This is a genomic window from Porphyromonas levii (assembly GCF_018206105.1).
Lineage (GTDB): Bacteria > Bacteroidota > Bacteroidia > Bacteroidales > Porphyromonadaceae > Porphyromonas_A > Porphyromonas_A levii.
The window spans coordinates 1-45,591 of record NZ_JADRGN010000015.1 but is presented as its reverse complement, the minus strand read 5'-3'; the positions used below and the strand labels follow the sequence as shown (position 1 = coordinate 45,591).

Sequence of the window (45,591 nt, the reverse complement as noted above, 5' to 3'; positions counted from 1 at the left end):
CGAGCCGCAGAGCTTGCGTCCTATAGGCTTCATTAGCAAGCTATAGGAGGCGCTCAGTATTTTATTGAGAGGGTCGTGTCCTAGTGTCCATATTTAATAAGTGTCGTTCAGATGCATTTTACTTTTTGTATAATGTTGATTATGGGTAACTTTGCAATCGTTTCCCTTTGAGAATAGCCCATAAAACCTACACTATTGTAGGTTTCGAGAGACTATCTACACTATCGGTGAGGGATAATTTGAGTTTTGTATTACTACTAGATAAGCGTTGGTTCGTGATATGATAAAGACTAACAACAGGTGGATAGTTATTCTTGCCCATACTCTATTGGCAATCGTGATGATGCAGGCGTGTCGTCTCCTTTTTTACTTTTTCAATAAGGGCTTTTTCAAAGAGATTAGCGCCGATCAGCTATTCAACCTTATGCAAGGGGGGTATACCCTTGATATGGTGGTCATTGGTTATGGTTTTCTCCTCTACTATGTATTGAGGCTTGTTGGTGGACTATTGCCTCTTAAGGTAGAGATGAGCCGATGGTTCAAGGCGCTTCAAGATCTTACTTACTTTGTCCCCTTTACGGTAGTATTATTCCTTAATATCTCTGATATTGGTTACTTCCCTTTTGTCTTGAGAAGGGTTAATATGGAGGTGTTTTCGGAGTTCGAGGGAAAGAGCTATGTGGGTCTTTACAAGGACTTTATTATTGAGCACTGGCCGCTCTCGCTCTCATTCGTTATATTGCTGCTACTTGGTATATTGGGTTATCGATTGATTCGCTTCCAAAGGACTGAAAAGATGGCTCTTCCGATTTGGCTAAATATACCACTATCTATGGCTCTGATCGTCTTTATCTTCTTCAGCATGCGTGGGCGCTGGGACTTTGAGGGTACACCCGTTGCACTCGATAAGGTAGTCAGTCGGATGAGTAGTCAGGATCAATATCCTATCCTATTGAATACACCAATTGCGCTACTAAAAGGTACAGAAGCACGGCATGAATATGATTTTTATACCGATGAGGAGTTACCTCATATCTTCACCCCATACTACCAAGCTACACCTCTGTCTGAGAATGATTCCCTCTTTGGCTCTATGCGAGGGCGGAATGTGATGGTCATCATCATGGAGAGTATGGCGAGCGAGTACATTGGCTTTCTCAATCAAGGGGTAGAGGGGCATACAAGTAGGACTCCTTTTCTTGACAGCTTGCTTCCTCATACCCTATATGCTCGTTATGGTTTTGCCTCTGGCAAACGGTCGGTAGAGTCTTTCCCCTCTATATTTGTTTCACTTCCCTCTTTCGGTGGTACATTCAACGATAAAGATTGGGAAATGTCCAATTATCAGCACTTCAATAGCTTCGATACAGGACTTCCATTGGCTCTAAAGCGTGAGGGTTATACCCTTAAGTTTTACCATGGAGATAGTGAAGGCGCTATGGGATTTTTCCCATTTCTCCAAAAGCTTGGGGTAGACCAACAGTATACAGGAGACGACTATCTGGCTCAGCATCCCAATAGCAAAGGGGATATGTACAGTGAGTGGGGTATTCATGACTTGCCCTTCGAATTAGCAATGGCTAGTGATATGGATAATCTGAAGGAACCTTTTGGCGCCTTTTTCTTCTCTCTCTCTAATCACTATCCTTTCAAAGTGCCGAAGCAATTTAATGATCAATTTAAGGGCGGTTCTCTGCCAATACATAAGACAGCGGAGTATGCCGACTATGCCTTATGCCAATTCTTCGACAAAATTAAGGATGCTCCGTGGTTTCAAAATACGCTCTTTGTACTTACAGCGGATCATACCAACCAGACTGATCTCCCTGCCTATGACAATTTGGCAGGGCACGCAGCTGTTCCAATTGCTTTCTATGATCCTCAAGGTAAGCTGAAGAGTGAAATCAATGAGTACGTGGTGCAGCACGCCGATATCCTGCCTACGCTCCTCTATCTAACTGGGAACACTGAGCCAGTCCTGAGCTATGGTAATAATGTATTTGATAGGTCGGTAGAACACTTTGCGCTCAACTACTTTGGGGGGCAATACTTGCTCTTTACTAAAGATGCAACTATTGCAATGACCACAGCGAGTAATATAACAGCGACAAGCCCAGTGAAGCACCTGCAGACGGATGTAACGATTGAGCCTTCAGAAAAGACGGTAGAGCACTATTCTAATCTACTTCGTGCTATTGTCCAAGATTATAACCATAGGATATTCTCTACCTCATTTTCTGTGAAAGATGTTTTGCCAAAGGGAAAGGAGAGGTAGTCAATTCTCTTTTCGTATATACAATAAATAGTGTTACCTTTGTGGAGTAAGTTGTGGTGATGCTCGGAGATAGCCTATCTCAAGAGCATAAAAGGGAATCTAGTGGAAGTCTAGAGCAGTGCCCGCTACTGTGAGCTTCGTATCGCGTTTGGGGTAATCTACATAATGGTGTCACTGTCTGGTAACAGATGGGAAGGCGTCTCCAAATAGGAGCAAGTCAGGAAACCTGCCATTGCTATTTATTTGTACTCTCGGGGGCAAGAGTGCGTAATGTTGCATCCTCTTCGATTTTATGAAGAATAGCTTGTTGAGACCTATTTGGGTCGTTTGGACTTTGGTGCTGTCTTCGTGTCTCGCCACAGCTCAGGTCACTGTGCGTGGTCGGGTGAGTGACAAGGATGGGAAGGCTTTACAGGGAACCTTTATAAAAGTAGATGGTACTATTCGTGGCGTTGCTGATGCTGCGGGTGAGTATGCTATTGAGCTAACCAAGGGGCAATATAAGTTATCCGCCTACTTATTGGGGTTTGGAGAAAAGCAGCTAGTAGTAAGGGTGGGGGATAAGCCGATTAGGCAAGACTTTGTCCTGGAAGAGGACTACAAACTACTCCGAGAGGTCGTTGTCAGTGCTCCTACCTATAAGGAGGTAATGCAGAATAGTTCGTTCTCTGCCACGAGTATAGATGTCCATCCTCTTGTGGCATCGGTGAGCAATCTCAATAAGTTGGTCAACCAATCCTCAGGCGTAGTGATACGAGAAGAGGGTGGTGTAGGTTCGGACTTTGACCTCGCTATCACAGGGCTTAGTGGCAATGCCATTAGGTATTTCGTGAATGGCGTTCCGCTGTCTTCGCTTGGGAGTGGTGTGACGCTAGCGAATATCCCTATCAACCTTGTGGAACGCATGGAAATATATAAAGGGGTGGTGCCTCCTGAACTTGGGTTAGATGCCTTGGGTGGGGCGGTGAATATCGTGACAAAGAGTAGTCATGCAAATTATCTTGATGTCTCTGCAGAAGCAGGCTCATTCCACACATACGGAGCCGATGTGAACGGTCAGTATCAGCTCAATAGGAGTGGTCTCACCCTTAGGGGCATTATGAGTGTAAAGTCCTCCAAGAATGACTACTTAATGCGTGGCGTAGAGGTGTGGAATGAAGCTGCTTATGAGTATCAGTTGGGGGATTATCGTCGCTTTCACGATGGCTATAGATCTCTTTTCTCCCAACTTGAACTAGGTTTTACGGGTCGTACATGGGCAGACGAAGCTTTTGTAGGTATCTCATATACTAGTAGTGCTAGTGAGCTACAGACAGGATTTAGCCAAAACCTAGTGATAGGGCAGGCACACAGAGATCGTAGTGCTCTGAGGTTTTCAGGGAGGTATAGCAAGAGAGACCTATTTGTAGATGGGCTCTCCCTAAATCTATTCGCATCTCATACCAATGACCATATCTTATACACCGATACCGCTTATAGGCGTTATGCTTGGGATGGTAGTTATGTAGAGACGAATTATAGTGAGCTGATGCGGCGAGGGAAGATGATTCGGGCTACTGAACGCCCTACTGATGTACTACGTGCTAATATCGCCTATCAATGGTCACGAACAGGGACGGTCTCTTTCAACTATACGCTTACAGCGAATAAGAATAAGCGAACGGATCGCCTCGATGCCACCTTTATCCCTTCGGAAGATTATTTGGCAAGGCATATCTTGGGTGTTTCGTATGGGCAATATCTGTGGGATGATCGTATCAATACTACTCTATTCCTTAAAGATTATATCTTCCATGCAGAGGTAGAGCAGTCAGATTATTATTGGATTACGGGTGCCAATGAGGTGGAGCGTAAAGCTACAAAGAATCACCTAGGATATGGACTAGGCGTGAGAGCTACGTTATTCCCCGAGCTATCCCTTAAGGGGTCGTATGAAAGAGCGGTTAGGCTCCCATCTGCCAGGGAGTATATGGGTAACGGAGCCAATATCTATCCTAATCTACTCCTCCGACCAGAGCAGGCTAACAACTTCAATCTGGAGGTCTATGGGGCTTGGCGCTTTCAACCAGAGCATAAGTTATCCTATAAGGGCAACTTCTTTGTCCGTGATGTGCAGGACTATATCCACAGAGTGGTTTCGAGTGATACCGAGAGTAAGTATGAGAATGTAGGGGTTGCGCGTGTGATAGGAGGTGAGGCTGAGGTCGGTTACACCTATCAGCACTTATTAGACTTTTCTATGAATGCAACCTATATTGATGAGCGCAATAGATCTAAGACCAAACCCAATGGTCAGCTAGATATTACGTATGATAATAGGATTCCGAATAAGCCCTTTTTCTATACCAATGCTCTAGCAGCAGTAACGATGATGGAGCCCTTTGGGCTTAAGCATAGTTCGCTAAGGATAGATGGCTCTCTCTCATATACACACTGGTTCTACCTTACTTGGGCGGCTTTTGGTTTAGCAGAGTCAAAAGCCCTAGTGCCAAATCAGTGGAATACCAATGTGGGAGCCACCCTATCTTTGGCCGACAACCGATACTCCCTATCATTGCAGTGCAATAACCTCTTTGATAGAATCAATTACGATAACTATATGCTTCAGAAACCCGGGCGAGCCCTATTCTGTAAGTTAAAAGTATTTATTAACTAATTAATAACAATGAAGATGAAACGACTACCTATCTTTTCAGTGTTCTTAGCTCTGTTACTCGTCTTTGCTACAGGTTGCGATGACAGTAATAAGCCTAACCCTAAACCAACTCCTAAACCAACCCCAGAGGTTACTGGTATGGAGTATGACGTATGGATTGCCCTTGATGAGGGAACCTCTTCCGCTGCAAAGCAAGATGCTCATGCCGTGAGAAGGGTTGCCAGCCTTGAGACTGGGGAGTATGATATCAAAGGCAAGGGTGTTGAAACCTTAAGTTCAGAGATGACTCCTAATGCTATCTACCATGATGGCTACTATTATAGTGTATCACGTAAAGGGGACTTCGGTAAATACAAAATTACTGATGCTGACGTGAAGGTGGTGAAGAGGTTCCCACTTAAAGAGGTGCTAGACCGCCGCTTCTCTCACGTTTGGCTCGATACCAATACGCTTGTTCTCTTTGGCTCAGCTGGAGAGAAGCATGTTGTGAATTGGGTCAAGATCAACACCAATGATATGAAGGTGGTAGAGAAAGGTATCCTAGATCTGCCTGCACCAAAAAAGGGTGAACAATTCAATTCATCAGGTCTTGCTGGCTATCGTAAAAGTGACAATGTTATCTTGTATACATACGTTTACGATATAAATAAGAAGAAGGCGATGGATGCGAAGGCGAGAAAGGATTTTAATCTCTCTGTTATCGACGCCAAGACGATGAAGGTCGTAAGTACTAGTACCGAGACTCGTGCAGAGATGCCTGCATCAACTTCTTTTGGTGAAACGAGACAGAGCAAGGCTTTCTTTGATCAGCAGGGCAATTATTACCTAGCGTGTAATTCTGTCAATGCGGGCTCTAAGTCTACAACTCAGCAACATGGCTATATTCTTAGAGTTAAGGCGGGTGAAAAGGAGTTCGACAAGAGCTTCATCATTACGCTTAATGACAATAGCAAGATTGTGACGCTTCGTGAGCTTATGCCTAATGTTGCGCTAGCCTATCTCCAAAATCCACTCTATGCTACTGGAAAAGATGTCTGGAGTAGTAAGGATAATCCTTTCGTATTCTTCTGGTCAGTAATCAATCTTTCAACTGGAGCACAGACTCATCTAAAGGATATCCCATTTAGCACTGGTGGTAATTATGTAGAGCTAGCGGCTGTCTTTGAGGACTATGCTATCCTCGGAGCAAATACCAAGACGCAAACACAGTTTTATAAGTACGACTTCAAGAGCGGTAATATCACTCCTGGAGCTAAACTAAAGGAAGGATATTACGCTGACCGTATTGTCCCAATCAAGAAGTAAATCATGAAGGTCTGGTCTGGAGTACATAAGTGGTTGGGGGCATTGCTCGCTCCTATGATGTTTGTATGGTTCCTATCAGGGCTTGGTATGCTTTTCCTCGCTTTCCCAAAGCTGGGGGATCAGGACATAGTACACCGTGATACTATAGGTGGTGTACTGCCTAGTCTGCAACAGATACTGGCACAGGTGCCAGAAGGGGAGGAGCTAAAGCACCTTGAGCTTACGACACACTCAGGAGTACCTATTATCCAAGTAACTACAGACCAGCAGTCTTTACTATTTGTAGCTGACACCCTCTTCGCCCCTGTGGCGGAGAGCGGTGTTAGCTATTCTTATATCCAAGAGCAGGCAGGGCGGTGGAGTTCTTACCCAATCAAGTCGATAGATGAACTTTACCAATTGGATCCTTGGATTCCGTATAGTTCGCTTAAGGAGCATTTCCCTATCTACCGTATTAAGTATGATGATCCAGAGAAGAGCTACCTATACCTTTCTTCACAGACGGGAGAGGCACTTCAATATTGCACTCGGAAGGGAAGAATAGAGGGAGCCCTCAGTACAATTCCTCACATGCTTTACTTTTGGCAACTCCGTCAGAATAGAGATATCTGGCTCGCTGTGGTTACTATACTCTCTGGTTTATGTGCCATCATGTGCTTAGCAGGGATAGTTGTTGGTATCCGATATTATAGGTTCTCATGGAAGAGAAAGGGAAGATTGCAAAGTCCATACAAGAAGGGAAGCTATAGGCTTCATCATATCTCTGGTATGCTCTTTGGTTTCTTCGCAATGATGTTCGCCCTTAGTGGGCTACTTTCTATGCAGGATCTGCCTAGTTGGTTGGTAAAGGAGCACAATCCAAAACTAAAGAGCACTTTACGGAAAAGCGATAAAGTAGACTTCTCGAGCTTTGTGCTCGACTATCGCGAGCTCCTGAAGCTAGGCGAAGTGAAGGATATAGCGTTTGAGCAGTTCGGTACTCAACCCTATTACACGGTTACTTACCGTGATACTGTAGCTAAGTTTGATGCCACGAGTCCTTCTATAGAGCCGCTTTATCTTACAGAGAAAGTGGTGCTAAAACGGCTTAGTAGGCATATTGATAGTCCTATGAGTATAGAATTGCTGGAGACGTACGACAATTACTACGTCAGTAATATAGAGAGCGCCACCCTGCCAGTATACAAGGTGGTGGCTAGTGACCCCGATAAGAGTCATATCTATGTTACACCTACAGAGGCAAGTGTGCGGTACTTCAATACGAATAGTAGAGTGAAGAAGTGGATTTATCCTGCATTTCATAGCCTTCGAGTCAAGTACTTCGCTGAGCATCCAGTGCTTAGAAAGGGGCTGATTACTCTTGTCTGTATAGGAGGGCTAGTGCTCTCCGTTACAGGGATGATTATTGGAATACGCTTTTGGGGTAGACTTCTTCGGAAGAGTAAGATTAAAGCCAAAAAGTGATTACCTTTGTAGGTCGCAAAACTGTATTAGAGATTTGATAATTAGATAATATATGGGTAACAAAGGGAAAATATACATTGCAGGTATAGGTCCTGGCAGAGCTGATGAGATTACACCTGCTGTGCAGAGGGTATTAGGAGAGTCGGATGCCGTTGTGGGTTATGACTTCTACTTCCAATTTGTATTAAAATTTCTCAAGGAGGGAGCGGAGTGTATCGATAGCGGTATGCGCCAAGAACGTGCACGTGCTGAGCTTGCATTTGAGCAGGCAGAGCAAGGTAAGGTGACTTGCGTAATTAGTTCGGGCGATGCTGGTATCTATGGTATGGCTCCATTAATGTATGAGATGCGTGAGGAGCGCAGCAGCGACATTGAACTAGAAGTATTACCAGGCATTTCGGCATTCCAAGAGGCAGCCTCTATCCTTGGCGCACCTATTGGGCATGACTTCTGCATTATCTCTCTCTCCGATCTTATGACCCCATGGGCTACCATAGAGCGTAGAGTGGTGGCAGCAGCCGATGCAGACTTTGTTACAGCTATTTACAATCCGAAGAGCCATAAGAGGTTTTGGCAGCTAGAGCGAGTAAGAGAGCTATTCCTTAAGAGTAGAAGCGCAGATACTCCAGTCGGTATCGTGCGACAAGCAGGGCGAGAAGATCAGAGTGTAATAGTGACGACCCTTGGTGAAATGGATATTGAGGTGGTCGATATGTTTACTGTTGTGCTCATAGGTAATAGCCAGACCTATCTTTCGGGTGATACTATGATTACGCCTCGCGGTTACTATAGAGAGAAGCACGAGGGTAAGGAAAAGATAGGGCAGCAGATTATGATGCAGAGCTTTAGGACTATCTCTTTATTGCTCAAGCAACCTGATGTACCTTTGGATCATAAGTGGGCACTACTACACGCTATCCATACCACTGCCGACTTCGATATGGAGCAAATCTTCTATAGCGATGCCGATGCTGTGGCAAAGCTCCATGAACGGTTCAAGAAGGGAGAGATAAAAACCATTATCACTGACGTTACAATGGTAGTCTCTGGTATTCGCAAGGGAGCTCTCGAAAGATTAGGTATCGAGGCTAAGTGTTATCTCCACGATCCCCGTATTGCCGATATGGCTGAGCAATTGGGTATTACTCGCACTCAGGCAGGGGTAAGACTAGCGGTAGAGGAACACCCCGATGCGCTCTTTGCTTTTGGCAATGCGCCAACAGCGCTTATGGAACTAGCACACCTTATTCGCAGGGGCAAGGCTACGCCAAGTGGCATTGTGGCAGCTCCAGTTGGCTTTGTGAATGTCTGCGAGTCTAAACAAATGATTAAGCCCTTCAAGAAGATCCCCAAGCTGATAATAGAAGGGCGCAAGGGGGGTAGTAATCTTGCGGCTACGCTTGTCAATGCTATCCTGACCTATGACGACGCAGCAGCTCTTAAGCCCGGTAGAGACGTATGAAGATAATTCTTATTGGTACCGATGATAATAGAGAGCGGTATTGGCCACCCGAACTATTAGAGCTGATCAAACAGAGTTATTACTTCTCTGGTGGTAAACGACATCACGAATTGATTAAGCCTTACTTACCGGAGAAGTATGAATGGATAGACGTTGTCCCTCCTGTACCAGAGGTAGTTCGGAGTTATGAAGGCAAAGATCAGGTTGTGGTCATTGCCTCATGCGATCCTATATTCCATGGGATAGGGCAGAGGATAATGGCGGTGTTCCCCGAAGCAGAGATTGCTCTATTCCCTTACTTCAATTCGCTTCAAATGTTAGCGCACAAGGCACTCCTACCATATCAGGAAATGCATGTCGTCTCCCTAACGGGTAGACCTTGGTTGGCTTTCGATGAAGCATTAATCCAAGAGGAGAAGATGATTGGTATCCTCACCGATAATAGGATGCACACCCCACGTACTATTGCTAGCCGTATGCTGGAGTATGGGTATGATAATTATGATGTCTATGTCGGTGAACTCCTAGGCAATAAAAAGCAAGAGCGAGTCACGAAACTTACAGTAGCTGAGGTCGCAGAGCGAGACTTTGAGTACCCCAATAATCTGATTCTCACAAGACAAGTACAGCGTAAACGATTGTTTGGAATACCAGATAAGCTATTTACACATCTGGATGGGCGGGAACGTATGATTACCAAGATGCCTATCCGTCTTCACACTCTCTCTATGCTTGAGCTCTATGGCAAGAGAATACTATGGGATGTGGGGTCATGTACGGGCTCTGTTTCGGTAGAAGCGAAGCTACAATTTCCTCATCTGGAAGTAGTCGCTTTCGAGATTAGACCAGAGGGAGAGGGGTTACTAACAGAGAATGCTCGTAAGTTTGGAGCCCCTGGCATCGTATTCGGTGGAAGGGACTTCTTGGAGGCAGATCTGGCAACACTCCCAGCCCCTGATGCCGTATTCATAGGTGGGCATGGGGGTAAGATGGTAGAGATAATGGAGAGAATTTGGCAGGTATTGGCAGATGACGGCGTGGTGGTATTCAATTCAGTGAGTGACGATAGCTACCGTCAATTCTGCGATGCTGTGGAGCGAGTAGGGGGTAAGATAGAGGAGGAGACAAGGCTCGCGGTTGACCAGTTCAATCCTATTAGAGTAATGAAAGCAAGGAAATAGTCATGGATAAGAGAGGAATAGCGATAGTTACGCTATCGGAAGAGGCAAGGGAATTAGCACAACTACTAAAGAGGGAGCTCCAAGAGGCAGATCTTTATAGTACTAAGGAGCAAGAGGGTTTCACATACCTAGAGAATCTCCAGACTGGTAGTGGGGAATTAATGGCACGCTATCAGTTGATTATCTACTTCTCAGCCATGGGAATTTGTGTGCGGAGTATTGCTCCCTACTTAGTGAATAAGTATTCAGACCCTGCAGTACTCTGTATTGATACCACGGGAAAGTACGTTATTTCTGTGGTATCGGGACACGTAGGGGGTGCCAATGACTGGTCCAAGAGGGTCGCAGCTATTATTGGTGCCGAACCAATCATCACTACTCAGAGTGATAGACTAGAGTTATGGGCACTCGATACTTTAGGGAAGTCTCACGATTGGAAGAACGAGCCAGTAGGGGCATCACTCAATGATATCATTGCGCTCTTTGTACATAAAGAGCCCACAGCTTTATTGTTGGATATTCGAACCAAAGGAACCGCTTGGCTAGAGCGTTCGAAGCCCGATCATGTGGATATCTATTGGAATATATCTGATATAGATTGGTCCAAATACAAGCTCTTCATTGCTGTTACCTACATCGAGTATAAAGATATACCTATTCCACAGCTCTATTACCGACCTCAGGTACTGCACTTGGGTATTGGGTGTCGTAAGGATGCCATCCCAACTGGTGTCGCAGAGCATATCTTAGAGGAGATACGGAGATTCGGCTATTCGACTAAGTCTATAGCTGGAGTACATAGTATTGAGCTAAAGAAGGATGAAGCACTTATTGCCGATGTGGCTAGTAAACTAGGTGTGAAGCGTAGTTTCTACTCTTCGGAGCGCTTAGCAGAGATAGAGGTGCCTAATCCTTCTGCAAAGGTGGAGCAGGTAACCTCAAGTGCAAGTGTATCAGAGGCGTCTGCCTTATATGCTTCAGGCGGAACGCTCTTAGTAGAGAAGCAGAAAGGAGCACTAGTTCAGGGGAGTGACTTTACCTTTGCGCTTGCTATGGAGCCTGTAGGTACTAAAGGTGGTCACATTGAAATCGTGGGCGCTGGACCAGGAGATCCCGAACTGGTATCGGTGCGAGGTAAGCAATTCTTGCAACGAGCCGACCTTATCCTATATGCCGGTAGCCTAGTGCCTATCGAGCTGACATATTACGCCAAGGAGGGAGCTACCGTCCGTAGTTCTGCTGATATGGCTCTCGAGGAGCAGTTCGAGCTGATGAAGGAGTTTTACGATAGGAATTGTCTTGTCGTACGCCTACACACTGGTGATCCTGCTATCTTTGGCGCTATCCAGGAGCAGATGGCTCTATTCGATGAAGCAGGTATGAGCTATCACATTACGCCAGGTATCTCTTCGTTTCAGGCAGCTGCTGCAGAGCTGCAATCGCAGTTTACGATTCCGGAGAAAGTACAGACGATTATCCTCACAAGAGGTGAGGGGCGCACACCTATGCCCGATCGAGAGCAGCTGCATAAGCTTGCAGCATCGCAAAGTACTATGTGTATCTTCCTCAGTGCCTCAATAGCCGAGAAGGTACAGGAGGAGCTATTGGTGCACTATCCTCCTACAACGCCAGTAGCTGTATGCTACAAGCTGACATGGAAGGATCAGAAGATATGGCGTGGTGAGCTACAACATTTGGCGCAGATTGTAAGGGAGAATAAGCTTACACTGACCACCCTCATTGTGGTAGGTGAGGCTATTGATAACCGCAAGGGATTATCAAAGCTCTACGCCGACGAATTTAAGCATCTATTTAGGAAATAACCATGCAGCATCCAGTACAGATTGTATCTTTGGGTAGTGGGGCTCCAGATAATATTACCCTTAGAGCATATAGGGCTCTAGACGAGGCTGAGGTCATTATCGCACCAGGGAGAGCTGCCCTAATAGCTATATCTAGCCTAGAGCATGCAGAACGAATTGTAGAGAAGACAGTACTCAAAACTTGCCCAATGAATAGGGATAGGAATGAGACTATGGCTCTCTACCGTAGTATTGCAGAGGAGATTTCGGCACTGGTCACAGAGGGAAAGAAAGTCGCATTGGTTACCATAGGGGATGCCGGTATCTACTCTACAGCTCAGTATGTGTGTGATGAACTAGATGTCCCCTACACCATAGTTCCAGGTGTGCCGTCTTTTGTGGCGGCAGCAGCGAGTGCAAATAGTAGCTTGGTGCGCCAGGGAGATAATCTTACAGTCCTTAGCGAAATCGGTAGTGCCGATGATATTAAGGCACCACTCCAGAGGGGAGAGGCAATAGTGGTGATGAAACTCTCTGCACATCAGGAGCTAGTGAAAGAGATAATTCAGAAGGGGCAATACCCTTTTATCTATGCGGAGAAATTAGGTATTCCTGACGAAGAGTGGTCTACTCAAGATTACACTACGTTCTCCAATAGGGAGTGCCCCTACTTATCATTAATCATTATTAAGCCCAAAAGGATATGAAGAGAATTGTCACACCCCTATTTCTATTATTGATTTTCCTGCTCGCTAGTTGTAGCGGTGAAGATAATAGCACCGAGCAGAGTAGCTTGGTGCAGGATGAAAGTATCAAGTATGCCGAAGGACTCTCAATAGAGCATGGAGAGGGGTTTACTTTGGTAGATATTTCTGACCCATCTAAGCAGGAGACACAGACATATCACTATGCCTTAGTCCCTAGGGGGACCGCTCCTGAAGGCATCCCTGCCGATTACGAGGTGATAGAGACCCCTGTAAGGCGATTGATTGTAATGACGACATTGCAGCTGTCCAACTTTATCAAGCTCGATGCCGTAGATAGAGTAGTGGGTATGCCAAGTACTCGTTTCTTATTCAATCCTACGATGAAGGCTCAGTTGGAGTCTGGAGCGACAAGGAGAATAGGGATTGAGGGGAACTTCGATACCGAACTGATCATGGCACTACAGCCTGATATTATTTTGGTATCTCCATTTAAGAGGGGAGGGTATGACGTCCTCAAGAACCTCAATATTCCTCTAGTGACTTTCTTAGGCTATAAGGAGACCACTCCACTAGGACAAGCGGAGTGGCTTAAGTTTACCGCACTCTTGCTGGGGATAGAGGATCAGGCAAATGAGAAGTTCGCACAGATTGAGACTAAGTACAACGAATTCAAAGCGCTCGTTACAGACAAGGTACAACGCCCCAAAGTACTCAGCGGTGAACTCCATGGCGGCAATTGGTATGTAGTGGGAGGGGAGAGCTACCTAGCCCACCAGTTTGAGGATGCAGGAGGGGACTACTTTATGAAGGACAACGAGGAATCAGGAGGTTTCTATGTAGACTTTGAGACTGTGTATTCCCAAGCTGCCGACTCTGATTATTGGAGAATAACGAATAGCTATCCTGGTACCTTTAGCTACGAAGTGTTGAAGCAAACCGATGCAAGGTATGCCGACTTTAAGGCGTTTAAGGATAGGAAGGTTATCTATTGTAATCTTAATGAACGTCCATTCTATGAGCTCTCTCCTGTAGAGCCTGAGAATGTATTGGCAGACCTTATCAAGATATTCCACCCAGAGTTACTTCCAAGTCATAAGCCAGTATTTTACGAACTCCTCACGCTTGAGCGATGAATAAGAGACAAGCTATCCTTTTTGCTATTACTCTATTCTCTATAGCCCTTTTTCTGATTCTAAATCTCGCACTAGGTACGATATCGATTCCCTTTACCGAGGTGGTCAGTATTTTATTGGGCAATGGAGGAGAGGAGCAAGAGATATGGCGCAATATCATCTGGAAGAGCCGCTTCCCTCAGACAGTTACCGCTCTAGTCGCTGGAGCTGGCTTATCTATAAGTGGTTTGCAGATGCAGACGGTTTTCCGAAACCCGCTTGCAGGTCCTTCGGAACTAGGTATTAGCTCGGGTGCTAGCTTGGGTGTGGCTACGTTGATATTACTATCCGGAAGTATTAGTCAGAAAGCACTGTCCCGTATGGGCTTAATGGGCGAAATCGCTGTTACTGTTGCGGCAATCATTGGCGCCATGGCAGTGATGGCGATTATTATGGTCATTTCTCAGAAAGTGCGTGGTAATGTAGTACTCCTTATCATGGGTGTGATGATTGGTTATATCGCCAATGCTATTATCGGAGTGCTCAAGTTCTTCAGTAATGACGAAGATGTACGAAGCTATGTGATATGGGGTTTGGGCAGCTTCGCCAAAGTGAGCGGAGATCAAGTGACCACCTTCGTGGTACTAATGCTCATCCTGATGCCCCTCTCTTTCCTATTGATAAAGACGCTCAACCTGATGCTCCTGGGTGAAAACTATGCGCGTAACCTTGGACTCAATTACCGTAGAGCTCGGCTGGTTGTTATCTTTTGCTCTTGTATACTTACAGCCATTGTTACCGCTTATTGTGGTCCCATTGTTTTCCTTGGGCTAGCGGTGCCACATCTTTGTCGTACCCTTTATACGACTTCCAATCATATTATATTGATGCCTGCCGTTACACTAGTGGGTGCTGCCTTGGCTCTCTTGTGTAACTTAATAGCTCGGATGCCAGGCTTTGAGGGTGCTCTGCCAATCAACTCGGTGACAGCACTTATCGGTGCACCAATAGTTATCTCTGTACTTTTCGATAAACGTAGAGCCGAACTAACCTAATGGATAGAAAGCAAAATATAGAGCTTAGAGATCTCTCTATCGGGTACAAGTTGCGCAGAGGTATCAAGGTTGTAGCTAGTGGCTTGGATGCAATTGTGCAATCAGGAGAATTAACTTGTCTACTTGGGTCTAATGGCGTGGGGAAATCTACCTTGCTACGTACCATCTCTGCATTCCAGCCCAAGTTGGGTGGAGAAATCATTGTGAAGGGGCAAGAGGTTGAAGACTACAAGGAGCGAGAGCTATCCAAGGTGATTGCGGTAGTACTTACAGAGCGTTTCGCTGATAACAATATGACCACCTATGAGCTTATCTCTATGGGACGTAGTCCCTATACAGGCTTTTGGGGAAGACTAGATGATGAGGATAAGACCGCTGTAGAGCGGGCTATAGACCTAGTGCGTATTGAGCATTTGAGATACCGCATGCTTCACTCTCTCAGCGATGGTGAGCGGCAAAAGGCTATGATTGCCAAGGCGCTGGCTCAGGATACGCCTATTATTATATTGGACGAACCCACTGCTTTCCTCGACTTCCCTTCCAAGGTGGATATGATGCAGCTCCTCCATAGACTTTCAAGAGAGACGGGCAAGACCATATTCCTATCGACCCACGATTTGGAGCTCGCTCTACAAGTATCGGATAAGATATGGTTGATGGATGACGATAAGAAACTCCACATAGGCACTCCTGAAGATCTCGCCCTTAGTGGTGAGCTGAGCCGTTTTTTCCAGCAAAAAGAGATAATTTTTGATGAGGCCACAGGGCTATTCAGGATAGAGAATGGCTATAAGAGGGAGATTAAGGTACTTGGGCATGGGCACCTATTTGCCATGGTACGTAAGGCGTTACTCCGCAATCGCATCCTCGCCAATAGAAGTGCTGAGAGCAAGGAATATATAGATACGAGAGAGGGAAAGATTGTACTCTATCGTTCTGATAAGGCTATGGGTGTTGAGCTCCAATCTATAGAGCAGATGCTAAACGAAGTCGTATGAATCCATTAATCATAGGAGGAACAACTGAAGGGCGCATAGCTGTGGAGGTGTGTGAAGAGGCTGGAAAGCCCTTTTACTACTCTACTAAGGGAAGTTCGCAGGTGGTTAAGCTGCACAATGGATTGTCACTAACTGGCGGAATGGATGAGCAAGAAATGCTCTCCTTTTGTCGAGATAATGAGATAGGACTGATCATTGATGCCGCCCATCCATTTGCCTCCGTGGTTCACGCGAATATCGGTAAGGTTGGAAAGGCACTTGGACTGCCTATTATTCGCTTAGAGCGAAAGTTCCCAGAGGTGCCTGAGGAGGCGATAAAGGTCGCATCCTTTGAAGAGGCGTTACAGTTATTGCACCAATTGAGCGTGGATAAGATGCTTGCACTCACTGGGGTGAATAGCATCTCTAAGCTTGAGAGCTATTGGCTACAGCACGATACCTACTTCCGAGTAATGCCTATCCCTGATACCGAGAAGGTATTATCTAAAAGTAAACTACCAAAGGATAAAATAATTTACTATAACTCCACTCAGCCCGATGAAGAGCTTTTCCAAGAGCTACAACCTGATCTCATCCTACTGAAGGAGAGTGGTACCACTAGCGGATTTGAGGACAAAGTGGCTGCGGCACTTGCTTTGGGAATTAAAGTGGTGGTTATTGCGAGACCCCCATTGGGCTACCAAGAGAGTAGCTCAGTGACAGGAAAGGTGGGGCTTAGGAGAGCTATCGAACAGCTCTTACCTAGCTTCTTCCCCCTGCGAATAGGTTTTACTACTGGGACTACGGCAACGGCAGCTACGATAGCGGCGTTACAATCTCTTCTGGATAGCGAAGAGATAAAGGAGGTGGAGGTAGAACTGCCTATTGGTGAGGTTATTCCATTCCCAATACAGCGTGTCGTATTGCACGAAAGTTCCGCTACCGCTGTGGCAATTAAATACTCTGGCGATGATCCCGATGTAACCAATGGCGCAGAGATACACGCTACCGTTAGCCTGAGCACAGAGCATACAGGCGTTAGATTTCTCCAAGGAGAAGGAGTAGGCAAGGTGACTCTGCCAGGAATAGGCTTGCCTATCGGTGATCCAGCTATTAATAGGGTGCCAAGGCAGATGATGACTAACGCAGTAGGTCAGTTGGTGGATCTAGAGCAAGTAGGCGTAGATATTACGATAGTTGTACCTACAGGGCAAGAGCTTGGTGCTCAGACCTTCAATCCTCGGCTTGGTATCATAGACGGTATTTCTATCTTGGGTACTACGGGTGTTGTACGCCCTTATTCATTGGATACCTGGGTCGCTTCCATAGGAAGGGAGATGGAAGTAAGCAAGGCTGTAGGAGTAGAGCATTTGGTACTCAATTCTGGAGGGAGAAGTGAGCGTTTCCTTAAGGCTCGTTTTCCAGAGCTTCCGTCCAATGCCTTTGTACAGTATGGTAATTTTATCGGCAAGAGTCTAACTATGGCAAAGGAGCTAGACTTCCCGAAGATAAGCCTTGGTATCATGCTAGGTAAAGCTGTTAAGCTGGCGAATGGCGAGCTAGATACCCATAGTAAGAAGGTCACCATGGATATTGATTTTATACGTTCACTAGTGCAGAAAAGCGGTGCCTCCGATGAAATATTGGTGCAAGTAGGGCAGATTACTATGGCGCGCGAATTGTGGGATGTACTACCCGACCGCTCTTCTTCTTTTTACCAAATGGTTATTCAGCTATGCTTTGATGTTTGCCAACCATTGGTGCCAGAGAGTGAACTAGAGATATTACTTATTGACGATCAAGGACAATTTATTACAAAAGATATATGAGACACTCCTCCTTTATGATAGCTGCACCGACTTCGGAAAGCGGCAAGAGTACGATGACCATAGGTATCCTTAGGGCACTGCACAAGAGAAGTATACAAGTTCAACCATATAAGTGTGGTCCCGACTACATTGATCCTAAGCTCCATGAAGTAGCATCACAGCAGACTTCGATCAACTTAGATCTCTTTATGAATAGTGAGGAGGTGGTGAAGGAGTCTTTCGCTCGCTATGATGCCCCTGCGCAGGTCTCTGTGGTCGAAGGAGTAATGGGGTTATTTGATGGTTATAATAGAGACAATGGTAGTTCGGCACATCTTGCACGCACGCTTGGTCTGCCGATTGTGCTAGTGGTAACGCCTAAGTCTATGGCTTATAGTGTAGCACCTCTTCTTTATGGTATCAAGCACTTCCAGCCAGAGCTCAATATTGTGGGGGTACTATTCAATAAGGTGAATTCTGAAACGCACTTTAAATATTTGCTGCAAGCCTGCGAAGATGCTGGCGTACAATGTATTGGTAGAATTCCTACTGATAAGCAGCTGGAACTACCAAGTCGATACCTCGGACTAGAGACTGAAGATGCTTCTAAACTAGAGCGATACGCCGAACAAGCGGCTCGACTGATAGAGGAGAATATTTCATTAGATACGTTGTTGTCACTTACTGAAAAAGAGCCTTCGGTAGCACCAGAGCCAATGCCTAAGTTGTCTGCCCTAAATATTGCTGTGGCAAAGGACGAAGCCTTTACTTTTATTTACCCTGAGAATATAAAGATACTGGAGCAATTCGGGACTATTACCTACTTTAGTCCTATGCGTGATAGTCACTTACCAGAAAGCGATTTCGTCTATTTCCCTGGTGGATATCCCGAATTGTATCTCCGAGAACTATCGGCAAATAGTAGCATGCTGAAGAGTGTCCAATCCTATGCTGAGTCTGGTAAACCTATGCTCGCTGAGGGTGGGGGAATGCTCTACCTAGGGCGAGGGCTTACCGATTCCTCCAATAATCGATACCCTCTTGTAGGGCTATTGGCACAAGAAGCGACTATGCAGAGCCCTAAGCTTTCATTGGGATATCGGCAATTTACTCTTGACGATGTTCAGGTAAAGGGTCATGAATTCCACTATTCTAGATTGGAGCATCCTATACCTAGTATCGTGCAACAACACAGTGCTCACAATGTAGAGGTTCCTACTTCTCTCGTAAGGTACAATAACTGCTTTGCCACTTATACTCATCTCCGCTTTACCAATGCGCTGATTGGGTGGCTATTAAATGCTTAAGACTGCCCCATTATTATTACTGTTCATGTTTTATAGTATTTGCACCTGTTGCTACTAGCGCAAGCATTGAAATTTATTCCTAGGAATAAATAAATTTATCTCTAGGAATAAAAATATTTATTTGTACAGAAAAATAAATTTATTCCTAGAGATAAATTTGACTGATATGGCTAATTCATTTGACGCCTCAGTAGACTAGGGGTAATAGGAGCATATTGCACAAGCAACTCTCTTACTAATATGTTTGCTAATAGGCTGAGACTTTGCACGGAAGCATGATACAAGGCGCCGAGACTGAGGGCGAGAGGAGCGTACTTTGGTACGTAATACAGCCCGAATGCCGAACCGTAGGTCGCCCACAGGCAAAGCAATGCTGTAGTTCGCTTAGGTGTAACAGTCTCAATAGACGTACATTTCGGAAGTTATCTATATCGATAGAAAATAAAAAAGATACCGAGCAATCACAAGGTTGCTCGGTATCTTTGTTGATAGAGACTCTCAGTATTTTACTGTGGAGTATCGTTACTTCTTTGAAAGTTCTGCGATAGCCTCTTTGAGGTGCTCTAGATAAATGTCATTGATTTCTTTGTAGTCACCAAGACCCTTCATGTGAGCTTCTACAGTCCAACCCTTCTTCTCTAGCTGTACTTTCCAGCTCTGCTCATCGTCCTTAGCTTCCTTATCGTAATCACCCGCCATATCGTTATTGGCGTGGTCACCAACGATGGTCATAAGAGGCTGAAGGTGAATCATCTTGCCAGGAATAGTATTCTCAATCTTATCAAGCTCCTTGCTAAGGTAATCAAATAGGCGCTCTGGGAAATCTACAGTAGCTACATAAATATGGTCGTGACCATATTCTTTCTTCGCATATTCACGCATTGCTGTTTCAATGTCAATGTATCTCTGATTAGCATCTCTATGAAGAGCCTCAGGGTTACCATGTCCCATAAATGCAACTACTTCGTCCTTCTTGATAGCCTCCTTATGGTCATCTACAAGAATCTTAGCAACACGCTCGATATCCTCCTTTGAATAGAGAAGCGGCTTGCCAAGTACTGCATTGTTACGACCACGGGGATCATCCTCTAGGTATACGTTGTACTCCTTGTGTACATAAGCACGGTCTAAGAGGGTGAACTCCTCACCAGGGATAACGTGGAGGGACTGTACGTATACATTCTTATAGTCTTTGCCACGGAAGCTCTCCATCCACTTAGCTGGTGGAATAAACTCCTTGCCCTGAGCCTGTAGGCGGTTGATGATAGTACGTGAGGTATAAGAGATGAAAAGATCCGTATTAGGGAAAGCGTTCCCAAAGAACTTCTTTTGATTATCAAAGGTCTGCTCTGGTACCTTAAATGTAGAACCAAAGGTAACGAGAAGCACTGCAGTATCGTGCTTCTTTGGGAAAGCATCTGCTGGGTTAGTAGAGGTTTTCTCAGCTGGATTGTCTGTACCCTTACATGATGTAAGAGTGGTACCTGCGACAAAGGTAATAGTAGCAAGAGCTACCAGCGTCGTAACAAACTTTTTCATGTCGTAAATCATTTAATAAGTTATATAATGGTTATTTGCTTTCTTGGTTGAAGCCAATGGTGACCTTAGCGAAGACCGTGCGGCCAGGTGTCTTGGTACCGAAGTTGAGACCATAAGGATGGGTTTCCCTATAGTTGAGGATATTATTGATACCTAGTGCGAGCTGAAGATCCCAATGTTTCCAATACTTAAATTTCTGAGTGGTAGTAAGGTGCCATAGCATGTATCCAGGGGCATTGCCATAGTAAGCGTAGTAGCGCTCCGATTGCATACGACCGTGTAGACCAGCCGTTAGCTCGTACTTCTTCTTCTTGAGTGTATAGGTTGCCCCAAGAGTGCCTTTATGGGTTGAGGTACCATCAATAGGGTGCTTCACCATTACTGGTGGTTGCCCCTTTTCTGTAAGATTAGCATCGAATACTGTAGCCATCGTATTGGTATAAGTGTATCCGGCAGATAGCTTTAGGTAATTGGTAGGGCGCCAGTTGAGTGTGTACTCTAGCTCCCATATTTGTGCATCTTCGGCATTGACGTACTGCATTGCTCCATCCACAACACGTCCCTCATCGCTATAATACTTAGGAGGGAGCTTCACGGGGATAAGCGTGATCATATCTCTTACCTGATTGTATGAACCATATAGGTGCATGGTCAGGCGGCGGGTAGGTGTATAGCTAAATCCTAGAGAAGCGAAGTCGGAAACTTGTGGCTTGAGGTCACGATTACCGAGGTACATTCTGAGCTTTCCCATCATGGCACGTTCATACTCATAGTATATCTCCTTGATGGTTGGGGTCTTGAACCCTCTGCCATAAGTACCTCTTATCTGTAGTCCGATATTGCCAGGTACGTAGTGAAAAGATATCTTCGGAGTTACCTGGCTACCGAAAGCATTGTGGTAGATGTATCGCAATCCGCCAGTGATATTGAAGACCTTACTTATCTGCCATTCGTCCTGAGCATAGGCTGCGAGTGTATATGAATAGGCAGAGCCATTGGGCATACGATTAGGTGCGATGAGGTGATCCACTATTCCTTCTATACCGAAAGAGAAGCGGTGTTGGTCGCTCAATTGCATGATGCCCTTACCATGGACTAGATACTGTCGCTGATCGCTTTCGAGCGAGGACTCTCCGGGCTGGTAGTAGAATGGTATAGGTACGTAGTGGATTCGACCGTCATCAAGGAGCTCTTCCTTGATATACTCATCCATATACCTATTATAGTAATCGTAGTGATAAGCGTGACGGTCGAAGCTCCCGAGCAAACTATAGGTCTGGTATATGCTTGGTCGGAAGGTGGTCTCTATACTCGCTGATTGATCATTGTACCTGAGGTTATACATTCTCCAGCGTGGCGCTCCAGGGGTGTGGAATATCCTTTTCTTGTAGAGCATGCCTGTCGCCTTTCCCTCCCATTGTTTATTGGGACGCCAAGCGAACTCTTGTTGGAGCTTATGATTGTAGAATGCGCTGGTTGTCTCTGTTGTACTATTCTCATAGAGTTCGTTGCGGTAAATCTCTTGGGTGCTATTTTGCCAACCGCTACTCCTATCTCCAGAGTACTGGGTGACGCTAGAGAAGGTTTTGTACCCCCAAGCTAGCGTATTGCTTTGTTGCCACTGACCGTAGGAGCCTATGCGTGAGGTGTTGAGGATAGAGAGGGGCGTGTCGGTATAATCCTTGGTGATGATATTGATGACGCCCGCCATAGCATCGGAGCCATACAGCGTAGAGGCTGCGCCCCTTACTATTTCTACCTTCTCTATCATATTGGGGTCTATCTTGCTCAAGTCATTCTCTCCACCTATATCGCCGTGCAAGCGCCGACCATTGACCAATACCAAGATATAATTATTGCCAAGGCCTCCGAGCGTAATACCGCTCCCCATAGCACTGCCTAGGGCATCGAAAGATGGGGATAGAGCCATTAGCATGGCTTCAATACTCTCGCCAGATACGCTGATGATATCTTGCTTTGTGACTACTTCCGTGCGGACAGGAGAGGAGGAACTATAATGCTGTGTACCAGTACCTGTAACTACAAATTCGTCTAAGGTTCCATACATCTTGATGGAGTCAGATGGGTTGGTCTGCGCCATAAGGTTGGTGCCAAATACACAACAGAGCAGTACACATGAGATTGCGTACCCTAATTTATGCCTATCTCTAAAGCACATCACTATAAGAATAATCAATAAAATAAACCAAATACCTGCCTATTCCTGGGCATAGGTATTCATCAATAATACAATTTCTGTGATGCTAGGCAGGTCTCCCGGCTCTGTCGATTATCGGCTGCCTTCCCAAAGAATTATCTTCAGTGGCATAACTTATGAGTACCGATAACTAGAGGAACATACCCTCTCAGACATTTACGGTAGCAGGAATTGCTTTGGATTTTCACCAAATTCCCTATTAAACGATAACTTCTAGTATAGAAATCTTCATGCCTCGCAACTAGGTACAAAGGTAACAATATTTTTCTTCTTAGGTATATGATACAGCAGTATTACGTGAATTAGACTTCGATAATAGCTAATATATCCAAATTATTGTCAATGCTAAGAGCTAAAATGAGAACTCCTCTACTGAGCATATTCCTTCACTTTCCTAAGGGAAGAAACATATTCAGTAGAGGAGCCGCTTATCTATAGGGTGCAAAAACAACATCCCGATAATGACCTTTGATGGCTAAAGAGCCGAAGACGGGACTCGAACCCGTGACCTACGCATTACGAATGCGTTGCTCTACCAACTGAGCTACTTCGGCGAATTGCTCCGCAAAGGTAACAATTTATTGTAAATAATTAGTCAATTAAGTGAGCAATCTTTACTTCTTTGATTGGGTAGAGTTTACCTAGCGCTTGGAGGTCTATATGTTTACGATTACCTACTATGGTGATTGTGATAGGTTTTCCCTTTACTAGTTGTTCATGAGCCGAGATGATTTGCTCCTGAGTAAGGTGCTGAAGCTCTTCCTGAATCATGAGCGAAATATCCTTACTGTAGCCCTGACGCTCCAGTGATCTTATTTGTCGTGACCGCAAACGTAGGGTAGGGTAGTAGGTTCTTGCCATACTGAGCAATCCCTGTCGGGCGTTGGCATAACGGTTTACATCATCGGGCGCTCTCTCTATAAGCTCTGCTACCAACTTGAGTGCTTGGACTACTTTATCTGCCTGTGTACTCAGGGTGATAACGTAGTCTGTTTTGCCATTTGCTATTGTCGCAGGTGCGAAGTCTGCATACCCACCCACGCCGTAGGCAAGTGAACGGAATTCGCGAACTTCTTGGAATAGAAGCGAGCTCATACCACTGCCCAAGTAGCTATTATATAGTCTGATAGCAGCCTTCTGCTCTTTTGTCAGAGTTCCCAAGGGGAGGTAAATCTTGATAATGGCTTGGGTAGCACTAGGCTCGTGCGCAAATAGTACCCGTGATTGCTGCTGTACAATCGACGGAATATGACTATAGCCTTCGCCCTTGGTCGTTATGTCGTTGGCATGTAGCGCTTGTACAATCTGTGGCGCGATAGTGTCGATATCCAAAGAACCAGTATAGTGAATATCCACTTCGCTACGTAGTAGTTGCTGAAGCTCCTCAATGAGGTCTGCGGGCTTGATCTTCTTTAGCTCAGACTTGCTGATGGATGTTTTATAGGGTGCATCCTCCCCATAGCGGGCTAGCTCGAGAAGTCTCTTAGAGAGTGTTGTAGGGTCTTTTTTCGTGGCTCTATCCGATAAGCTCTTACTCTCCATGAGCTTCTTCATCGCCTTCTTCTCGGCTTGTACATCGAAGAGGAAGCGGCTTAAGAGCGCTATGCTCTCATTGAAATGATGGTCAAAGCCCGTGAGCTTGATGACAAAGAAGCTATCCCTTGATTCGAATGTAACGGAAGCACCTAGTGCCTGAAGCTCACTATTGAACTCATGGTTGCTCCAACCTCCACCTCCTACTAGGTCTAGGTAGTACTCTAGTACCTCTAGCCTTGGATGCTTAGTGGCTTGCTGGAAGTAGAGGAGATCTAGAGTAAAGAGGTCGTTCTCCTTATTGGTGGTCTTGAAGAGTTGTACCAATCCATTGCCCGTAAGGGTTCGTCGCTCAATATCTCTTGTGAAGTCTAGTGCCCGTATGGGAATGTCGGAAATAGGCAAAGAATCCATGTGCCGGGCAAAGTCGGATTGGGCTCCTTGGTTAGGAGCTACTACTGGCTGGTACGGAGGCTTATTAAGATGCTCCTTAGGATATCTTCCGGTCTTCTTCCTGATTTCCAAGAAGTCACTACCTAGGTAGAGGTTAGCTACACGCATAACTTCCTCTTTAGTCAAAGAACGTAAGCGCACTAGGTCTTGGCTAAATGAATCCCATGTCCTCCCCTGAGCGTAAAGATCTCTCAGTAGATTAGAGCGTTTCTCAATGCTTTCAATCTGCTGTAGGTATTCCCGCTCAATAATGAGCTTTACCTCTTGAAGCTGTTTGTCAGTGAAGTCTCCTCGCTTTATCTTATCGATTTCCTTCATCACCATCGCCACAGCCTTCTTTCTACTATGTAGTAGCTTAGGCACGGCAAAGAACCCGAAGACACCATGGTCATTGAGTGCGGTGGCTATTGGCGATGCTCCCATAATGTCTCCCTCTATGGTGAGCTTATTTAGGAGACCTGTCTTGCCCTCATTAGAGAGTAAGGATTGGATGAGAGATAGAGTAATCTGGTCGGGATGTGTATTGGGAACCGTTTGCCATAGGTAGGCTGCTCCACTAACAAAGGGGATAGGGAGCTTTACATCTAATCGTTCATGTCCCTTGAATGGTTTAGGCTTAGGCATCTCTTCCTTAGGCGCATTGCCAGGAGCTATCTTGCCAAAGGTGCGCTCTAGTAACTCTTCTAGTCCTTCGCGCTTGAAGTCTCCCACTAGTATGAGTGCCATATTTCCTGCTCGATAATAGGTATGGAAAAACTCCTTCATAGCATGTAGGTCGGGCGACTTAAGTGCCTCTGTACTGCCAATAATAGGGAATTGGTAAGGGTGTGGTGCGCAAACTCGCTTCATTACCTCCTGCATGGGCTGAGTCCCCATGTTATCAGAGTACATATTCTTCTCCTCATATACCGTTTCTAGCTCGCTCTGAAAGAGTCTGAATACAGGCGCTACCATGCGCTCGCTATTCAGCTCGCACCAATGCTCGAGATATTCAGGCGAAAAGGTGTTGAAGAATACAGTGTAGTCGTACGATGTGCCAGCATTGAGTCCCGTCCCGCCATACTTTGTGATGAGTCTATTGAACTCATTGGGAATAGCGTACTGAGTAGCCTCAATATTGAGCTGATTTATCTTTTTCTGTATCTCCTGTCGCTCCGCAGCACTGTTGGCTTGCTTAAGAAGCGTATATTGATTAGCTATCTCAGCTAGAATAGGTTGCTCCTTGGCATAGTCTACTGTACCGATACGCTTAGTGCCCTTGAACATTATGTGCTCAAAGTAGTGTGCAATACCTGTATTGGGGGAATGCTTTGCCCCAGCTCTCACCGCCACGGTACCGTAAACCTTAGGCTCCGAAGAGTCGTGAGAGAGCCAGACCGTAAGTCCATTGGATAGTGTGAGCTCCTCGACCATTTCGGTCTGAGCTAGAGAAACGTTGATAGTCATAATTGTTGCTGTTAGGAATAGTAAAGGTTTCATGGTCTTAGACGTATTAGATGTAGATTAATGATAACTACCTCCGACTTGGTGCCAATCCGAATCGGAGAAGAGGAAAGCCCAAATCCTGAACTCGTTATATAGTGTGTGCCACCCTCCTCAATATAGCCATAAGAGTTTTCGAATATCATACCTAGGAGCCACTTGAAGGGGATAAACTGCCCGTCGTGTGTATGTCCATGCATGGCAAGGTCTACACCACTAGCACGCTCTTCCTCAGGTTCATTAGGCTGATGGTCTAGAACCATAGTGGAAGCTCCTATAGGTACTTGATCCATAAGCTTTACTAGGGGAAGCCTTTGTTTGTTCATAGCGTCATCTCTTCCCACTAGATAGAGGCTATCCTCTAGTCGTACTACTTGGTCGCGTAGCAATACACCAATACTACTTAGCCAGTCGCATTTCTTTTCTAGATCGATATAATACTCGTGGTTCCCTAGTACATGGAATATCTTGGAGGGGTCGGGATGTAGGGCGCGCATCAGTGTTGTAACCTCTGGATATTCCTCTACGTAGTGGAAGTAGTAGTCCAACTGATCGCCTCCTACAAAGACATAGTCCGGTTTTTCATCTTGTACGATCTTAGCCATCTTACTCACCTGCTCCTGGGTAATAATATCTCCAAAGTGTATATCTGTGATGAGTGCTATCTTGAGGTCATGAGACGAACCATTGTAGGGTAGGGAAACGTTGTAACGAGTGACCACTGGTTGCATCGTATTGTAGTAGCCCTGGATACATAGGATAAGCGTTATCGGCATCAGGATGAGCATAGCCAAACCTCTAGCTCTACGCTTAGGGATATCGCCTTTGATGACCCCCGTTTTCTGCAGTATCCATATTGCAAGGTAGGCTAATACTAGGAGCATTAATAGTACTCCTATATATATATAGTAGTTGCTGAATATCAGTCCGCCTACTCGCATAAATTCCCCATTCTTATTGAGAGAAGCACTGGAAACGACGATATATACGAAGTAGAGTAGCTCTAGTCCTACCCAACCTAAACTGACTTTACGCCAAATAGATCCCTTTATTGTCCCTTTCCAAACCGCAGTGAGTAGGAGTAGATTCATAAGGAGCTGACCCACCAGCGAGATAATTAGCATGCGCATGAGGATACTTATTCTTTATGCTTTTGGAAGAATCTGATAATCATAAATAAAGAGACGGTAAAGGAGAGGATATCGGCAACGGGGGTCGACAACCATACTCCCTTGAGTCCCATAAACTGTGGCAGTATATACAGTGCAGGTATCAAGAGCACAATTTGGCGGGAAACACTTAGTATAAGTGACCGCCAAGCTGAACCGATACTCTGGAAGAAGTGAACCGTAGATACCTGAAACCCTACAGCCCAAAAGGCGAAGGTCTCGATAGAGACAGCGATAGACGCAATCCCGATAAGTTCGGTATCGGCAGTAAAGAGCCGCACTATTTGCTCGGGAAATAACTGAGCTAGAGTAAGCCCAATGAGCCCGATGGTCACATTAATCTTGACCGTCTTGGAGAATGCTTCCCTAACCCTACCCATATTGCCAGCCCCGAAGTTGTACCCCACAATCGGTTGCATACCTATAGATAATCCCATAATGAGCATGAAGATAAGGGTGGCAATACTATTGGATATTCCGTAAGCCCCTACGGCATAATCCCCACCGTACTTCACAAGGCTAGTATTTTTCATCACTTGCACCATACTGGATGCTAAGTGCATCACGAAAGGTGCTACGCCAATGCTAAGGATACTCCCGATATAGCCTAGCTTAAACTTGAAGTACTTAGGCTTAATGAGTAGAAGGTTGCGCTTGTCTGTGAAGTGCTGCATCACAAAGAGCATACCCACAAACATACTAATGACTGTTGCCCAAGCTGCACCTCTAATACCCCAGCCTAAGCCATAGATGAAGAGGGAGTCGAAAAGGATATTTAGCACCGCTCCTATAATCATCGTAATCATAGCCTTGAGCGGATAGCCTGTAGACCTCATTACCGAGTTGTAGGAGAATGTGATGTTGGCGAAGATATTGCCAGGTATTACAATCTCCAAGTAGGCTTTGGCATAGGGAATGGTACCCTCCGATGCGCCAAAAGCATAAAGTAAGGGCTCCATAAATATGTAGGTAAGGGATATGGTGCTAAGACTAAAAATAAGGGAGAGCAAAAAGGCATTGCCCAATAAATACTCTGCTTCTTCGTTTTTCTTTTGCCCCAAAAGGATAGAAATCCTAGAGGACGCGCCCACACCCACTAGTACGCCGAAGGCTTGTAGAAATATAAGGATAGGGAACGTAAGGGCAAGACCAGAAATAGCCATACCACCTACACCCTGTCCTATAAATATACGGTCTACGACATTGTACAAAGAATTCACCATCGATCCTACAATCGATGGCAATGCATAGTTTCTTAGTAAATGGCCGATGGGGAGTATACCAAGGTCGTTTGTTTTTGAACCCCTTCCTGCTCCTTGGGCACTTTTATTTCCAAACACGATTCGTCGAGCTAAATGTTATGTTCCATTTTCCTAAGCCCTCCTCCCGAGGAATCTAAATTGGAATGAGGTCGAGTAGTCGACCACTGTGGCGGTTACCCCAGTTTGCTAATGCGTTGTAGCTTGGACTCGTCCAATACCTTAATCTTCCTCCCATTCAGGCTGATAACACCCTCTTCCTGAAACGAACGAAGAGTGCGTACTGCATTACTAGTGGTCATGTTGCTGAGATCCGCTAGTTCGTTGCGTGTCAAGTAGGCATGGATGGTTCTGCCATCACCCTCGGAACCATATTTGTCCTTAAGTAGCAGAAGAGACTCCGCTAGCCTCCCTCTCGTATGCTTCTGAGTCAGGGTGATGATCATTTGGTTGCGCTCTCGCAGACGTAGTGCAAGGTCGTCCATGAAATAAAGACCTACTCTAGGATTGCTACGCAGGATACCCTCTAGGCTCCTAATTGGAACTAAGCAGATAAGACTATTCTCCATAGCGGTAGCACTGGTAAGAGGCGATTCGGACGCAAAGTGAGCCTCATAGCCGAAAAACTCCTTGGCTCGTATCAGACTTAATATCTGGGTACGATCCTCCTCCTGGGTGATCTTTACTTGACCATTGACCAGGATAAAAGCATTTTGTGGAATAACCTTAGCATCATATATCATCTCACCACGCTTGTAGATATAGTAGCTAGACCATATCAAGAGCTCCTCTCGCTCTGAGTCTGTAAGTAGGCTCCAGAGTTTTGGCATTATGTTGGAGAGATGAGGGCTATTCTCCTTTTTAATTTCAATCTTTTCCTTCATCGCAACTTATATTCCAGCACAAAGATACATATTTTTCACCACCTTCTAAAACAATAGTAGTAGATGATTTTATACAATTTCGGTGATGTTTTTCGCTAGACTAGCATTGGTGGCTCTAGTACAGGTAAAAAAGTCCTCGGTATATCTAGGACAGTCTCTCCCGCGAGGGACTGGAGTTTATATGGCTAGGGACTGGAGTCTCTCCCGTGAAGAACTGGAGTCCCTCCCGAGAGGGAATCTGTAGAACTAGTAGACCGCTGAGCGTTTTTCTACAGAGGAAAGGAAAATGAGATAGGTGAGCATGGTCGGTATTTGATATCGGGGGTCTTTAGGGTAGGGAGAGTTACTCTATTTTTTGCTATCTTTGCAGGCGAATTGTATTGAATAATAGAAAATTGAAGGAAATAAGATGACAGATAAGATAAGCTACGCTATTGGTCTGAGCATGGGTCATAATTTTAAGGGCGAAGGTATAGAGATAAATAGCCCTGAGGATTTCACTAAGGCTGTGCTGGATGTGCTCCAAGAGAAAGAGACCGAGATGACTATCGATGAGGCTAAGCAGGTAATTAATGCCTACTTCACAAAGCTACATGAGGAACGTATGGAGCTCAACAAGAAAGCAGGTGCTGAGTATCAGATGATCAATGGCAAGAAGGAGGGGGTAACCACTCTTCCATCGGGTGTACAGTATGAGGTGCTCCAAAAGGGAGAGGGCGAGAAGCCTTCGGTAACCGACAAGGTGAAGTGTCACTATCATGGTACGCTGATTAATGGGACTGTGTTTGATAGCTCTGTAGAGCGTGGCGAGCCAGCGATATTCCCAGTGAATGGCGTGATTATGGGTTGGCAAGAGATCCTCCAAATGATGCCTGTAGGCTCTAAGTGGAGGGTGACCATTCCTTATCAGCATGCTTACGGAGAGCGTGGGGCTGGTCAGGCAATAGAGCCATATAGTACGCTGATCTTCGATATCGAGCTACTAAGTATTGAGAAGTAATATACACAATCATAACAATTAATTGGAAAGATAATGAAAAAGACTTTCACAGGTGTTGCAGCTACCCTTATGGGCGTAGGTCTGCTCGTATCTTCTTGCGGTGGAGGTAAGATTAAATCCGCTAGCTTTACTCAGGATAACGACAGCGTTTCTTACGCAATTGGTATCCTTAACGGTGCTCAGTATAAGGGCTATCTGGAGCAGGATTCTACCATTAACATGGAAGAATTCCTTCAGGGTCTAGCTGACGGTGCTTATGACAAGGGTGGTAAGAGCTCTTCTTACAACCAAGGCTATGGTATCGGCGAGAACTTCCGCAGGGGTACTCAGGAGGATAGCACTGTAAATATCGATAATCTCGTAGCTGGTTTTGCCGATATGCTTAGGGATCAGGGTCTGATGACTGAGGATGAGGCAATGGCATTCATGAACTCTTACCAGGCTAAGATGCAGCAAAAGGCTATGGAAGAGCAGAAGGCTAAGGAGGCTAAGCAGATAGAGGCTCAGGATAAGATCCTTGCCGAGCTTGCAGCTGATTCTGAGGTAATGAAGACTGAGAGTGGTCTTATGTATAAGGTGACTAAGCTAGGTACAGGCGTGAAGCCAAATGCGACGGATACTGTAACTGTGCACTACAAGGGTACGGATGTTATGGGTGAGGTTTTCGACTCATCTTATGATCGCAATGAGCCTACTTCTTTCCCACTTGACCGTGTGATTGCTGGTTGGACTGAGGGCTTCCAGCTCATGCCAGAGGGTTCTACTTTCACCCTATGGATTCCTGGTAACCTCGCTTATGGAGAGCTAGGTACTCCTACGAATGGTCCTGCTGGTCTACTCAAGTTTGAGTGCGAGCTTATTAAGGTGTCTCCAGCTAAGTAATAAGTAGAGACCTACTGATACAATATATTATAGTGGCTATGTGGGCAATCGCCTGTATAGCCACTATAATATTGTAAATACATTAGCACTCTTCCTTCAGGGCAATAAAGAGAGCCGTGAAAGCACTTGGCTTTCACGGCTCTTATGTATAATAACAAGTAACGATTACTTGCGGAATGGAAGCTTGATTACCTCTGCAGGGATATCCTTCTTGCGGATGCGGATAAAGATCTCGCTACCTGGATCCTTAAACTCTCTCTTGACGTAGCCAAGACCAATACCCTTGCCATCAAGGCTTGGTGCTGGTGCCCCTGAGGTGACACGTCCAATCACGTTACCATTAGCACCTACAATCTCGTAGTCTTGGCGTGGTACGCCTTTCTCCTTTAGCTCGAAGCCAACGAGACGATTCTTGATGCCCTCTTCCTTGGTCTTGAGCAGGAAGTCACGGTCGGTCATCTTTTCTTTGCCGTCTACGAACTTAGTAATCCAGCCTAGACCAGCCTCGAGAGGATTGGTGGTATCATCGATATCGTGACCATAGAGACAGAAGCCCATCTCGAGTCTAAGGGTATCGCGAGCACCTAGACCAGTAGGCTTGATACCAAACTCTTTGCCTGCCTCGAATAGAGTGTCCCATACAAGGCGAGCATCCTTGAGATCCTTGAAGTAGAGCTCAAAGCCACCTGCACCGGTGTATCCAGTGTTAGAGATGATACAATCAAGTCCAGCGAACTTGCCTAGTGCATAGTGGTAGTATGCAATGTCGTCGAGATTGACATCGACACACTTCTGAATGGTTGCTTTGGCCTTAGGACCTTGGACAGCTAGGATGCTAACTCGCTCGGAGTCGTTCTCTAGGACAACACCTTCGTACTGGTGCTGCTTCATCCAGTTGAAGTCCTTCTCTATATTGGCAGCATTAACTGCACACATATATCTACCATTCTCTAGCTGATACATGATGAAGTCATCTACGATGCCTCCCTTGCCATTTGGCATATAGGTATACTGAGCCTTGCCAACCTCTAGTTTGCTTACATCGTTGCTAGTTACAGCTTGTAGAAATTCTAGTGCTTTAGGACCGCTAACGATGACGGCTCCCATGTGTGATACATCAAATACGCCTACATTGTCAATCACATTCATGTGTTCTGGGTTGATACCCTCGTATTGGATTGGCATGTTGTATCCAGCGAATGGAGCCATCTTGGCTCCAAGTGCGATATGGATATCGGTAAATGGAGTAGTCTTCAATTCCATAGTTCTCTTTTCTATAAAAGTATTAGTACTAAATTCTTATTTCTTGACCTCGGTAGAGGCAATCTTAATGATAACCTCCATAGATTTCTCTAGTGATGGTACTGGTAGGTACTCGTACCTTCCGTGGAAATTGTGTCCACCAGCGAAGATATTCGGACATGGCAGCCCCATGTATGAGAGCTTAGCGCCATCAGTACCTCCACGAATAGGCTCGATGACTGGTTCTACACCTGCTGCCTTCATGGCTTCCGCAGCGTGGTTTACGATATACATCTTATCCTCCACCACTTCGCGCATATTGAAGTACTGGTCGGTAATGACTGCGGTGCACCTGCCTGCGCCATAAATCTCATTGATACGCCTAGCAATCTCAGTGATGCAGCTCTTCTTGATTTCGAATTGCTCTCTATCGTGATCCCTGAGAATGTAGTGAAGCTCGGCTTCCTCCACAGTTCCACTCATGCCTACAAGGTGGTAAAAACCTTCGTAGCCCTCAGTATTGCTTGGCAATGCCTCTGGAAGATAGCTATTGTACTCCATGGCGAGGAGTTGGGCATTGATCATCTTGCCCTTAGCATCGCCAGGATGTACGTTGAGCCCTTTGAAGGTTACCTTTGCCCCTGCAGCATTGAAGTTCTCAAACTGTAGTTCGCCAATCTTACCACCATCGATGGTGTAGGCGAAGTCGGCTCCAAACTTCTTGACGTCGAACTTATCAGCTCCACGACCAATCTCCTCATCGGGTGTAAAGCCCACCTTGATAGCACCATGCTTAATCTCTGGATGATCGATAAGGTACTGCACTGCCTCTAGTATGGCTGAAATGCCAGCTTTGTCATCAGCAGCGAGTAGGGTGTGACCGTCTGTGGTAATGATTTCTTGCCCTTTATAATCCTCTAAGTCGGGGAATGTCTCTACTGAGATACGGATGTCCTCTTTGGCGTCGAGGATAATATCGCCACCTTTGTATTGGACAAACTGAGGCTTGATATCTTTGCCACTCATGTCGGGCGCACTATCCATGTGGGAAACAAAACCTATTACAGGTTGATCCCAATCGCAATTGGCGGGTAGGGTGCCCATAAGGTAGCAGTTATCATCTAGCGATACATCTTGTAGCCCCATTTGTTCCATATCTTCCTTTAGGAGCTTAGCAAGATCCCATTGGATATCCGAACTAGGTGTTGTGGTAGACTCTGGGTCTGACTTTGTATCTATAGCGATATAGCGTAAGAAACGCTCAACTACTGGTTGTCTCATCTCTCTATCTTTTTTATTATCTCGTCCGCTATGGCTGTAGCCTCTTCGTTACTCTGTGCTTCGGCATATATACGGACGATAGGTTCTGTGTTACTTTTCCTTAGATGTACCCACTTATCTGGGAAGTCGAGCTTCACGCCATCAATAGTGGTTACCTCGGCTTTCCCCTTGTACTCATTCTCAATCTCCTTGAGTATCTGATCTACATTAAGGTCTGGGGTAAGCTCTGCCTTCTTCTTCACCATGTAATAGGTAGGTAGAGTCGCCAATAGCTTAGTAGGGGTAGTATTGCGCTTGGCTAGAAGGGTGAGGTATAGAGCGATACCTACAAGAGAGTCTCTACCATAATGCGACTTCGGATAGATGACTCCGCCATTGCCTTCTCCACCGATAAGGGCTCCCACTTCCTTCATCTTCGTAGTGACATTTACTTCTCCTACAGCGGCTGCGAAGTACTCGCCGCCATGCTGCAGTGTTACATCACGGAGCGCACGAGTGGAGCTAAGATTGGAAACGGTATTGCCCCCAGGATAGAGCTCTAGGAGATAGTCCGCAACACTCACCAGCGTGTACTCCTCACCAAAAGGCGTTCCGTCTTCGCTGTATATAGCCAATCTATCGACGTCTGGGTCGACCGAGAAACCTACATGTGCTCCTTTCTCCTTGACTAAAGAGGAGAGACCAACTAGATTTTGAGGTAGCGGCTCTGGGTTGTGAGCAAAGTCGCCAGTAGGCTCTCCATATATAATATGGTACTCCTTTACGCCAAGCGCCTCTAGAAGTTGTGGAATCACAACGCCACCTACCGAATTGATGGTATCTACTGCTACTACAAAGCCAGCCTTACGGATAGCCTCCACGTCTACCTCGGGAAGTGCGAGGACATCTTGAATATGTTGATCGGTATAGGAGCGTTGGGTGACCTTGCCAATCTGATCTACATCAGCAAACTCTAATTGTCCGTCCTTTGCCATCTCTAATACCACTCCTCCCTCAGTACTTGATAGAAATTCCCCATTGTGATTGAGGAGCTTCAGGGCATTCCAGCGCCTTGGGTTGTGGCTCGCTGTAATGATGATACCACCGTCTGCTTTTTCATGAATCACAGCCAGCTCTGTGGTCGGTGTTGTGGCAAGTCCAAGGTCTACGACCTCAAAGCCCATGCCTAGGAGCGTTCCTATTACCACGTGGCGAACCATATCTCCCGACATACGGGCGTCACGACCTACTACGATCTTTCCACTCTTTACTGGGCTATTCTTGCGGATAAACTGAGCATAAGATGCAGTGAACTCTGCGATATTGATAGGGTTGAGCCCGTCGCTCTGCCCTCCTCCAATAGTCCCTCTTATGCCCGATATTGATGTAATCAAACTCATGACTTTACTTTGTAGTTGAGATTAGGTTATTTCTTATGTGAGAATATAAGCTTATCGTAATACAGTGCCACGCCTGCCTCGTTTTCGTTGGCAAACGAAGAGCCTGCCTGGAAGGTAAATGCTGGACCCTCTCTAAATGATGTTATCATCTGTATTGCAGACCCTAGTGGCACATGCTTCAGAGCAAGCATCATCGCATTACATACGAATTGCGCCATCCCCTCTTCGCCAACTGTAGAATTTGGGGCAGCTGGGAAGCTCCCTTGCTGCATATCGGTATTCACATTACCTTGGTAAACAAAGGTAGCAGCAGGTGTCTCGCTGTCCGAAGCACCGATATTACTCATCTTCACAGGACCATTAATCATGCGCTTCCCTATTACTGTGTATGAAAAACGGGCGCTTACTGAGGTCTCTTGTGACACGGCCATATCTTTGAGGTCGCTACCAGGGGTGAGTACATTGATATATACCCCAAGGCCTACGCCAGCATCATTCTTAATCTCATAGAACTGTTTGGGTTGCATCTTGAGATCCTGAGGGAGCTTGTCTATGATAGTGAAGCCCTTTTCGTTCATAAACGCTCGTATTTCTGTGCTCTCCCTCTTTATCATATCAGTATAGGAGATGCGCTTCTGGCGGCAACTAGTTGCGCCCATTGCAATAAGCAATAGGAGCGCAGTTGCGATTATCTTACCCTTTGTCATCTTAGAAATCTGCATTATTAGGTGTGCGTGGGAATGGAATCACATCTCGAATATTGCCCATCCCTGTTACAAATAGTAGGAGGCGCTCAAAGCCTAGTCCAAAGCCAGAGTGGGGGACAGTACCAAACCTGCGGGTATCGAGATACCAACTCATCTCCTTAGTAGGCACACCTGTCTCATCACAGCGTCTTACTAGCTTTTCATAGCTCTCCTCTCTTTGGGAACCACCGATAATCTCACCAATCTTAGGGAAGAGCACATCCATAGCACGGACTGTCTTGCCATCTTCATTCTGCTTCATGTAGAAAGCCTTTATCTCGGCAGGGTAGTCGGTAAGGATGACTGGTGCCTTGAAGTGGTTCTCTACGAGATAGCGCTCATGCTCTGAAGCAAGGTCGGCACCCCAGAAGACAGGGTATTCGAACTTATGTCCTTTTGCCACAGCATCCTCAAGTATCTTCACGCCTTCGGTATAAGTCAGGCGCTTAAACTCCTTGCTCACTACAGACTCGAGACGAGCAATAAGCTCTTTGTCTATCATGTTATTGAGGAACTCGAGGTCGTCACGACAGTTGTCCAGCGCCCACTGCACTAGGTACTTGATAAATTCCTCAGCAAGATTCATATTATCTACAATATCGTAGAAGGCGATCTCTGGCTCAATCATCCAAAACTCTGCCAAGTGGCGAGGGGTATTGGAGTTCTCTGCCCTAAAGGTAGGACCAAAAGTATAAATAGCTCCTAGTGCAGTGGCCGCAAGCTCTCCCTCTAGCTGACCAGATACAGTAAGATTGGTTCGACGACCAAAAAAGTCCTCGGAGTAATCTACCGTACCATCCTTATGGCGAGGAGGGTTATCGATATTCAGGGTAGTTACCTCGAACATAGCACCTGCACCCTCGGCATCCGAAGCCGTGATGAGTGGTGTATGGAAATAGAAGAATCCTCTTTCGTGGAAGAACTTGTGGATTGCTATCGCCATATGGTGTCTGATGCGGAATACAGCGCCAAAGGTGTTGGTACGAGGGCGCAGGTGCGCTATCTCACGTAGAAACTCCATCCCGTGCCCCTTCTTCTGTAGTGGATAGGTCATAGGATCGGCTTCTCCGTACAATAGGATTTCTTTCGCTTGTATCTCTACGCTCTGTCCTTTGCCTTGAGACTCAGTGAGAAGCCCAGTAATACTTACGGAGGCACCAGTAGTGATCTTTTTTAGTAGTTCCTCGTCGAAGGATTGATGATCTACTACTACCTGTAAGTTATGAATACAACTACCATCATTTACTGCCACAAAGCTGATGCCCTTAGATCCTCGCTTAGTCCTTACCCATCCCTTAATGTTCACATCGCTACCTACCTCAGGAGCGATTAGTATATCTACAATCTTAGTCCTTTCCATCTGTATAATCATCTGAATTACTCAAAAGCACCCATCAATAAAGTATTAACTTCATCTTGCGTGAGATAACGCCACTTTCCCCTGCCAAGATTCTTCTTGGTCAGACCTGCGAAGTAAACCCTATCGAGTTTCTTTACATGATAACCTAGGTGTTCAAATATTCGGCGAACAATCCTATTACGTCCCGAGTGTATCTCTATACCCACCTGAGTAAGGTCATCATCAGCCACATAGCTAATCGCATCGGCATGCATCTCTCCGTCCTCAAGCTCTACGCCGTCGGCAATCTTTTGCATATCCTCAGCTGTTACCTCCTTATCTAGCCACACGTGGTAGATTTTCTTTTTCTTAAATGAAGGGTGTACTAGCTTTGCAGCCAAGTCACCATCGTTAGTCAGAAGCAGCACTCCAGTGGTGTTTCTATCTAGCCTTCCCACAGGATAGATACGCTCCTTACAAGCATTACGCACCAAGTGGGTCACCGTTAGTCGCTCTTGTGGATCCTCTGTTGTCGTCACACAATTGCGAGGTTTATTGAGGAGTACGTACACCTTATTCTCAGGCTTCACCTCACGTCCATTGACTTCTACCCTATCTTGAGCCGTAATCTTAGTTCCCAGTTCCGTCACGGGCAAACCATTCACTAGCACTGCGCCTACCTTTATCAGTTCGTCCGCCTCACGGCGAGAGCAAACCCCTGCATTCGATAGGAACTTATTAAGGCGAATAGCCTCCGAAATATCTATAGGATCCTGTTCGTACACAGGAGGTCTATTTTCGTGCTGACGTCTAGGCTTATTGCCGAAGTTCTTACCCCCACCATCTCTTTTATTTGGCCGCTGACCCCCACCTTGGGTACGTCTGTCCCCATAGTTATTACCTCTAGGAGCGCGCTCCTGATTTCCCTCATAGTTCTGCCCCAAGCGTTGGCGCTTAGCCTCCCTTACTTGGTTGTACTGCTCCTTATAATAAGAGTGCTGCTCAGAGCGATCATTGTTTCGCTCTCTTTGGTAATTGCCATAACCATCACCCTCAGAGCGATAACCCTCCCTCTGTTGGTAAGATCTTTCAGGAGCCCCACTGCTTCTCTGCATCTCGCTGATACGGCGACGACGCCTTGGCTGTCCATCTATCCCTCTTTCTGAGCCCTCCTCTCCTGCGTACCTCCTGTGGGGAGTATCGTAAGAGGCATTGCTGGAAGTATCACCAGCCTCACGGCTATACTCATTCCATTCACCGCCCTCATTGCGACTCGTCGCGAGTGGCTTCCTTGGCGGGATCTTGTTCCATTCCATATTCTTTCCGAATTCTATTTTATCTATTAAAATACAGTACAATCCATTTCTTCTGTCCACAAAGTTACAGAAAAGATTACACTATACCAATACTAAAAAGATTGGTTGAGCCATTGGTCGGGTGCGTCTCTGTAGTTTGGGTAAAAGTGGTATCTTTGTTGGCAACGTTTTGTTATTTAATAGATATACGCGATGAAGATTTGTTTGGTAGGCTATGGTCGTATGGGGCATGAGATAGAGCGTGTGGCGCTCTCTCGTGGTCATGAGATAGTAGGCAAGATAGATGGTGCATGGAATGAGCTCCCTCAGTGTGATGTAGCGATTGAGTTTACACAGCCTGATTCAGCCCTAGGCAATATCACTAAAGCGCTAGAACAGGGAGTGCCAGTGGTATCTGGTACTACGGGGTGGCTGCTCGACTGGGATAAGGCAGTAAACGCAGTCGATCAGAATAATGGTACTCTCTTCTATGCTTCCAACTTCAGTGTCGGTATTTATCTGTTCAGGCAAATCAATCGTCAGCTGGCGCGCATGATGAATCGTTTCTCTGGTTACGAACCTATGGTAGAGGAGGTACATCATATCCATAAGCTCGATTATCCAAGTGGCACTGCGCTTACGCTTGCCAACGAGGTGGTAGAACAATTGGCATCCAAGACGGAGACGCTTGCTTATCTCGCTCCAAGTGAGATGCCAGAGCATGCCCCTAATCAGCTTCTGATTCGCTCGGTACGTGAGGGCGAAGTGCCAGGTACACATATTATTCGTTATGAGAGTGCAGAGGATAGTATCGAGATAAAACATGAGGCAAAGGGTAGAGCAGCTTTGGCATTAGGTGCTGTGCTCGCAGCAGAGTTTGTGCAAGGCAAGAAAGGACTCTTCGGGATGGAGGATTTGATTTCATTAGATTGATAAGATTAGATATGAAGAATATTGATTGGAAATCGGTAGCTAAAGGGAACTGGATAAAGTTCGCTATATGGGTGATAATACTAATCGGCTTTTGTTTTTGGGCGAGGAGCCTTTGGGCTTTGCTATTACTACCTATACTTTTCGATATATATATTAGTAACATTGTACATTGGCGCTGGTGGAAAAAGTCCAAGAGCTCATTTGTCAGAGGCATAATGGGTTTAGTAGAGGATTTAGTAGTAGTATTGCTTATTGTGCATGCGATCAACCTCTTTGTCTTCCAGCAGTTCAAGATTCCTAGTGGTTCGCTCGAGAAGACTGCCCTTATCGGTGATCATCTATTTGTGAGCAAACTAAGCTATGGTCCACGTGTACCCATGACCCCGATAGCCTTCCCCCTCATGCACAATCGATTCCCTGGTGGAGGGAAGGCTTATCTTGACCATCCACAATGGGAGTACAAAAGACTGAAAGGGTTAGGCAAGGTCAAGCTCAACGATATTGTGGTCTTCAATTTTCCCGTTGGTGATACTGTGGCACTCCAGGTTACCAAACCAGATTACTATACGTTGGTAAAGCAGTATGGGAGAGAGCGTGTATGGTTCGATGAGCGCACCTTTGGTAAGGTGGTATATCGTCCAGTAGATATGCGCGATCACTATGTGAAGCGTGCTATAGGTCTGCCAGGAGATTCGCTCCAAATCATAAATAATGCCATTTATATCAATGGGCAGAAGCTAAAGGAGCCAGAGTTCCTCCAGTACAATTACTTTGTGGAGACTGATGGTTACCACTTCTCTCCTAGCGAGCTTCAAGAGTTGGGGGTCAACAATGATGATGTCATACTCCTCTCCAATGATGTCGTGATTAACCAAGACTCGGTGCCAACTCATCCTAGGGGCGCTATCTATCATCTTCCTCTAACTAAGGATATGAAGGCTCAGCTTGAGCGTCATTCGCATGTCCATCGTATTGCTATTGAGCCAGACCCTACACCAGATCAGTTTTTGACCTATCCAATCAATATGGCTACGGGCTGGACTCGCGATAACTATGGTCCTCTTTGGATTCCAAGGGCAGGTGCTACCATCGTACTTACCCCAGATAACTTGCAGCTCTACGAGCGCTGTATCCGGAACTATGAGGGGCATGACTTAGTGGTAAAGGAGGGCATCATCTATATTGACGGTGCCGCAACTGATACCTATACTTTTGGGATGGACTACTATTGGATGATGGGCGATAACAGACACAATAGTTTGGACTCTCGTAGCTGGGGACTAGTGCCTGAGGATCATATTGTAGGTAAGCCTCTATTTATATGGCTCTCATGGGATAAGGATAAGGGGAATGTGCGCTGGAACCGTTTCTTCAAAGTGCCACGATAGCCTATGAACTTCGGTAGCACAAAGCACAGTAATGAGCGTGGCTGGGTATGGACTTGGCTACTACTGCTGGCTTTGCTTCTACTACTTATAAAGTCTTTTTTGCTTGGAACTTACTACGTAGCATTGCCAAGGGCTTTGCTCTTTGTGGCGATACAGTCAATGCCGCATGCAGTAGGAGATGAGCTGCTTGTGGAGCTGGCCAAGGGGGAGATTGTTCCTGCTGAGTATAGAGAGCAATCCGGAGAGCGACTACTTGTTGAGGTAGGAGGCGAACCTATTCAGATCGTATCGGCACAGGTCAAGGGCAAAGTGATAGGTCGGCTTAGATTATGATTACACTACCATCAGCTTTTCTTCCTAATACCCACTATCTACGGCTAATAGCCCAAGGTGCAGTGGCGGGCATTTATGTGGGAGAGCAATATAACAAACAGAGCTTCCGCAATCGCACAGAGCTGTTCACGGCTCATGGGCGAGAATGTTTTACCATCCCAGTGCAGAAAATAGGCTATCCCTCTCCTCCTACTCGAGAGGTCTTAATCTCAGAGCATGGGGAATGGCGTAGAAAACTATGGCAATTACTGAGGAGTAGTTACCAGTCTTCGCCCTACTGGGTTCACTATGCCGACCGCTTAGAGCATCTTCTTCATTGTCCTGAGCCACGTATTATTACATACAATCATGAGTGGTTAGCTCTCCTATGTAGTATTTGGGGGTTCGATACACCACCGATTACCGATTTGGAGCTGACGTTTTGCCCTGAGCTTATCGAGCCTACCCATCTCGAGACCCTGCCGTCACTTCCTAGGTATTGGCAAGTATTTGAAAAGAGGCATGGCTATCAGCCCTACCTCTCTTCCTTGGATTTACTCCTCAATCTTGGCCCCGAAGGTCGATTGTATTTGCTAGACCTTCCTTAGTCGTACCGCGCGCATTGAGTGGTCGTCGCCCTTCTCTAGGATAAGGTGGGAGCGAAACTTAGTGGGCGCAATATTCTCTACTAGGTTCTTTAGGTTGATTTCCTCCCAAATCTTATTGGCGAGTGCTACCGCTTCTGTGTGTGGGAGGTCGTGGAAGCGGTAGAAGTAGCTCTCAGGATTAGCAAAAGCAGTGTTTTGTAGCTTTAGGAATCTATCGATGTACCACTGTCTGATATCGCACTCTTGGGCATCGACATAGATACTGAAGTCGAAAAAGTCCGAGACAAAGATCTGCCTACGGGCATTGCTTCGCTCTCCTTGAAGCACATTGATACCCTCAATGATAAGGATGTCGGGTTGGTCGATAAGCTGTTTCTCCTCAGGCATAATGTCGTAGAAGAGGTGGGAGTAGGTGGGTACTTCTAGTAGCCTACGTCCGCTTTTGACACTAAATAGGAAGTTGATAAGACGGCGTGCATCGTAGCTTTCGGGAAACCCCTTCCTATCTAGTATGCCCCTATCTTCTAGTTCCGCATTGGGATAGAGGAAGCCATCGGTAGTCAGGAGGTCGACCTTTGGGCATCCCTCAGCCATTGAGAGCAGTTTCTGGAGCACACGTGCGGTCGTACTCTTCCCTACGGCAACACTCCCCGCTATACCGATAACATAGGGTACATTGTGTGTTGCTTTGTGGAAAAACACATCATACTCATTGTGCAACCTTCGGAAGTGCGTGATATGGATCTGCAGTAGTCTACAGAGCGGCAGATAGATATCGCTGATCTCGGCTTCGGTAAGTGGCTCATTGAGTGCCTGTAGCTTAGTGAGGTCTATCTGAGAAAAAGGGAAGTCGGGATGGCTATCTAATCGGCTCCATTCCTCTCGTGTAAAGGTACGGTATGGCGAAGATGTATTCATGACTTACGGGGAAGCTCAAAACTATCAATTAATGAATGATCGCCACGATACGTATCGAAGTAGAGGGTATCATTGGTGATTCTGATGTGGCTGTAGTAGCGGTTGCCACTCTCCGAGACGGTATGGTTATTTGGATTGCCCACAGGGTACTGCTTATCGCTAGTGCTCATGGTAATGTAGATTGGTCTATCAGGAGCTACACCATTGCGACTGAAGGCATGGTCGTGCCCTTGGAGCAGTAGATCCACACTGTGCTCCTTTAGAATAGGGTTAATGCCGTATTTCATGTCCGGATTGACCCTCCACTTTCGAACGGAGTAGACACCATGGTGCCCCATTACAATGGTAAAAGGTGCAGGGCTTGTCTCTATCGATTGCTCCAACCACTTACGGCTACCCGAGTAGTCCCAAAGGAGATTATTCGTCTCTAAGGCTATCACCCTTACAGTAGGATAATCTACAAAATAATTGGTGATCTTATTACCATTGAGTGGCATTGGGAAAGTCGCAACATATCTACTCCCTAGGCTCCAAAGACCACCCAACTCGTATTCGTGATTGCCGGGGGTAGGGAGGAAGACTGTATGGGGCGCAATACTGTCCACAGTGTGGTAGAAGAAATCCCACCACTGGTTGTGAGGACGCTCTATCATATCACCGATAAATAACCAGCCATCCATGTCGGGGAAGCGGGAATATATCTCTTGAAATAGCTCGCGACTACCAGTGTCGGATCTATCTTGGATATCACCAATGAATAATAAGTCTATGACACCATCATTAGGGTAAATAGTGAAGTCTCCTCGTAGGGTATCTCTCAGCGCTTCCGTAGTCACAAAACAGTTATATGCTCCCTCGGAAAGGTGATTGACCCTTACGTTATAAATATGTGTCGTCCCACCTCCTGTTGTGATAGCTTCGTGCGAAGGCCGGTAGACCTGTGCTAGGGAGTCCTTCACGAGGGTAAAACTAAAAGGTTGCTCACTACCACTTACCCAACTAAAAGATCGGTCGTTCAAACCATCTTCTCCTGCTGTAATGAAAAGTCGCTGTGGGGTGTCGGGTAGTTCAAAGTCTGGTTCGGGTAAGTCGCCAAACCAGTTGCTCCAATTGACCCACAATAGTACGCCTACAAGAAGTACTATCCCTAGGGGGATATAGCGTTTAAGCTTCATTCGTTGGTGTCGTGGTGGTGCAATGATAATAAATAAGGGCGTGATAAGTAGCAAGGTTTATGCTACTTGTCACGCCCTTTTGGTTGTTTATTCAGTCATAGAGAATTACTTGATCACGCCGAGTTCGCGACCAACCTTTTCAAAGGCAGCCACGCAACGATCGATATGCTCTACCTCGTGAGCCGCTGATAGCTGTACGCGGATACGCGCCTCACCCTTTGGTACAACTGGGTAGTAGAAGCCAGTCACGAAGATACCCTCTTCCTGCATCCGAGCTGCGAACTTTTGGCTCAATGGTGCATCATAAAGCATTACAGCACAAATAGCACTTTGGGTTGGCTTGATGTCGAAACCAAGAGCGGTCATCTTGGTGCGGAAGCGCTCCACATTACCCACTAGCTTAGTGTGTAGGTCGTCGCTCTCCTCAAGCATCTTGAATAGCTCGATACCAGCACCTACTACGGCTGGAGGTAGAGAGTTGGAGAATAGGTATGGGCGGCTGCGCTGACGGAGTAGGTCGATAATCTCCTTGCGTCCAGTAGTGAAACCACCTACAGCACCACCGAAGGCCTTACCTAGTGTACCAGTGTGGATATCTATCTTGCCGTATACATCATACTGCTCAGCTACGCCACGACCAGTCTTACCTACCACCCCAGCAGAGTGGCACTCATCCACCATTACGAGTGCATCATACTTCTCAGCAAGAGCACAAATCTTATCCATAGGTGCCACATTGCCATCCATAGAGAACACACCGTCGGTCACAATAATGCGGAAGCGTTGCTCCTGAGCCTCTTTTAGGCACTGCTCCAGCTCCTCCATATTGCCATTGGCATAGCGGTAGCGCTTAGCCTTACAAAGCCTTACGCCATCGATGATAGAAGCATGGTTGAGGCTGTCACTGATGATCGCATCCTCAGCACCCATGATAGGCTCAAATACACCACCATTAGCATCGAAACAAGCTGCATAGAGGATTGTATCCTCGGTGTGGAAGTATTTGCTAATAGCCTCCTCGAGTTGCTTATGGATATCCATAGTACCACAGATAAAGCGTACTGAAGAGAGACCAAAGCCACGGCTATCCATGGCTTCCTTAGCAGCCTTAATAAGGCGTGGGTTATTGGAAAGACCTAGGTAGTTATTGGCGCAGAAGTTGAGTACGCTCTGGTTCTTCCCATTCTGGTCTACCGTGATTTCTGCATACTGCTCACTGGTAATGATTCTCTCATTCTTGTAGAGTCCAGCCTCTTTGGTGTCTTGTAGCTCCTTTTGTAGGTGCTGTTTGATTGATCCGTACATAATTGTAATAATTATTGGTTGGAATAATGTATTGATATTTCTTTCCTCAAAGGTACCACATTTTCAGTAAATAAGTATAGGGGAGAAGTTGTCCCCGCAGAGTGCCAAAATTTATTCCTAGAGAAAAATAAATTTATTTG

34 protein-coding genes, 1 tRNA gene and 2 riboswitches are annotated in these 45,591 nt (G+C 45.9%); of the genes, 19 read left to right on the top strand and 16 right to left on the bottom strand.

Going from position 1 to position 45,591, the window contains the following annotated elements; all coding sequences use genetic code 11:
- Positions 1–280 precede the first annotated feature (280 nt).
- The 13 genes from IX315_RS04810 (at position 281) to IX315_RS04750 (ending at position 19,111) form a co-directional block, all read left to right on the top strand.
- Positions 281–2,275 (top strand): LTA synthase family protein, encoded by a 1,995-nt coding sequence (locus IX315_RS04810; RefSeq protein ID WP_244973095.1) that lies wholly within the window; start codon positions 281–283, stop codon positions 2,273–2,275.
- Between the two features lie 37 nt (positions 2,276–2,312).
- A riboswitch (cobalamin riboswitch) is annotated at positions 2,313–2,523 on the top strand.
- A 44-nt stretch (positions 2,524–2,567) separates the two neighbouring features.
- The gene (locus IX315_RS04805; RefSeq protein WP_244973094.1) at positions 2,568–4,931 is read left to right on the top strand and encodes a TonB-dependent receptor; all 2,364 of its coding nucleotides are present in this window, start codon (positions 2,568–2,570) and stop codon (positions 4,929–4,931) included.
- A 15-nt stretch (positions 4,932–4,946) separates the two neighbouring features.
- Positions 4,947–6,236, top strand: a complete 1,290-nt coding sequence (locus IX315_RS04800; RefSeq protein ID WP_134849635.1) for a hypothetical protein — start codon at positions 4,947–4,949, stop codon at positions 6,234–6,236.
- A 3-nt stretch (positions 6,237–6,239) separates the two neighbouring features.
- The gene (locus tag IX315_RS04795; RefSeq protein ID WP_134849636.1) at positions 6,240–7,700 is read left to right on the top strand and encodes a PepSY-associated TM helix domain-containing protein; all 1,461 of its coding nucleotides are present in this window, start codon (positions 6,240–6,242) and stop codon (positions 7,698–7,700) included.
- 52 nt (positions 7,701–7,752) lie between these two features.
- Positions 7,753–9,162: a precorrin-3B C(17)-methyltransferase gene (gene cobJ / locus IX315_RS04790; RefSeq protein WP_211639583.1), complete on the top strand. Its 1,410-nt coding sequence runs from the start codon at positions 7,753–7,755 to the stop codon at positions 9,160–9,162.
- Positions 9,159–10,343: a precorrin-6y C5,15-methyltransferase (decarboxylating) subunit CbiE gene (cbiE, locus tag IX315_RS04785; RefSeq protein ID WP_211635641.1), complete on the top strand. Its 1,185-nt coding sequence runs from the start codon at positions 9,159–9,161 to the stop codon at positions 10,341–10,343. Before cobJ ends, cbiE begins: the two co-directional genes overlap by 4 nt.
- Before the next feature lie 2 nt (positions 10,344–10,345).
- A complete protein-coding gene (cobM, locus tag IX315_RS04780) occupies positions 10,346–12,166 on the top strand; it encodes a precorrin-4 C(11)-methyltransferase (RefSeq protein WP_134849639.1) in 1,821 nt (606 codons plus the stop codon).
- A gap of 2 nt (positions 12,167–12,168) precedes the next feature.
- A complete protein-coding gene (locus IX315_RS04775) occupies positions 12,169–12,852 on the top strand; it encodes a precorrin-2 C(20)-methyltransferase (protein ID WP_018359079.1) in 684 nt (227 codons plus the stop codon).
- The gene (locus IX315_RS04770; RefSeq protein WP_018359080.1) at positions 12,849–13,985 is read left to right on the top strand and encodes an ABC transporter substrate-binding protein; all 1,137 of its coding nucleotides are present in this window, start codon (positions 12,849–12,851) and stop codon (positions 13,983–13,985) included. Before IX315_RS04775 ends, IX315_RS04770 begins: the two co-directional genes overlap by 4 nt.
- Entirely contained in the window at positions 13,982–15,019 is a 1,038-nt protein-coding gene (locus IX315_RS04765; protein WP_018359081.1) for an iron ABC transporter permease, read from the top strand. The genes IX315_RS04770 and IX315_RS04765 overlap by 4 nt, the downstream gene beginning before the upstream one ends.
- A complete protein-coding gene (locus tag IX315_RS04760) occupies positions 15,019–16,017 on the top strand; it encodes an ABC transporter ATP-binding protein (protein WP_018359082.1) in 999 nt (332 codons plus the stop codon). Before IX315_RS04765 ends, IX315_RS04760 begins: the two co-directional genes overlap by 1 nt.
- On the top strand, positions 16,014–17,825 hold the full coding sequence (gene cbiD / locus IX315_RS04755; RefSeq protein WP_211638099.1) for a cobalt-precorrin-5B (C(1))-methyltransferase CbiD: 1,812 nt from the start codon (positions 16,014–16,016) through the stop codon (positions 17,823–17,825). The genes IX315_RS04760 and cbiD overlap by 4 nt, the downstream gene beginning before the upstream one ends.
- Entirely contained in the window at positions 17,822–19,111 is a 1,290-nt protein-coding gene (locus IX315_RS04750; protein WP_018359084.1) for a cobyrinic acid a,c-diamide synthase CobB, read from the top strand. The genes cbiD and IX315_RS04750 overlap by 4 nt, the downstream gene beginning before the upstream one ends.
- 522 nt (positions 19,112–19,633) lie before the next feature.
- Here IX315_RS04750 and IX315_RS04745 read toward each other — a convergent pair.
- From IX315_RS04745 to IX315_RS04715, 7 genes are all read right to left on the bottom strand, one after another.
- On the bottom strand, positions 19,634–20,650 hold the full coding sequence (locus IX315_RS04745) for a sirohydrochlorin cobaltochelatase (RefSeq protein WP_211638098.1): 1,017 nt from the start codon (positions 20,648–20,650) through the stop codon (positions 19,634–19,636).
- A 31-nt stretch (positions 20,651–20,681) separates the two neighbouring features.
- Complete coding sequence (locus tag IX315_RS04740) at positions 20,682–22,751, bottom strand: TonB-dependent receptor plug domain-containing protein (RefSeq protein WP_244973093.1); 2,070 nt, start codon at positions 22,749–22,751, stop codon at positions 20,682–20,684.
- Between the two features lie 149 nt (positions 22,752–22,900).
- Positions 22,901–23,121: riboswitch (cobalamin riboswitch) on the bottom strand.
- Between the two features lie 228 nt (positions 23,122–23,349).
- Positions 23,350–23,422: transfer RNA gene (locus IX315_RS04735), tRNA-Thr, on the bottom strand.
- A gap of 37 nt (positions 23,423–23,459) precedes the next feature.
- A complete protein-coding gene (locus IX315_RS04730; protein WP_244973092.1) occupies positions 23,460–26,300 on the bottom strand; it encodes a M16 family metallopeptidase in 2,841 nt (946 codons plus the stop codon).
- Positions 26,301–26,329: 29 nt separating this feature from the next.
- Positions 26,330–27,466, bottom strand: coding sequence for a metallophosphoesterase (locus IX315_RS04725; protein ID WP_211642228.1), 1,137 nt, complete (start codon positions 27,464–27,466; stop codon positions 26,330–26,332).
- Positions 27,467–27,474: 8 nt separating this feature from the next.
- On the bottom strand, positions 27,475–28,845 hold the full coding sequence (locus IX315_RS04720) for an MATE family efflux transporter (RefSeq protein WP_483407059.1): 1,371 nt from the start codon (positions 28,843–28,845) through the stop codon (positions 27,475–27,477).
- Positions 28,846–28,940: 95 nt separating this feature from the next.
- Entirely contained in the window at positions 28,941–29,648 is a 708-nt protein-coding gene (locus IX315_RS04715) for a Crp/Fnr family transcriptional regulator (RefSeq protein ID WP_211837232.1), read from the bottom strand.
- 409 nt (positions 29,649–30,057) lie between these two features.
- On the opposite strand from IX315_RS04715, the gene bamJ reads away from it, so the two are divergent.
- On the top strand, positions 30,058–30,648 hold the full coding sequence (gene bamJ, locus IX315_RS04710; protein WP_211638095.1) for a BamJ family beta-barrel-assembly machinery protein: 591 nt from the start codon (positions 30,058–30,060) through the stop codon (positions 30,646–30,648).
- A gap of 33 nt (positions 30,649–30,681) precedes the next feature.
- The gene (locus tag IX315_RS04705; protein ID WP_211837231.1) at positions 30,682–31,530 is read left to right on the top strand and encodes an FKBP-type peptidyl-prolyl cis-trans isomerase; all 849 of its coding nucleotides are present in this window, start codon (positions 30,682–30,684) and stop codon (positions 31,528–31,530) included.
- Between the two features lie 165 nt (positions 31,531–31,695).
- Here the strand turns inward: IX315_RS04705 and gcvT are convergent, their stop codons facing one another.
- From gcvT to IX315_RS04675, 6 genes are read right to left on the bottom strand one after another with little or no spacing between them, the layout of a single operon-like run.
- Positions 31,696–32,787 carry a glycine cleavage system aminomethyltransferase GcvT gene (gene gcvT / locus IX315_RS04700; protein WP_211837235.1) on the bottom strand — a complete coding sequence of 364 codons (1,092 nt, stop codon included), beginning with the start codon at positions 32,785–32,787 and terminating at the stop codon, positions 31,696–31,698.
- A gap of 42 nt (positions 32,788–32,829) precedes the next feature.
- Entirely contained in the window at positions 32,830–34,053 is a 1,224-nt protein-coding gene (gene pepT, locus IX315_RS04695) for a peptidase T (RefSeq protein ID WP_018358762.1), read from the bottom strand.
- Complete coding sequence (glmM, locus tag IX315_RS04690; RefSeq protein WP_018358763.1) at positions 34,050–35,432, bottom strand: phosphoglucosamine mutase; 1,383 nt, start codon at positions 35,430–35,432, stop codon at positions 34,050–34,052. The genes pepT and glmM overlap by 4 nt, the downstream gene beginning before the upstream one ends.
- A 26-nt stretch (positions 35,433–35,458) precedes the next feature.
- Positions 35,459–36,139 (bottom strand): DUF4827 family protein, encoded by a 681-nt coding sequence (locus IX315_RS04685; protein WP_240703976.1) that lies wholly within the window; start codon positions 36,137–36,139, stop codon positions 35,459–35,461.
- A gap of 1 nt (position 36,140) precedes the next feature.
- The gene (gene asnS / locus IX315_RS04680) at positions 36,141–37,550 is read right to left on the bottom strand and encodes an asparagine--tRNA ligase (protein ID WP_244973090.1); all 1,410 of its coding nucleotides are present in this window, start codon (positions 37,548–37,550) and stop codon (positions 36,141–36,143) included.
- 5 nt (positions 37,551–37,555) lie between these two features.
- Entirely contained in the window at positions 37,556–38,833 is a 1,278-nt protein-coding gene (locus IX315_RS04675) for a pseudouridine synthase (RefSeq protein WP_018358766.1), read from the bottom strand.
- A 192-nt stretch (positions 38,834–39,025) separates the two neighbouring features.
- On the opposite strand from IX315_RS04675, the gene dapB reads away from it, so the two are divergent.
- The 4 genes from dapB to IX315_RS04655 are packed head-to-tail and all read left to right on the top strand — an operon-like array spanning position 39,026 to position 42,053.
- Positions 39,026–39,745: a 4-hydroxy-tetrahydrodipicolinate reductase gene (dapB, locus tag IX315_RS04670; protein WP_211837230.1), complete on the top strand. Its 720-nt coding sequence runs from the start codon at positions 39,026–39,028 to the stop codon at positions 39,743–39,745.
- Between the two features lie 11 nt (positions 39,746–39,756).
- Positions 39,757–41,133 carry a signal peptidase I gene (gene lepB, locus IX315_RS04665; protein WP_211635727.1) on the top strand — a complete coding sequence of 459 codons (1,377 nt, stop codon included), beginning with the start codon at positions 39,757–39,759 and terminating at the stop codon, positions 41,131–41,133.
- Positions 41,134–41,136: 3 nt separating this feature from the next.
- Complete coding sequence (locus tag IX315_RS04660; protein WP_211635725.1) at positions 41,137–41,466, top strand: hypothetical protein; 330 nt, start codon at positions 41,137–41,139, stop codon at positions 41,464–41,466.
- The gene (locus tag IX315_RS04655; RefSeq protein WP_018358770.1) at positions 41,463–42,053 is read left to right on the top strand and encodes a WbqC family protein; all 591 of its coding nucleotides are present in this window, start codon (positions 41,463–41,465) and stop codon (positions 42,051–42,053) included. The genes IX315_RS04660 and IX315_RS04655 overlap by 4 nt, the downstream gene beginning before the upstream one ends.
- Here the strand turns inward: IX315_RS04655 and coaA are convergent.
- The 3 genes from coaA to kbl form a co-directional block, all read right to left on the bottom strand.
- Positions 42,039–42,971, bottom strand: coding sequence for a type I pantothenate kinase (coaA, locus tag IX315_RS04650; RefSeq protein WP_211830392.1), 933 nt, complete (start codon positions 42,969–42,971; stop codon positions 42,039–42,041). The genes IX315_RS04655 and coaA overlap by 15 nt on opposite strands.
- Positions 42,968–44,146, bottom strand: coding sequence for a metallophosphoesterase family protein (locus IX315_RS04645; protein ID WP_134849088.1), 1,179 nt, complete (start codon positions 44,144–44,146; stop codon positions 42,968–42,970). Before IX315_RS04645 ends, coaA begins: the two co-directional genes overlap by 4 nt.
- 105 nt (positions 44,147–44,251) lie before the next feature.
- The gene (gene kbl, locus IX315_RS04640) at positions 44,252–45,451 is read right to left on the bottom strand and encodes a glycine C-acetyltransferase (RefSeq protein WP_211638084.1); all 1,200 of its coding nucleotides are present in this window, start codon (positions 45,449–45,451) and stop codon (positions 44,252–44,254) included.
- Between the last annotated feature and the right edge of the window lie 140 nt (positions 45,452–45,591).

Bases quoted from the DNA above. Each gene is read 5' to 3' on its own strand.
- IX315_RS04810 (WP_244973095.1), top strand. From the start codon at position 281: ATGATAAAGACTAACAACAGGTGGATAGTTATTCTTGCCCATACTCTA.
- IX315_RS04805 (WP_244973094.1), top strand. From the start codon at position 2,568: ATGAAGAATAGCTTGTTGAGACCTATTTGGGTCGTTTGGACTTTGGTG.
- IX315_RS04800 (WP_134849635.1), top strand. From the start codon at position 4,947: ATGAAACGACTACCTATCTTTTCAGTGTTCTTAGCTCTGTTACTCGTC.
- IX315_RS04795 (WP_134849636.1), top strand. From the start codon at position 6,240: ATGAAGGTCTGGTCTGGAGTACATAAGTGGTTGGGGGCATTGCTCGCT.
- cobJ (WP_211639583.1), top strand. From the start codon at position 7,753: ATGGGTAACAAAGGGAAAATATACATTGCAGGTATAGGTCCTGGCAGA.
- cbiE (WP_211635641.1), top strand. From the start codon at position 9,159: ATGAAGATAATTCTTATTGGTACCGATGATAATAGAGAGCGGTATTGG.
- cobM (WP_134849639.1), top strand. From the start codon at position 10,346: ATGGATAAGAGAGGAATAGCGATAGTTACGCTATCGGAAGAGGCAAGG.
- IX315_RS04775 (WP_018359079.1), top strand. From the start codon at position 12,169: ATGCAGCATCCAGTACAGATTGTATCTTTGGGTAGTGGGGCTCCAGAT.
- IX315_RS04770 (WP_018359080.1), top strand. From the start codon at position 12,849: ATGAAGAGAATTGTCACACCCCTATTTCTATTATTGATTTTCCTGCTC.
- IX315_RS04765 (WP_018359081.1), top strand. From the start codon at position 13,982: ATGAATAAGAGACAAGCTATCCTTTTTGCTATTACTCTATTCTCTATA.
- IX315_RS04760 (WP_018359082.1), top strand. From the start codon at position 15,019: ATGGATAGAAAGCAAAATATAGAGCTTAGAGATCTCTCTATCGGGTAC.
- cbiD (WP_211638099.1), top strand. From the start codon at position 16,014: ATGAATCCATTAATCATAGGAGGAACAACTGAAGGGCGCATAGCTGTG.
- IX315_RS04750 (WP_018359084.1), top strand. From the start codon at position 17,822: ATGAGACACTCCTCCTTTATGATAGCTGCACCGACTTCGGAAAGCGGC.
- IX315_RS04745 (WP_211638098.1), bottom strand. From the start codon at position 20,650: ATGAAAAAGTTTGTTACGACGCTGGTAGCTCTTGCTACTATTACCTTT.
- IX315_RS04740 (WP_244973093.1), bottom strand. From the start codon at position 22,751: ATGGCGCAGACCAACCCATCTGACTCCATCAAGATGTATGGAACCTTA.
- IX315_RS04730 (WP_244973092.1), bottom strand. From the start codon at position 26,300: ATGACTATCAACGTTTCTCTAGCTCAGACCGAAATGGTCGAGGAGCTC.
- IX315_RS04725 (WP_211642228.1), bottom strand. From the start codon at position 27,466: ATGCGCATGCTAATTATCTCGCTGGTGGGTCAGCTCCTTATGAATCTA.
- IX315_RS04715 (WP_211837232.1), bottom strand. From the start codon at position 29,648: ATGAAGGAAAAGATTGAAATTAAAAAGGAGAATAGCCCTCATCTCTCC.
- bamJ (WP_211638095.1), top strand. From the start codon at position 30,058: ATGACAGATAAGATAAGCTACGCTATTGGTCTGAGCATGGGTCATAAT.
- IX315_RS04705 (WP_211837231.1), top strand. From the start codon at position 30,682: ATGAAAAAGACTTTCACAGGTGTTGCAGCTACCCTTATGGGCGTAGGT.
- pepT (WP_018358762.1), bottom strand. From the start codon at position 34,053: ATGAGACAACCAGTAGTTGAGCGTTTCTTACGCTATATCGCTATAGAT.
- glmM (WP_018358763.1), bottom strand. From the start codon at position 35,432: ATGAGTTTGATTACATCAATATCGGGCATAAGAGGGACTATTGGAGGA.
- IX315_RS04685 (WP_240703976.1), bottom strand. From the start codon at position 36,139: ATGACAAAGGGTAAGATAATCGCAACTGCGCTCCTATTGCTTATTGCA.
- asnS (WP_244973090.1), bottom strand. From the start codon at position 37,550: ATGATTATACAGATGGAAAGGACTAAGATTGTAGATATACTAATCGCT.
- IX315_RS04675 (WP_018358766.1), bottom strand. From the start codon at position 38,833: ATGGAATGGAACAAGATCCCGCCAAGGAAGCCACTCGCGACGAGTCGC.
- dapB (WP_211837230.1), top strand. From the start codon at position 39,026: ATGAAGATTTGTTTGGTAGGCTATGGTCGTATGGGGCATGAGATAGAG.
- lepB (WP_211635727.1), top strand. From the start codon at position 39,757: ATGAAGAATATTGATTGGAAATCGGTAGCTAAAGGGAACTGGATAAAG.
- IX315_RS04660 (WP_211635725.1), top strand. From the start codon at position 41,137: ATGAACTTCGGTAGCACAAAGCACAGTAATGAGCGTGGCTGGGTATGG.
- IX315_RS04655 (WP_018358770.1), top strand. From the start codon at position 41,463: ATGATTACACTACCATCAGCTTTTCTTCCTAATACCCACTATCTACGG.
- coaA (WP_211830392.1), bottom strand. From the start codon at position 42,971: ATGAATACATCTTCGCCATACCGTACCTTTACACGAGAGGAATGGAGC.
- IX315_RS04645 (WP_134849088.1), bottom strand. From the start codon at position 44,146: ATGAAGCTTAAACGCTATATCCCCCTAGGGATAGTACTTCTTGTAGGC.
- kbl (WP_211638084.1), bottom strand. From the start codon at position 45,451: ATGTACGGATCAATCAAACAGCACCTACAAAAGGAGCTACAAGACACC.